Source organism: Nostoc flagelliforme FACHB-838, assembly GCF_014698065.1.
GTDB classification, from domain to species: Bacteria; Cyanobacteriota; Cyanobacteriia; order Cyanobacteriales; family Nostocaceae; genus Nostoc; species Nostoc flagelliforme_B.
In genome coordinates this window covers 1-57671 of sequence record NZ_JACJSI010000035.1, presented here as the reverse complement: position 1 = coordinate 57671, position 57671 = coordinate 1, and the positions used below count along the sequence as shown (strand labels likewise).

50 protein-coding genes and 1 pseudogene (1 of these 51 running past the window's edge) are annotated in these 57671 nt (G+C 42.3%); 26 read left to right on the top strand and 25 right to left on the bottom strand.

The features are described 5' to 3' along the window. Positions 1-91: the 3' end of a CopG family ribbon-helix-helix protein gene (locus H6G97_RS18380; RefSeq protein WP_199349463.1), read on the top strand. 173 nt of this gene lie to the left of the window's left edge; only the last 91 of its 264 coding nucleotides appear in the window; its start codon lies beyond the left edge, outside the window; its stop codon occupies positions 89-91. On the opposite strand, the gene H6G97_RS18375 is transcribed toward H6G97_RS18380, so the two are convergent. The 3 genes from H6G97_RS18375 to H6G97_RS18365 all read right to left on the bottom strand — a co-directional run bounded on the left by H6G97_RS18375 (position 4) and on the right by H6G97_RS18365 (position 2125). Beyond that, positions 4-270, bottom strand: coding sequence for a DUF433 domain-containing protein (locus H6G97_RS18375; RefSeq protein ID WP_338421757.1), 267 nt, complete (start codon positions 268-270; stop codon positions 4-6). The two genes, H6G97_RS18380 and H6G97_RS18375, sit on opposite strands and share 88 nt — an antisense overlap. 13 nt (positions 271-283) lie before the next feature. Further along, positions 284-562: a LapA family protein gene (locus H6G97_RS18370; protein WP_190942162.1), complete on the bottom strand. Its 279-nt coding sequence runs from the start codon at positions 560-562 to the stop codon at positions 284-286. A gap of 138 nt (positions 563-700) precedes the next feature. Further along, positions 701-2125 (bottom strand): phosphoglucomutase/phosphomannomutase family protein, encoded by a 1425-nt coding sequence (locus tag H6G97_RS18365; RefSeq protein WP_190942161.1) that lies wholly within the window; start codon positions 2123-2125, stop codon positions 701-703. A 146-nt stretch (positions 2126-2271) separates the two neighbouring features. Here H6G97_RS18365 and H6G97_RS18360 point away from each other — a divergent pair, with 146 nt between their 5' ends. Further along, complete coding sequence (locus tag H6G97_RS18360) at positions 2272-3126, top strand: PD-(D/E)XK nuclease family protein (RefSeq protein WP_190942160.1); 855 nt, start codon at positions 2272-2274, stop codon at positions 3124-3126. A gap of 94 nt (positions 3127-3220) precedes the next feature. On the opposite strand, the gene H6G97_RS18355 is transcribed toward H6G97_RS18360, so the two are convergent. Then, entirely contained in the window at positions 3221-4897 is a 1677-nt protein-coding gene (locus H6G97_RS18355) for a transglutaminase-like domain-containing protein (RefSeq protein WP_190942159.1), read from the bottom strand. 491 nt (positions 4898-5388) lie between these two features. Here H6G97_RS18355 and H6G97_RS18350 point away from each other — a divergent pair, with 491 nt between their 5' ends. Together H6G97_RS18350 and recF are read left to right on the top strand one after the other, a co-directional pair. Next, complete coding sequence (locus tag H6G97_RS18350; RefSeq protein ID WP_190942158.1) at positions 5389-8247, top strand: cation-translocating P-type ATPase; 2859 nt, start codon at positions 5389-5391, stop codon at positions 8245-8247. A 132-nt stretch (positions 8248-8379) separates the two neighbouring features. Further along, positions 8380-9510 carry a DNA replication/repair protein RecF gene (gene recF / locus H6G97_RS18345; protein WP_190942157.1) on the top strand — a complete coding sequence of 377 codons (1131 nt, stop codon included), beginning with the start codon at positions 8380-8382 and terminating at the stop codon, positions 9508-9510. A gap of 111 nt (positions 9511-9621) precedes the next feature. Here recF and H6G97_RS18340 read toward each other — a convergent pair whose 3' ends face one another. Further along, positions 9622-10089: an MgtC/SapB family protein gene (locus H6G97_RS18340; RefSeq protein WP_190942156.1), complete on the bottom strand. Its 468-nt coding sequence runs from the start codon at positions 10087-10089 to the stop codon at positions 9622-9624. Between the two features lie 762 nt (positions 10090-10851). Between H6G97_RS18340 and H6G97_RS18335 the strand changes: the two genes are divergently transcribed. Next, entirely contained in the window at positions 10852-13185 is a 2334-nt protein-coding gene (locus tag H6G97_RS18335; protein ID WP_190942155.1) for a putative PEP-binding protein, read from the top strand. 508 nt (positions 13186-13693) lie between these two features. Then, positions 13694-14545, top strand: a complete 852-nt coding sequence (locus H6G97_RS18330) for a hypothetical protein (protein ID WP_190942154.1) — start codon at positions 13694-13696, stop codon at positions 14543-14545. 180 nt (positions 14546-14725) lie between these two features. On the opposite strand, the gene H6G97_RS18325 is transcribed toward H6G97_RS18330, so the two are convergent. The 6 genes from H6G97_RS18325 to H6G97_RS18300 form a co-directional block, all read right to left on the bottom strand. Continuing rightward, the gene (locus H6G97_RS18325; protein ID WP_190942153.1) at positions 14726-15898 is read right to left on the bottom strand and encodes a baeRF3 domain-containing protein; all 1173 of its coding nucleotides are present in this window, start codon (positions 15896-15898) and stop codon (positions 14726-14728) included. Positions 15899-16128: 230 nt separating this feature from the next. Further along, positions 16129-16785: a DUF1361 domain-containing protein gene (locus H6G97_RS18320; RefSeq protein ID WP_190942152.1), complete on the bottom strand. Its 657-nt coding sequence runs from the start codon at positions 16783-16785 to the stop codon at positions 16129-16131. Between the two features lie 568 nt (positions 16786-17353). Beyond that, complete coding sequence (locus H6G97_RS18315; protein WP_190942174.1) at positions 17354-17833, bottom strand: hypothetical protein; 480 nt, start codon at positions 17831-17833, stop codon at positions 17354-17356. 153 nt (positions 17834-17986) lie between these two features. Beyond that, positions 17987-18751 carry an energy-coupling factor ABC transporter ATP-binding protein gene (locus H6G97_RS18310; RefSeq protein WP_190942151.1) on the bottom strand — a complete coding sequence of 255 codons (765 nt, stop codon included), beginning with the start codon at positions 18749-18751 and terminating at the stop codon, positions 17987-17989. A gap of 11 nt (positions 18752-18762) precedes the next feature. Beyond that, positions 18763-19416 carry an energy-coupling factor transporter transmembrane component T family protein gene (locus H6G97_RS18305; protein WP_190942150.1) on the bottom strand — a complete coding sequence of 218 codons (654 nt, stop codon included), beginning with the start codon at positions 19414-19416 and terminating at the stop codon, positions 18763-18765. Further along, positions 19409-20332 carry an energy-coupling factor ABC transporter permease gene (locus tag H6G97_RS18300; protein WP_190942149.1) on the bottom strand — a complete coding sequence of 308 codons (924 nt, stop codon included), beginning with the start codon at positions 20330-20332 and terminating at the stop codon, positions 19409-19411. Before H6G97_RS18300 ends, H6G97_RS18305 begins: the two co-directional genes overlap by 8 nt. A gap of 902 nt (positions 20333-21234) precedes the next feature. Between H6G97_RS18300 and H6G97_RS18295 the strand changes: the two genes are divergently transcribed. From H6G97_RS18295 to H6G97_RS18285, 3 genes are all read left to right on the top strand, one after another. Beyond that, entirely contained in the window at positions 21235-22473 is a 1239-nt protein-coding gene (locus tag H6G97_RS18295; protein ID WP_190942148.1) for a glycosyltransferase, read from the top strand. Positions 22474-22575: 102 nt separating this feature from the next. After that, positions 22576-24447, top strand: coding sequence for a glycosyltransferase family 39 protein (locus H6G97_RS18290; RefSeq protein WP_242054982.1), 1872 nt, complete (start codon positions 22576-22578; stop codon positions 24445-24447). A 303-nt stretch (positions 24448-24750) separates the two neighbouring features. Beyond that, on the top strand, positions 24751-27279 hold the full coding sequence (locus H6G97_RS18285; RefSeq protein WP_190942147.1) for a mannose-1-phosphate guanyltransferase: 2529 nt from the start codon (positions 24751-24753) through the stop codon (positions 27277-27279). A 200-nt stretch (positions 27280-27479) separates the two neighbouring features. On the opposite strand, the gene H6G97_RS18280 is transcribed toward H6G97_RS18285, so the two are convergent. The 3 genes from H6G97_RS18280 to H6G97_RS18270 form a co-directional block, all read right to left on the bottom strand. Further along, entirely contained in the window at positions 27480-27782 is a 303-nt protein-coding gene (locus H6G97_RS18280; RefSeq protein WP_190942146.1) for a hypothetical protein, read from the bottom strand. A 350-nt stretch (positions 27783-28132) separates the two neighbouring features. Continuing rightward, complete coding sequence (locus H6G97_RS18275) at positions 28133-28393, bottom strand: Txe/YoeB family addiction module toxin (RefSeq protein ID WP_190942145.1); 261 nt, start codon at positions 28391-28393, stop codon at positions 28133-28135. Next, positions 28386-28640 (bottom strand): type II toxin-antitoxin system Phd/YefM family antitoxin, encoded by a 255-nt coding sequence (locus H6G97_RS18270; RefSeq protein ID WP_190942144.1) that lies wholly within the window; start codon positions 28638-28640, stop codon positions 28386-28388. Before H6G97_RS18270 ends, H6G97_RS18275 begins: the two co-directional genes overlap by 8 nt. Before the next feature lie 438 nt (positions 28641-29078). Here H6G97_RS18270 and H6G97_RS18265 point away from each other — a divergent pair, with 438 nt between their 5' ends. Both H6G97_RS18265 and H6G97_RS18260 read left to right on the top strand, forming a co-directional pair. Next, entirely contained in the window at positions 29079-29831 is a 753-nt protein-coding gene (locus H6G97_RS18265) for an alpha/beta fold hydrolase (protein WP_190942143.1), read from the top strand. Between the two features lie 171 nt (positions 29832-30002). Next, complete coding sequence (locus H6G97_RS18260; RefSeq protein ID WP_190942142.1) at positions 30003-30314, top strand: hypothetical protein; 312 nt, start codon at positions 30003-30005, stop codon at positions 30312-30314. Positions 30315-30471: 157 nt separating this feature from the next. On the opposite strand, the gene H6G97_RS18255 is transcribed toward H6G97_RS18260, so the two are convergent. Continuing rightward, positions 30472-31776 (bottom strand): ATP-binding cassette domain-containing protein, encoded by a 1305-nt coding sequence (locus H6G97_RS18255; protein ID WP_190942141.1) that lies wholly within the window; start codon positions 31774-31776, stop codon positions 30472-30474. Between the two features lie 175 nt (positions 31777-31951). Here H6G97_RS18255 and H6G97_RS18250 point away from each other — a divergent pair, with 175 nt between their 5' ends. The 5 genes from H6G97_RS18250 (at position 31952) to ureG (ending at position 36321) form a co-directional block, all read left to right on the top strand. Further along, complete coding sequence (locus H6G97_RS18250) at positions 31952-33208, top strand: FAD-dependent oxidoreductase (RefSeq protein WP_190942140.1); 1257 nt, start codon at positions 31952-31954, stop codon at positions 33206-33208. 293 nt (positions 33209-33501) lie between these two features. Further along, complete coding sequence (locus H6G97_RS18245; RefSeq protein WP_190942139.1) at positions 33502-34077, top strand: single-stranded DNA-binding protein; 576 nt, start codon at positions 33502-33504, stop codon at positions 34075-34077. A 441-nt stretch (positions 34078-34518) separates the two neighbouring features. Continuing rightward, positions 34519-34965, top strand: coding sequence for an urease accessory protein UreE (gene ureE, locus H6G97_RS18240; protein ID WP_190942138.1), 447 nt, complete (start codon positions 34519-34521; stop codon positions 34963-34965). Continuing rightward, a complete protein-coding gene (locus tag H6G97_RS18235) occupies positions 34940-35632 on the top strand; it encodes an urease accessory protein UreF (RefSeq protein ID WP_190942137.1) in 693 nt (230 codons plus the stop codon). The genes ureE and H6G97_RS18235 overlap by 26 nt, the downstream gene beginning before the upstream one ends. Positions 35633-35724: 92 nt before the next feature. Further along, positions 35725-36321 carry an urease accessory protein UreG gene (ureG, locus tag H6G97_RS18230; RefSeq protein ID WP_190942136.1) on the top strand — a complete coding sequence of 199 codons (597 nt, stop codon included), beginning with the start codon at positions 35725-35727 and terminating at the stop codon, positions 36319-36321. A 604-nt stretch (positions 36322-36925) separates the two neighbouring features. Here the strand turns inward: ureG and H6G97_RS18225 are convergent. Continuing rightward, positions 36926-37699, bottom strand: a complete 774-nt coding sequence (locus H6G97_RS18225; RefSeq protein ID WP_190942135.1) for a glucosamine-6-phosphate deaminase — start codon at positions 37697-37699, stop codon at positions 36926-36928. Positions 37700-37956: 257 nt separating this feature from the next. On the opposite strand from H6G97_RS18225, the gene H6G97_RS18220 reads away from it, so the two are divergent. Beyond that, the gene (locus tag H6G97_RS18220; RefSeq protein ID WP_190942134.1) at positions 37957-38643 is read left to right on the top strand and encodes an HAD family hydrolase; all 687 of its coding nucleotides are present in this window, start codon (positions 37957-37959) and stop codon (positions 38641-38643) included. Positions 38644-38828: 185 nt separating this feature from the next. On the opposite strand, the gene H6G97_RS18215 is transcribed toward H6G97_RS18220, so the two are convergent. Together H6G97_RS18215 and H6G97_RS18210 are read right to left on the bottom strand one after the other, a co-directional pair. Further along, positions 38829-39455, bottom strand: coding sequence for a PadR family transcriptional regulator (locus H6G97_RS18215; protein ID WP_190942133.1), 627 nt, complete (start codon positions 39453-39455; stop codon positions 38829-38831). 234 nt (positions 39456-39689) lie between these two features. Continuing rightward, positions 39690-40598 carry an alpha/beta hydrolase gene (locus tag H6G97_RS18210; protein WP_190942132.1) on the bottom strand — a complete coding sequence of 303 codons (909 nt, stop codon included), beginning with the start codon at positions 40596-40598 and terminating at the stop codon, positions 39690-39692. A 194-nt stretch (positions 40599-40792) separates the two neighbouring features. Between H6G97_RS18210 and H6G97_RS18205 the strand changes: the two genes are divergently transcribed. Then, positions 40793-41257, top strand: coding sequence for a helix-turn-helix domain-containing protein (locus H6G97_RS18205; protein ID WP_190942131.1), 465 nt, complete (start codon positions 40793-40795; stop codon positions 41255-41257). 52 nt (positions 41258-41309) lie between these two features. On the opposite strand, the gene gatA is transcribed toward H6G97_RS18205, so the two are convergent. Further along, positions 41310-42770 (bottom strand): Asp-tRNA(Asn)/Glu-tRNA(Gln) amidotransferase subunit GatA, encoded by a 1461-nt coding sequence (gene gatA, locus H6G97_RS18200; protein ID WP_190942130.1) that lies wholly within the window; start codon positions 42768-42770, stop codon positions 41310-41312. 409 nt (positions 42771-43179) lie between these two features. Here gatA and H6G97_RS18195 point away from each other — a divergent pair, with 409 nt between their 5' ends. Beyond that, on the top strand, positions 43180-44532 hold the full coding sequence (locus tag H6G97_RS18195) for a helix-hairpin-helix domain-containing protein (protein WP_190942129.1): 1353 nt from the start codon (positions 43180-43182) through the stop codon (positions 44530-44532). Positions 44533-44734: 202 nt separating this feature from the next. Beyond that, positions 44735-45331: a hypothetical protein gene (locus H6G97_RS18190; protein ID WP_190942128.1), complete on the top strand. Its 597-nt coding sequence runs from the start codon at positions 44735-44737 to the stop codon at positions 45329-45331. A gap of 113 nt (positions 45332-45444) precedes the next feature. Here H6G97_RS18190 and H6G97_RS18185 read toward each other — a convergent pair whose 3' ends face one another. The 5 genes from H6G97_RS18185 to H6G97_RS18165 all read right to left on the bottom strand — a co-directional run bounded on the left by H6G97_RS18185 (position 45445) and on the right by H6G97_RS18165 (position 49959). Continuing rightward, a complete protein-coding gene (locus H6G97_RS18185) occupies positions 45445-46047 on the bottom strand; it encodes a cytochrome c oxidase subunit 3 (RefSeq protein ID WP_190942127.1) in 603 nt (200 codons plus the stop codon). A gap of 97 nt (positions 46048-46144) precedes the next feature. After that, entirely contained in the window at positions 46145-47806 is a 1662-nt protein-coding gene (gene ctaD / locus H6G97_RS18180; RefSeq protein ID WP_190912597.1) for a cytochrome c oxidase subunit I, read from the bottom strand. Positions 47807-47819: 13 nt separating this feature from the next. After that, positions 47820-48746: a cytochrome c oxidase subunit II gene (locus H6G97_RS18175; protein ID WP_190912745.1), complete on the bottom strand. Its 927-nt coding sequence runs from the start codon at positions 48744-48746 to the stop codon at positions 47820-47822. A 98-nt stretch (positions 48747-48844) separates the two neighbouring features. Then, the gene (locus tag H6G97_RS18170) at positions 48845-49462 is read right to left on the bottom strand and encodes a DUF2231 domain-containing protein (protein WP_190942126.1); all 618 of its coding nucleotides are present in this window, start codon (positions 49460-49462) and stop codon (positions 48845-48847) included. Further along, positions 49459-49959: a DUF2231 domain-containing protein gene (locus tag H6G97_RS18165; RefSeq protein WP_190942125.1), complete on the bottom strand. Its 501-nt coding sequence runs from the start codon at positions 49957-49959 to the stop codon at positions 49459-49461. The genes H6G97_RS18170 and H6G97_RS18165 overlap by 4 nt, the downstream gene beginning before the upstream one ends. Before the next feature lie 774 nt (positions 49960-50733). Between H6G97_RS18165 and H6G97_RS18160 the strand changes: the two genes are divergently transcribed. The 5 genes from H6G97_RS18160 to H6G97_RS18140 all read left to right on the top strand — a co-directional run bounded on the left by H6G97_RS18160 (position 50734) and on the right by H6G97_RS18140 (position 56366). Beyond that, positions 50734-51738 (top strand): metal ABC transporter substrate-binding protein, encoded by a 1005-nt coding sequence (locus H6G97_RS18160; RefSeq protein ID WP_190942124.1) that lies wholly within the window; start codon positions 50734-50736, stop codon positions 51736-51738. Between the two features lie 150 nt (positions 51739-51888). Then, entirely contained in the window at positions 51889-52668 is a 780-nt protein-coding gene (locus H6G97_RS18155) for a metal ABC transporter ATP-binding protein (RefSeq protein ID WP_190942123.1), read from the top strand. Between the two features lie 45 nt (positions 52669-52713). Continuing rightward, on the top strand, positions 52714-53577 hold the full coding sequence (locus H6G97_RS18150; RefSeq protein WP_190942122.1) for a metal ABC transporter permease: 864 nt from the start codon (positions 52714-52716) through the stop codon (positions 53575-53577). Between the two features lie 64 nt (positions 53578-53641). Next, complete coding sequence (locus tag H6G97_RS18145; protein WP_190942121.1) at positions 53642-54208, top strand: chemotaxis protein CheB; 567 nt, start codon at positions 53642-53644, stop codon at positions 54206-54208. 10 nt (positions 54209-54218) lie between these two features. Then, on the top strand, positions 54219-56366 hold the full coding sequence (locus H6G97_RS18140; RefSeq protein ID WP_190942120.1) for a hybrid sensor histidine kinase/response regulator: 2148 nt from the start codon (positions 54219-54221) through the stop codon (positions 56364-56366). An 85-nt stretch (positions 56367-56451) separates the two neighbouring features. On the opposite strand, the gene H6G97_RS18135 is transcribed toward H6G97_RS18140, so the two are convergent. Then, the gene (locus H6G97_RS18135; RefSeq protein ID WP_190942119.1) at positions 56452-56823 is read right to left on the bottom strand and encodes a DUF2237 family protein; all 372 of its coding nucleotides are present in this window, start codon (positions 56821-56823) and stop codon (positions 56452-56454) included. Between the two features lie 703 nt (positions 56824-57526). Here H6G97_RS18135 and H6G97_RS18130 point away from each other — a divergent pair. Next, positions 57527-57671, top strand: a pseudogene (locus H6G97_RS18130) (photosystem II q(b) protein); the annotation flags it as partial.

Sequence of the window (57671 nt, the reverse complement as noted above, 5' to 3'; positions counted from 1 at the left end):
AATTCAAAAGGGGATTGCTGAAGCGAATACTGGAGACTTTGCTGATGATGAAGAAGTAAAAGCGACTTTTGCAAGACTCACCGCCGCATAGCTTAGGCAAGCCAAAATATCCTCTTGTGTCAAATAAGAAAAGTCATCAAGTAATTCCTCGTAGGTCATCCCAGAGGCAAGATAAGATAAAACATCGTATACAGTAATTCGCATTCCTCTAATACAAGGCTTACCACCTCGTTTTCCTGCTTCGATTGTAATAATGTTTTGATACTGCACAGCTATTCAAACCTCAAAAGTCTTCATCATCAACAAAAAACTCCGCATCCTCTTCTAATCGAGAATTACGCTGCCCAATACCAGCAAGTCCCCACAGAGGTTGCAGCAGTGCCATGCCAATTAAACCGACAACGGCACTAAAAGCCAGCACTAAACCCATTGGTATCTGAATCGATTGGAATGTTAAGAATTTTAACGATACAGGTGTGGCATTTTGGACGGAAATAATTGCGATCGCGATTACCCAAACCGCTATAACTAGAGATGTCAAAAAAGGAGCCAAAGTTTTCATTCTTGGATTGAAGTGAGGAGTTAGAAGTTAGGAGTTATATTTTGCTAGAAATGAGAAATTAGGAGTCAATAGTTGTAAATTAACAATTCTTAACTCCTAATTCATAACTCTTAATTTTTAATTCTTAATTCTGATAGATTAAACTGCAACTGCTTCTAGTTTAGCAATGACATTTTTTAACTCTTGGGCGATTTGGGTGAGTTTTTCGGGAGTGTTGGTTTCGAGGTAGACGCGCACCAGTGGTTCTGTACCGGAAGGACGCAGTAAAACCCAGCTACCTTCTTCTAAATAAAGCTTAATACCGTCTTTACGTCCAACTTCCTTAACTTTAATTCCTGCTACCTCTGTAGGTGGATTTCTGGTAAAGGAGTCGATGACAGCGGTTTTGTGAGCCTCTGTGAGGTGCAAGTCTAGCCGGTTATTGTAAAGTGGGCCATCGGCCTCAGCGATCGCTTCTTTGACAAGTTGACTTAGCGGTTTGCCTTCATAAGCGATCGCTTCCGCCACCAGCATATCGGCTAATACCCCGTCTTTTTCGGGAATATGCCCAATAATACTCAAACCACCTGATTCTTCTCCACCAATTAATACGGCAGTTTCCCGCATTTTTTCGCCTATATATTTAAAACCTACTGGTGTTTCATAAATTTGCAGCCCATTCTTAGCAGCGAAATTATCCAGCAAGTGGGTTGTAGCTACAGTGCGAACTATCGCGCCAGTTTTACCTTTATTTTTGATTAAATGACGTGCTAAAACTAACAACACAGTATTCGGAGTGAGGACAGTTCCTTGTTCATCAACAATACCAAAGCGATCGCTATCTCCATCCGTTGCTAAACCCAAATCAGCATGATCCCGGATTACTGCTTCCACTAATTCAACTAATTCTTCTCCTTTGGGTTCTGGCATTCCACCCCCAAATAAAACATCCCTCCAGTCGTGAAAACTTTCTAACTGAACGCCACTATGCTGCAAAACTTCATCTAAATAGCCGCGAGAGGTAGAATACAAAGCATCGTACTTTACCTTTAAATTAGCGCTTTTAATCTTTTCTACATCAAGTAAGGTGTAAATAAATTGTAGGTAATCAGGTTTCGGATCGAAAATTGAAATTGAACCTGATGGGTTGTTCCCAGGCAACTCATCCGATGCACTTTCTATATTTGCCACAATAGTGTCAGTAATCTCTGGAGTGGCAGGCCCAGCATAATCGGGTATATATTTAATTCCACAGTAGGGTGCTGGATTATGGCTAGCAGTAAACATCAACGCTCCTGCGGAATTTAGGTGGCGAGCGTTGTAGGCAATTACTGGTGTGGGGCAATCCCGATCGGTAATTTTCACAGTCCAACCCAAGTCTGCCAATACTTGGGCCGCTGTTTGGGCAAACTGGTCAGCTAAAAAGCGAGTATCGTAGGCAATAAGTACTGGTCTATCTTTTGTGTAGGCTGTTTCCAAGTAAGTGGCGATTGCCCTTGTTACTTTCCGCACATTGGGAAAAGTAAAGTCATCGGCAATAATCCCTCGCCATCCATCAGTACCAAACTTTATCTTGCTGGACATTTTTGCCACTTGCTCCCGTACATTATCAGTACTATTAAAGCTTCCCGCAAAGCGTGTGTAGCAGCAAGTATTCACCGAAGTTCTTTTCTAAGAAAGCCCTAGTTTAAACTTCTCCCCACCGTATTTTCTCTCACTGTTTCTGAGCAATGTCAACCCCCGATCGACCTTTTGCCAGTTATCACCTTTGGTCTCTAGTTGCCCCAGCGACCGGGCAAGAACGCTGGCATTGCCAGATGAGACGGGGGTTTATCAAAGCGCGGCAACATGAACCACAAATTAAAGCGCTTTTAGGGCAAGCTACCGCACCTCAGCGGATTGGCATACTCGCCCAAAAAGGCATTTATGAATTTCATCATCACAGGCATCTGTTAATGCAAGCAGATGGTGTAGAAAGAGTTGCACAGCTACTTAAGTTAGCCCACTCAAGCGATCAAGTCCAGCAGCGCGTGCTGCAAATTTTGAAAAAATATCACGATGCTCCCTTGCTTTTGGATAAAGATATTATCCAATTAACTGCGGGTGATGAAGGTTTTCCCAAACCGATAGTAGTTGAACAAGAAGATTATTGCTTTCGCTTATACGCGGCTATGGACTGCGTTTTTATTGAGTCTGATAGCACTTTACATATTTTGGATTTCAAAACTGGTAAATCAGCTTTTGACCGACGACAGGCATTAGTTTACTTGTTAGCTGCTCGTTATCTTTACCCTGGACAAGAAGCTGTCGCATCATTTTATAATTTAGAAATATGTAAAAAGTCTGAGTTAATTAGCATCAATAATAGTGAATTAGAATCATTAAAATTTGAGTTAGCTAATGTTGCTCACAAGCATCAGCACGATTTACAAAAATATCAGGAAGAAACTAGTAATTTCAGTAAAATTTTCCCTCCCAATCCTGGCTCCCACTGCCGCTTTTGCCCATTCAACTCAATCTGTGAATTTGCCGATTTTAAGCAGCATCAATCATATCCGTTGCCTAGTTTAAGAGCTACTCGCTAGTGAGGATTGGGACTAGGATTAGCAGGGGGAAATTCCTCTCCTCTGCGCCTTTCCCCCTGCCCCTCCGCCTCTTGTCAATGCCCGATGCCCTAATTTAAAAAGGCGGTAATTCTTTAAGAATTGTAAACCGGATATGATTAATCGCCAAATCACCGATGGGGATATCTTCTTTGGTTAGCCGTTCACCTTGACTTGTCACGGTTTCAAATGTGATACCTTTGCCAATTTCAATGTGATACCAGCATAAGCCCATAAAAAAGCGCGTCGGATAAGGGCCACCTTCACCTATATCATCAGGATTTGATTCCATTGGCAACCAACCAAAATTCGGGACGTAGAACTCCAGCCAAACATGATTAAAGTCAGGTTGTAGCGGCACTCCTAGTAAGTCACTATGGGGAGGACATTTGTACCTACCTACTGTGCGGCAGGGGATGCCATTTAAACGGGATAAGGCAAGTAAAACGCCGACATATTCGCCACAAGAACCAACGCCCCGTTCTAAAACTATATCTGGCGAATCAATGTAAGGCTTTATACCATAAGACAACTGATCGTAGACGTAGTTACGGATGCTGTACATTTTCCGCAGCACATTGGTTTCAGAACCAATTGCTTCTCTGGCACTACGGCGAACAATGGGAGTATCCATTGCTAAATCGTCATCATCCACTAAGTAGCGTGTTTGTAATTCTGGGGACAGTTCAGGAACGTCTTCGACATCTCTGGGTGTGATGCGATATTTAATGCCTCGAACTTCCAAAAGTGCTTTCCAGCCAAATATATGCCGTTCGCCTGGGGCAAGAGACTCAAATTTAAAGACTGCTACACGTTGCCCCTCTATCACTTCTTCGGTAAAGGGCATACCAATGGGTTCAACGTGTCTTACCTTTTGACGCTCAGTTTCCGATGGTAGGGCAATGCGCCATTCCACATCAGGTAGATAAACCTCGTCTAAGGGAGCTATTTCCTCAGCATAAGACATTTCGATGAGATAGCCATTAGAAAGGGCGTAGCGCTTATCTGGCTGGTAATGATAATACAGAGGATGAATAAAAGTACGATCACGGAATGTTAGCTCCTGACTAGGATCGGCATTGGGATTGTCCCGGATATAAGCCTCCTCTGAGGCGTAGGCGACATAAATACTTTCTTTGCCTGTTTCGTCATTTTTATGGATCGCTATACCTGTGGGACATTCAAAGGGAGTTAGAACACTGAATTGAAGTTCTCCGGTGGCTCTATCCATCGCATAAACTGATTGTTCGGTGCGATCGCAAATCCACAGCATTTCTTGAGTTACAGCCAAATTCTCTATGCCAACTCCAGGGGCATAAAATCTGGTAATTTCTTTTCGCGTTTCGCGGTCATAAACCAGAATGTAGCCTAGCCTTTGGCAGCTGACATAAACTGTTGTTTCCCAAACCGCAACACCGTCAGCCTCATAAGGCAATGTTACAAAATGTTCTAGACCCAAAGCATCGAGCTTGCACAAGTAAACACTATTTTCTCGGCTCACCCACAGGGTATCATCCCATGCAGCTAAACCAGTGACATCAGTAAATTCTTTCACTTGATGGGCATTGAGAATTTTGCTGTTGTCAGAGGTGGGATCAATCTCCAGTAGATGCCCTTTAATACTGTCAATGGCAATCAGTCTATCTTTAATGAAAGTAATGCCACACAGGGTAGCAGCAGTAAGCGGTCGAATTGTTTTTTGCCCAAACATCTGGCTTGCGATCGTGGGGAGTGTAAAACTCATATTAAGCATATTTATTCAATGGTTTAGCACGCCTGGACAATTCAATATTCAAAATTCAGCTTAAAAAGTTTGCTAGGTCGGGAAACTCTACTGGCTCCCCAGTTCACTTGAGCGGGTAAATACGCAAGCGACTGGCTCAACTTTGGGCAAAATTCAAAATGTTCGCGTAGCGTCTCGTAGAGAAGAAATGTAATCGTGCCATGCATCCTAGCTATTGGCTAAATGAAAAGGAACGCAATGGCGGCCTAAAATTAATCGTGGCATCAGGTCTTTAACAAAGCTTCAAAGCTCTATTACTTACAATTATCGGGAGAATGTCTTCCGAAAAACTCTTTCGTGAGAAATAATACTATGTCAAAAGAGGAAGAATTTACAAATGTTAAGAATTGCAGATACACTCATACAACTGGGCGATCGCCTTAATGTAACTTTAGAAGATGGAATTCCTGCCATCACTAAATTATGATCGAATTTTGTAACCATTTCCTGTGACCTACACGATGTCTGCTAATTCTCTGCCTGAAGGTGCCGCCGTTTGGCATAGTTTAGAAGTTGATAAAGCGCTAGATCTGCTTGATAGTAATGCAGACAGTGGCTTAACACCCCAAGAAATTCAACAGAGGTTGCAAAAGTACGGCCCCAACGAACTTGAAGAAACTGCTGGCCGTAGTGCTTGGGAAATTCTGCTGGATCAGTTCAAGAACATTATGTTGTTGATGCTGATTGGCGTGGCTCTGATTTCCGGGATTTTAGACCTGGTGGCTTTGCGGGCGGGGGATTTGAAGCCTGGTGAAGTGCCATTTAAAGATACGATCGCTATCTTAGCAATTGTCATTCTCAATGGCATACTCGGCTACGTCCAAGAAAGCCGTGCCGAAAAAGCCCTGGCAGCCTTGAAAAAACTCACCTCTCCCTTAGTGCGGGTTATCCGCGACGCCAGACTGGTGGAGATAGCAGCCAAGGAACTAGTTCCAGGGGATGTAATGCTGCTGGAAGCTGGGATGCAGATAGCCGCAGATGGGCGCTTGATAGAACAGTCGAATTTACAAGTGCGTGAGTCGGCACTGACGGGTGAAGCCCAATCTGTGAATAAACAGGCAACACTAAAATTGCCAGAAGAAACAGATTTAGGCGATCGCATCAATTTAGTATTTCAAGGAACCGAAGTAGTCCAAGGAAGAGCGAAGGTTCTGGTGACTAACACCGGCATGACAACAGAACTAGGCAAAATTGCCACTATGTTGCAGGCGGTGGAAAATGAACCGACACCGTTACAGCAACGGATGACTCAACTGGGCAATGTCCTGGTTACGGGTTCTCTGATTCTTGTGGCGATCGTTGTCGTCGGTGGTGTTATCCAGGCAAGAGGTTTTAGCAACATCCAAGAACTCTTGGAAGTTTCCTTGAGTATGGCAGTTGCTGTCGTACCAGAAGGTTTACCAGCTGTAATTACCGTTACATTGGCACTGGGAACCCAGCGAATGGTGCGCCAAAATGCCTTGATTCGCAAATTGCCAGCAGTGGAAACATTGGGTTCTGTAACTACCATCTGTTCTGATAAAACCGGCACCCTGACTCAAAATAAAATGGTGGTGCAATCGGTTTATACGAATGACAAAACTTTTCGCGTCACTGGTGAAGGTTATGCTCCCACAGGGGATTTTCAGTTAGATGGTCGAAAAATTTCCCTAGATGAATCTCCAGAAATCTCCGCGTTGTCAGTTGCCTGTGCTGTTTGTAATGATTCAGTGTTGCAAAAAGAACAAGGTGAGTGGGCGATTTTGGGAGATCCGACAGAGGGAGCATTAGTCACCCTAGCAGGAAAAGCCGGAATCGAAAAAGACCAGTGGAACAGTAAGTTACCTCGCGTCGCTGAGTTCCCCTTTTCTTCGGAACGGAAGCGGATGAGCGTGATTTCTCAAGTGGAGGGAGTTGCCACAGGTGACGCATCTTCCAGAGGCATTGACCCAGCGATCGCTAGTTTTATCCAATCTGAACCTTACTTAATGTTTACCAAAGGTTCTCCAGAGTTAACCTTGGCACGTTCCACTCAGATTCATTTGGGCAATCACTCAGCCCCCTTAACTGAACAACAACGCCAGAAAATTTTGGCAGAAAATGACCTGATGGCGAGTAAAGGTTTGCGGGTGCTAGGTTTTGCCTACAAACCCCTGGCACAGATCCCACCGGAGGGTTCAGATGAAGCATCTGAGCAAGGCTTAGTATGGCTGGGATTGGTGGGAATGCTAGATGCGCCACGACCAGAGGTAAGAGCGGCTGTGCAAGAATGTCGAGATGCAGGTATTCGCCCAGTAATGATTACAGGCGACCACCAATTAACAGCACGAGCGATCGCTACCGATTTAGGAATTGCCCAAGAAGGCGATCGCGTCCTCACAGGTCAAGAATTGCAACGAATGAGTGACGAGGAATTAGAGCAAAACGTTGACCTGGTGAGCATCTATGCCAGGGTTTCCCCAGAACACAAATTGCGAATTGTCCAAGCACTGCAACGCCGGGGCAGATTTGTGGCAATGACAGGCGATGGTGTCAACGATGCCCCAGCTCTGAAACAAGCTGACATCGGTATTGCAATGGGGATTACTGGCACTGATGTCAGTAAAGAAGCCAGTGACATGGTGTTACTTGATGACAACTTCGCCACCATTGTCAGCGCCACCAAGGAAGGCAGAGTTGTTTACACCAACATCCGCCGCTTTATTAAATACATCCTGGGCAGTAACATTGGTGAAGTTCTGACAATTGCAGCCGCACCCCTAATCGGTTTGGGAGGCGTTCCCCTTACTCCTTTACAAATTCTGTGGATGAATTTGGTAACAGACGGTTTACCAGCATTGGCATTAGCTGTGGAACCTCCAGAACCGGATGTGATGCAGCGTCCGCCTTTTAGTCCCCGCGAAAGTATTTTCGCCAGGGGATTAGGTTCTTACATGATTCGCATTGGGATAATATTTGCGATTATCAGCATTGCCTTAATGTGGTGGGCTTATCAACACACCCATGCTGCTGGGTATCAAGGAAATCCCGAAGCTTGGAAAACAATGGTATTTACTACCTTGTGTCTCGCCCAAATGGGTCATGCGATCGCTATTCGCTCTAACAACCGATTGGCTATTGAGATGAATCCCTTCTCGAATATCTTTGTATTAGCGGCTGTTGTCGTCACCACGATTTTGCAGTTGATGCTAGTTTACGTCCCACCCCTGCGAGATTTCTTTGGTACTCACTACCTGAATATGCAAGAATTGGGAGTTTGTATTGGCTTCAGTGCCTTAATGTTCGTGTGGATTGAAGCAGAGAAGATATTTTTGCGGATTGTGGGCAAGAAGGCTGTGTAAATTGGGCATGGGGAATTGGGAATGGGAAATGGGGAATGGGGCATTGGTTATTCTCTTCTACCCCTTTAATCTTTTACTTCTTATTTTTCTCCATCCTTCCTAATTCCCAATTCTCAATTCCCAATCCGTGCTATGTACCTCAAAACTCTAAACCTCCGACAATTTCGTAATTATCAAGACCAAAAGGTTGAGTTTACTGCTGCCAAAACAATTTTGGTAGGTAATAACGCTCAAGGAAAGTCGAATTTATTGGAGGCGGTGGAGTTACTAGCGACATTGCGATCGCACCGAATGACCCGCGATCGCGATTTGGTTCAAGAAGGGGAAGCTATAGCCCAAATTAATGCCACCCTTGAGCGAGAAACAGGTCTTAGTGACCTTAGCTTAACTCTGCGCCGCAATGGTCGCCGTAGCGTTGCCCTCAATGGTGAATCTATCCGCCGTCAAATGGATTTTCTCGGCGTTCTCAATGCAGTCCAATTTTCCAGCCTGGATTTAGAACTGGTACGCGGCGGCCCGGAAGGCCGCCGCAACTGGTTAGATACACTCTTAATTCAACTCGAACCAGTTTATGCTCACATTTTGCAGCAGTATAACCATGTCTTACGCCAGCGCAATGCCTTTTTAAAAAGCCATGTAGAGACGTTAGATGCAACCTCGTTAAACTCAGAACTGGCGGTATGGGATGCACAGTTAGCTACCACAGGAACCAGAGTCATTAGACGGCGCGATCGCGCCATCCAAAGATTAGCTCCTATTGCTAGTGCTTGGCACGCCAGTATTAGCGGCAGTACAGAAGTTCTGCAAATCAAGTATGTGCCAAATATTCCTTTAGAAGATAACCGTCCAGAGGAAGTGCAGCAAGCTTTTTTAGCAAAAATTCAGCTACGAGCGATCGCTGAAATGCACCAAGGCACTACCCTTGTTGGGCCACATCGTGATGAAGTTGAGTTAACCATCAACCAGACACCCGCTCGTCAATACGGTTCTCAAGGTCAACAACGAACGCTAGTTCTAGCCTTAAAATTAGCAGAATTACAATTAATTGAAGAAGTGGTCAAAGAGCCGCCATTGCTATTACTTGATGATGTTCTTGCCGAACTAGATTTATCCCGGCAAAATCAATTGCTTGATGCCATTCAAGACCGCTTTCAAACCCTGATTACTACTACTCACTTGGGTTCTTTTGATTCCCAGTGGTTAAAGTCCTCCCAAATTCTGTTTGTGAAAGCAGGAGAATTAACAATTCAAAATTCAAAATGACGCTCTTTACGTTCGCGCAGCGTGTCGCAGACAGACGCTACGCTAATAAAATTCGAAATTAAAGACATTTTCAGACGGAGATTTATAGTAGGGGGGCATAGCTGTGCGCCCCTATGAATTTTTTTGGTGTTTTTCTAACCTTTTAAAAACGTTGAGAACCAAAAAAGTCAGCATGGCACCGATTAATCCCAACTGCCATAAACCAGAGCCGGCAGCAATTCCCAATGCAGCCGAAACCCAAATAGCCGCTGCTGAGGTGAGTCCGTGAATTTGAAGTTGCTGTGATTCTTGGGAAGATTGGCGGACAATTTCTCCAGCACCGAGAAATCCTACACCTGCCGCAATTCCCTGAACCACACGGCTAAGTGCATCAGGACTAGCTTGCAGTCCTTCTGTTTGCATAATTATCAAGGTAAACATGGCTGAACCTAAACTTACCAGCATGTGAGTTCTTAAACCGGCTGGTTTATGTCTAATTTGGCGTTCTAAGCCGATCATTGCTCCAGTAAGCAATGCAATGCATAGTCTGAAGCTGATATTCAGCCAATCATTAGTTGCAAGGTAGTAAGTGTTTGGCAATGCTTAGTTTGATTAGAGAATTTTATATTTTAGCACAGCACGGTGTAAATCTAGGTATCATTTCAATTAACAAAGAAGGGGCTTAAACCCCTTATTTATTAAAGGCAGGCGAATTTCCGCTACAGGTTACTAGGTTAATTAGTAATGTTTTTACAAAAATAGTGCAAAAATATTTTAATCTTTTATTGATAGAGTTTAATTCAAGGGCTGTAATTTAATAGCCTATATTCATATTTACATTTTATCAATTCGGGAATATTTTTTTGGGTACAAATCAACATCTTACTTTATGAAGATTATTTTCCAATCAAATATTGTTTTGCTCAAAAATAAATGAATGTTCGCAGTATTAAATTATGATTATTGTCATAATCTGGGCAACCTAGATAAATTTTCAGTTTATTAATTAAATAGATTTTTAACTATTTAAAATGACTGAACTATAAAATTTTACATGAAATTGCTAGATATAACTCATACACTCAATAATTAAAAATGATACCGCCATGTACAATCTCGTAAAAGAACTAAACCCCCCATTTTAGGGAAAGGAGGCGAAATGAAGCAAAAAATCTGATTCCCAAAGGAGCCGAATTACAGCAATAAATCGTGTAACTAGCAATCAACCACTAACAAGGTCAGCAAATTTAACGTAAATGCTGGAAATTATTCTTAGTAGGGAGCCAGTGGATTAATAGCTGATAATGTATCAGAAGGAAATACCTGTGGCTACAAATAGACAACTGACAACTAACAAATTGAGTGGATAAACTCTACTGGCTAGACCAAATTAAACTACAAGACCGCGCCAAAGTAGGTGACAAAGCGTTTTACTTGAGCAAAATTATCCAGCGTGGCTATCCAGTGATACCTGGTTTTGTCGTCTCAGCAGAAACTTTGCGACAATTTCTGGAAAATCTCAATAGTTCAGAGTCATTAGTGGCTGACTTACCCCATTCTTCGTTACACCTGGATGTCACTAATTGGCGGCAACTTCAGCATGTGGCTAGTCGCTTGCGCCAAGAAATTCTCACTGCGACTGTGCCACAGCATTGGATAAATACAATTTTCCAAGCAGCTAGAGAATGGCAAACTGACTGTTTGATTCTTCGGCCTACTTTGGCAGTATCAACTGCTAACCCAGGCATGAAGAATACATCTGGGTTGCTGGAGTCGGTGTTTTGCCAGTGCGAACCCGAAGCGATCGCATTGGCGCTAAAGCGTACCTGGAGCCAGATATTTCGAGCCAGAAGTCTACTATATTGGCAGCATTCAGGAATTAATCTCCAACAAATTAATCTCGCAGTTTTAGTGCAACCTGTTGAGAATGCGATCGCCAGTGGCTTGCTCACAGCCAACTCCTCTCGGTGGGAAATTGAAGCTACTTGGGGATTAGGAATTGCGATCGCTTTTGGCGAAGTACAACCAGATATTTACTACATTAAACCCGAAACTGGGGCTGTGCTTGAGCAACAACTGGGCAATAAAATGCTCGCTTATGGTGTTGATGATGCAGCTTTTTCGCAACCAGTGCCGAATTCAGTACTTACAACAGACCACACTTGTCTGATTACCTATCTACTTCAGGAAGCCCAACAAAAACAGTACGCCTTAAAAGAAGAATACTTACAACAAATAATTGCTCTAGGAACTCAACTGGTGAGTGAACTAGGTAAAACCTTTACCGTTAAGTGGACTATCACTCAACAAACGACATCTGGCAAGCTCTACATCACACAGGTTAGTCCTTCCCAATCAATTTCCCACACACACTTTATTAGGGGACTAGGAGCAGCAGGGGGAAGAGTGCTAGCTACTGCCTTAGTAATTATTAATCCGCAGCAGAAACCCGAACAACTACCGAAGGGAGTGATTTTAGTAGTACCAACAATTACACCTGATTGGTTGCCATTATTGCAACAAGTTGCTGGTATTATCACAGAACATGGGGGATTAACTAGCCACGCGGCAATTCTGGCTAGAGAATTAAGTATCACAGCAGTAGTAAACGCCACATCTGCTACAACTTTAATTCAAACTGGCGAACGACTGCTGCTTGATGGCGACAGAGGAGAAGTTTATCGCATCAAAGGAGACTCAAAGGAGGAGATGGACAAAGGGAGAACAGAAAATCTTCTTTCCTCTCATCACCCCAACCCGAAAGTGCCCCATCCTGCTGTTACGTCTCATTTACCTATGATTGCTACCCAACTGCTGGTTAACTTGAGTCAGTCTACTTTAATAGAACAAGTGCAAAGCTTACCTGTAGATGGGGTGGGTTTATTGCGCTCAGAATTGATGGTATTAAATATATTGTCGGGGCAACATCCCAATAGTTGGATTTTAGGCGGACATCAGGCAGAATTGTTAGAGCTATGGTCTGAGCAGATTATGCAATTTGCCCGTGCCTTTGCACCAAGACCAGTTTTTTATCGTTCTTTAGATTGGCGATCGCACGATTTACCATCATTGAGTGATAATTTACAATCTTCGCTCCAGTCGATGTTAGGTGAACGCGGCACCTTTAGCTATTTACGAAATCCCGCAGTATTTGAACTAGAACTGCAAGCTTTGGCGAGTGTCCAACAAGCTGGCTACACCAATGTCAACCTACTATTGCCTTTTGTGCGGACTGTGGAAGAATTTGTCTTTTGCCGTCGCAAAGTTGAGCAAGCTCTTTTAACTGAGGTAGCGCAGTTTCAATTGTGGATGATGGCAGAAGTGCCAAGCGTCCTGTTTTTACTACCAGAATATGTCAAAGCAGGTGCAGCCGGAATTTCTATTGGTACAAACGATCTGACCCAGTTATTGCTAGGAGTCGCTCGAGAACAAGGACAGCTAGCAAAAGTATTTAATGAACGTCATCCGGCAGTTATGAGTGCGATCGCTCAATTGATCCAAATGGCTAAAAGTGCTGGTATACCTTGTTCAATCTGCGGTCAAGCACCAGCCCTCTATCCAGAAATCATCGATAAGCTAGTGGAATGGGGTATAACTTCGATTTCCGTTGAACCGGAAGCAGTGGAGCGAACATATCAGGCGATCGCTCGTGCTGAACAACGCTTAATTTTGGCAGCAGCACGTCGTCAACAGTAGGCACAGGGGCATAAGAAAAACCTAATTAACTAGTTTATTAAGAAATATTATCTATCAAAATTCTTTGTCACACAACGAATTACAGTATTTTACATAAGTAAAGCGCTTTAATAATATGTCTCTAAGTCTCCAAATGCTTGAAATTGAGGAGCAAGTGGCAGTTTTACCAACCACAATTAAAAAAATTAGCTCTGGCTAACCAGAATTTTTTTGTAGTTTATCTAGCACTAAAAGCTTACGAAATTATTTTGAAACATTTTCCGAAAGGCAAGGTATTTTCTCTGTAGTCTATTTTGTAGCAAAAGCTTACAAGGCTATTTTGAAACCAGGAATTATACAACTGGTAAGGAGATACGCTTGCATTTTTTAGCTAAAACTTTTATAGATTTTATTTTTATGCGCTAGGACGAAAGCTAGTCAAAATGTCTGGAGATGCCATTAATAATTTAGGTTTGACTCTCACAAAACAGTGATATTAATGAATTTTGATTGATTTGAAGTTGAATTTATGAAAAAAATTTTAGTATTTATTACAACAGCAATTGTGGCTTGTTTTTCCATTGCTAGTTTGACATCAGCAATTGTAACTTGGGATTCGTGGACAGATTCACAAAGTTCAAAAGCTTTAGCTCAAAAAGCTAATAGTTGCCCTGGTGCTTCAACCAAGAAGTGCTTGGATATTGATGTTTACGAAGCTCTAAATCTCATGCCAAGAGAAAATAAACCATTATTAGACCCAAGTCTTGGAGCTCAGTACGGTGGAACTTCTTCTCCTCCCAATCCATTAGTTATTAAACCAGGAGACTCAGTAAGATTTTTTATTGGCCCTCAATACTTCTTACCTGCATCCTATCAACAAAATGGTATAAAGTATGTTCCTCATGTTGGTGCTGGTACGACATGGCCAATTCCATATCCTGGTTTAACAATTTTTACGAATAATAAGGTGACATTTAACTCCGGCATTCCATCAAGTCCACAAAAAGTAGTAAAAGAATTTTCCCACGCAGGGCCAACGGATGAGCCTCCTTCCCCTACTTCTGCTCAATACTTAATTGCTAGTGGCCTCATAACTTATAATAATGCGGGAGAGTTTGTGGCAACAGCAAGAATTCAAATGATCAGACACTTTTGGACAGTTTGTTCTCCTTCTAGCTGGTTGTTTGTGCCTAACAAAAATGATTTATGTTCCGTTGGACAATCACAAGGAGTGCATAGTACCCAAAATCAAGATAAGCTGATTGACATCACTGTTTCTCGCCTAATTAAAGTAATTCCTAGTTTGACGATTAATCCTAATTTAGGGATTAATCCTAATTTAGGGATTGATCCTAATTTAACGATTAAATTGAATCCATAACGGACTTTCAGAACATAAAATATACAATTAATAAGAATTATTAGGCAGCCGAGGAATGTCAATACAATTAACGGATTCACTAAAATCTTGGATCTGTCAAATCATCAACATTTGAGCGCATAGTAATCATCGTTGGTGTTGTATATAGCACATTCAACTTTATACAACACCATGAAAACGTTAATATCGGTAAATTGCTGCAACGGCTGTGCTATATGGAATCTCTTCAAAGGGAACAGCGTAAACCGTGCCACCGTTTAATAAAGTATGAGCAGCAACAAAATCTAACAAATCCTCATCACCAGTTTCTTTTTCTGGGTGCAAATAAACCGTTTCTGAGCTTGGATCGAATAAACCCCACTGTTGCTGGCCAACTGCAACTAATAATGAATCCACTCGTTGGTAATAAGCGGCTGAGACAACTTCTTCGAGGTTGTTAGATGCTTTACCAGTATCACCACCAAACAATTCGTGAAATTGTTCCAAAACTGCTTGCTGTGACTTTTGGAAATCAGCCTCGACAATCGGCCAAGCTTGGTCATGTAACTCTTGGGGGCTGAGAATTTCTGGATTACCGATGATAGCTTCATCCATTAAATGCTGGTAACTATTTGCTTGTCTATATAAAGGCAAGAGATATTCTACCCCAGCCAGCACCAAAGGCACTTTTTGCAATTTCAGTTTATCGTGCAATGCGCGATCGACAATTTGAAAGAATTGGAGGATGTCTTCTTGGTGTTTATCTCTGTCAGGGCTTCCCTGTCCGTGAAATGTACCTGGTTGCGAAAAAGAATTGGAGGTTCCCCCCTTTGATGTGGCGATGCGAAACTGACCTTCTTTAGCAGTATCGTCTCTTTGCAGAGCTTCATCTAGACTTTTAGGAAGACTTTCTACTTCTAACTCTTTGACGCTGTAGCGTGTTCCTTCAAAGAACCTGACATCTTGTTGGCTTAAAGCCAGTATATAGAAGCGACCATTACCATTTAAAATTGGTAGCAGTGGTTTGATGTGAAATCGGTCTGTAACTACGACCAACTCTTGAAAATCAATTGGCAGGGGATAATAGCGAAAAATATTGTCAGAAATAAAAATTGCTAACCCTTGCTCTCCTATTTGATCCCAAAACTCTTGGGTATCAATTGCCTGGGATTTTTCCAACAATGCGATCGCATCTTCCTCCTCCAAACCCGCATCAATTAAACGAGTCTGTGCTTCCCTAATCAAATTTTTAAAGCGAATTGGATCTTGTCGCACTTCTGGCCCGGCTGGGTGCGTTGGCATATAAATTGAAACACAATTTCCTTTTGGCTGTTCTATTAATGTCTTTATTTCCTCTCTAGAGATTAATTGCATATTATATTCCTCCTATCAACGTGGCTAGATACATCAGTTCAGAGCATCAATATTCAATGATCTGATAGGACGTTATTCTCAGATAGTGGCGGTTGAAGTTCAACCGTTTTCTTCTGAATCTATTTCACCTCAAGGAAGGTTTGGTTGCATCTTTCTTTTGACAGGCAATATTCATGTTTGAGAATTACTAATTAAAACCCAAAATTTAAAAGCCAAACTCGCCACCTTCATTAAATGTTTGGCGTATTAGAGTTTGCGCTTCCTGAGTTTATGCCTATTTTACTGTCTGGTCGGCTAAGACCTAAAGTTACTCGTTTCATAATCCAGTACAAACTGGCAAGTACCACAAAGGTGATAGCAATAATCACTAGGGGCTGTTTCCCAAGAATTTCTTCTACCCCTTTGGTTAGTAAAGCATCGGGTTGAGTGATAAAATCCCAACTGTTGAAACGCAAAAATCGTCCCCAATATACACCAACAGCACAGAGAAAATGTGTAATCAACTCAACGCGCCAAATCCATTGGCTTTTACCAATGCGATGTAAGTAGTGACCCCAATTAATTAAGGATATTACATAAGCTTCAAATCCACCGAGAATTACTAATAAATACACCGGAATGAGTACCAGAGTAATCATCCATACTGATTGAATGGTACGGATATCATCTATCAAGTGAATTACATCGGTTAACAGATATGGAGCATTTGGTAAGAAAGCATAGAAAACTAAAAATCCTAGCCACCAAAGCCAAGAGCCACCACGCTTAAAGCGAAATAGCCACACACTCAAAGCTAAAGGGATAAAAGCCAGAAATAAATTCCAAGTCATCCATTTCATATTAATTTGCAAGACCTGCACAACTCTGGCTATCAATTCTTCTTTCATAGGTGCTTACTCGGAAGATGTTTGATTGATATAGATTCACTCTGTAGTGTTAGTGCTAACTTCAACAATTGATCGAGTTTTGTAATCTCCAAAAAAATTAATTTTCTCCAGCATTAGACAATATTTTTGTCTTAGTTAAAAGTCAATAAACACTGATATATATCCAAGATTTAGAGTTTTTGTATATTTCCTGCTGGCGGATAAAATTTATCAATCAGCTTGAGCCACTAGTGCCGCAAGGCGGAAGTCAAAAGTCAAAAGTCAAAAGTCAAAATCACTACAGAGTACGAGTTTCATTGATTTCGAATAGGTGGTTTATTTACGCTGTACTGTACTAGTATAGCCAGAAAATCATCAAGGTAAAATTTACTACCGAAAGTAAGTCTGAGCAACAAAAATGCCGAGAATAAGTTCTGGTGGACTTTTTTAATTGTAATGCTGGAGTTGAGAGAGTAAGGTGACTTAAGAGATTCGATTGGGCGATCGCAGTGTCGGTGGCAAGTGGGGATGAGGAAGCAGGGAAAGAAAAAATAACCCCCAGTTCCCAATCCCCAATACTCCAGATAGATTATTCTGGCTGGCGACAATACTTATTCATTTCATTTACTAACGTATCTGACTGCTTGCCAACAGTTGTAGCTGCTGTTGTCAATGTTGAATCAATTTCGGCTCTAGCTTTTTGAATTCTTTCTCTACCAGATGTCGAGGCCTCTGCTGTTTTGGTTGCACCAAGTGCCCTACCTGCCTTAGCGATCGCTTGGCTGAGATTCTGAAAAATCTTGACAAAACCGCTTTGAAATTCTTTCAACTTGGGGTCTGTTAAGTTCAGTTCCTTAATCGATTTAGTCACAAATTCTAAATCTTTAGACAGTTGTATGCTGGTTATGACTTGCGTCCCCTTATTGTTATCAATCAAAGAAGTTCCAGTATTTACAACTTTAATCAGTCGCTGGCACTGGGAGACTTTATTTTCGTTGCAACTAGTAATGAATAAAGCAATGCTCAGGCTAACAGGAGCAATAACCATATATTTATGTAAAACAGACATTAACACCCCACCAGCAATAAAGCCCAGAATATCGTATCCAATATTACGAGCAAAAAAGGTAAATAAGGTAGAGGGCATGGGGTATTAGAAAGAGGCAGAGGGGCAGGGAGAAAGAGCTAATTTTGTATTCTCCCGCTGCCCCCTCATCTGGAATTACCAATCTATCGGCAAACCCAACTGGTCTAAAGTCGCACCATCTTGCAAAAGTGGCTGAATATCGCCGTCTATTTGAATGCGGCCAGCAGACAGTACCAACGCACGTTGCGTAACTCTGCCTAACCAATGCAGGTCATGAGAGGCAATTAACATCACCTGTATGGGTAACTTTAACAACACTTGCGCCAAATGTCGCCGCCATGCTGGATCAAGACCGTTAGTTGGCTCATCCAAAATTAGAATTGTCGGTTCTAGGGCTAAAATCGAGGCTAGAGCGGCTAGACGTCTTTGTCCACCAGAAAGTTCGTGGGCAGAACGATTAGCATAGGCTTCTAGACCAAAATCAGCTAATAATTGTCGGGCGCGATCGCTAGCCTCTGCTGGTGACATCCCATAATTACGTGGGCCGAAGGTAATATCTTCCAGGATGGTGGGCATAAATAGTTGGTCGTTGGCATCTTGGAAGCTAAAGCCAATTTGACGACGCACTTGGGGTAAAGTTTGCGGTTTTACGGTAATGCCACTAATGGCAATTTTCCCAGATTGCGGTTGTTTTAAGCCGATTAGGTTCTCTAGTAAGGTGCTTTTTCCAGAACCTGTTGCTCCCATCAATGCCACGCGATCGCCTTTCTTCAAGGTAAAAGAAATTTCTTGTAATACCGGCTCCTGGCGGGAATATGCATACACCAGGTTCTCAACCTCAACCACGGCTGTGTTGGGGTTACTGGTTGATGTTTGGGAATTGGAAGTTAATGATTTCAAAATTTACAAACTCAATATTTGTAAGAAGTTAGGGTAACAACAGATGCGATCGCCCAAGCTGCTAGTATGGCAAAACGCTCTTTTGGTCTGAGGGGAGAATCTATGGGCAATTGCCCGTTGTATCCACGAGTTACCATTGCCGCATAAACTCGCTCTGCCCTATCTAGACTACGGAGATACAAAGCTCCAATCATGGCAGCACTGGCGTAGCGCAACCATCCCGCAGTTCCATTCAAACCGCGTAATTGAGCGCTGCGTTGCATCCGCGTCACTTCTGAGAGCAAAATTTCCATATATTGCCCAGCTAACAACAAGTTTTCCTTTAAAGGTGCTGGTACAGGTAAGCCTTTAAGGGCTATACCAAAACTGTGGGGTGGTAAGGTTAACAAAAAACTATTCATAGTAACCAAACAAACCAGAGAACGAACTAGCAAAAAACTGGCTCGTTCCCATCCCAAGGGCAATGCCAGCAATGACAAAAAGATTAATTCTGTACCGAGTAATCCCCCTAAGCGGGGAATTGGTACGCGCAACAGCCAAACCCACAAAAGTGCGATCGCGCCATATACACCTAAGCAATACCAGGCATAATGCTTTAATAAAGCTGCTCCCACCACAACCACTAGTGACAGTTGCAAACGTAACGGTAAGGACAGTTTAAGCATTATTCGGTTTCACCACCTTGGCAATCCCAAAGGCCACAGCAAAACAAACCGCAGCTCCCACAAGTCCAGCGATACTAGTACCAATTGGCCCTAAACCCTCAATACTATAGTCAGCTAAGGGAGTCGGGACGCTTACTCGTACTTTCTCGGCTAAGTCGATGAAGCCCGTGTTTTCGGCGACTTTTTCCAAACCATCAGGCCATGCTGAGGCAAAGAGTGAAAGTACTCCCGCAATCAAGAAAATGGCGACAATAGGTATAGACCAACCGCGAAACTCCTGCTGCTCTCCTGGTAATAAATCTGGTCGAGCGGTGGCTAAATAAGTTAGCACACCCCCAGTAATTATCCCTTCGCCAATACCAATCAGAATATGGACACCGGCCATAGCTGGTAAAACTATGGCTACGGGTGCAGTTCCTGAAAGGGCTAACTCAATGGCACAAGCTATGGCGGCTACCACTACACTTAGGCCAGCAGCGATGCCAGAAGCCAAAGGTAAGCGCCCTTTCGACCCCCCCAATAGCCGTTGCAAGGTTTGGGTTAAAACCCAGCCAACCCAAACACCAATCACTGCCATGTTCAAAATATTCGCTCCTAAGGCTGTAATGCCACCATCAGCAAACAGCACAGCTTGAATAATTAAAACTGTGGCGATACACAACGTTCCTGCCCACGGACTACCCAAAACGATCGCAGCTAAGGTTCCTCCTAACAAGTGACCACTAGTACCTCCTGCTACTGGGAAATTGATCATCTGGGCGGCAAAAATAAAGGCGGTGGTTAGCCCTAGTATGGGCGCACGACGAATACCAAAAGCCTCTTGCGATCGCCCGAAGGCAATAAACAGTGCTGCCACACTCGCCAAACCAGTAGCCCCTGCGACGGGAACAGAAACAAATCCATCAGGAATATGCATGATCTAACCTGTTTTTTAGATGTTCATTTACCCAAATCAAGCAATAAAATTACGTCATCATTTTAATAACAAACAAAACTTTTCTCTTTTTTACAATGCCCTACCGGGGGATTTTATAGTGTTACTTTTGACATACTTACAATACAATATCCACTCAATATACACGTATTCCTTAATTCGTTAATTTTTGCTAAGTTTATCATAAATTTAAGGATTTAATACCAGTATGTCTAGACATAGACTCGGTTTCAGCCAGAATTTAAATCTTTTGAAGTTGCCCCAACGCTCTTAACCCGTGTCAGCTAATTCTTTCTGTCTTTAAATGTCTTTAATTTTGAGTTTCTAATTTAAATTGTTAACTGTATTGTGGTGTTTGATTAATTCAAAACTCATCACTTCAAAAAGTAAGTTTTTTTATAGTTATAACAAGCTTATATAATTGGCCTTTTTACTTTATTTATTCTTACAACATTTATCAACAATATCAACAAAATATTTTTATCTTAATGGATATTTTCTTGATAAATTTATTAACAATATAAAATTATTGAATATTTTTATATTCAATTAATATTATCCATATTAATATTAAAAACCCATAATAATAGACTTTAAAATCTGTACATTTATTGATTTATTTAGCGTAGTGCTACAGTTTATTTTTAGAAAAGTATATAATGCCCAACAGCATACTATATAAATAAGCGGTTAAATGTAAAGTTTATATTAAGTTTGTGAAAATACTGGTAATCGAACTGCAAGAATTACTAAATTCTCAAAATAGGTAACTGTAAAAAAAGTATTACTCAAATTTTAAGTAACTAAGTTCAGTCAATATAATCAGCAGATGTTTGGCTCTCTTTTCCCCAGAATTTACACATCCTCGTTCTGCAATTTGCAACATGAAGACAAACTCATCCAACTCACTGTTAGCAGTACCAACTGGGCCACTAAAGATTTCAGAGTTGCCTCCTAACGGTATAGGTATAAGTGGTGAATCTATCTATCTATCTCTAGTAATTCCTACTTATAAAGAGCGTGACAATATCAAAAATGTAGTTAGCATATTGAGTCAGTTACTAGATGAATCTATTCTAGGAAACTATGAACTAATAGTGGTAGACGATGATAGCCCAGACCAAACTTGGGAGATAGCACAATCCTTGCTCACAGAATATCCCCAGTTGCGGGTGATGCGTCGCCAACAGGAACGAGGGCTATCTTCAGCAGTAATTCGTGGGTGGCAAGCAGCTACGGGGAATGTGTTAGGGGTAATTGATGGAGATTTGCAGCATCCACCAGAGGTGCTGATGCAGCTGTTGCGTAGCGTTGAGCAGGGAGCAGATTTGGCAGTAGCCAGCCGCCATGTTGAAGGAGGCGGTGTCAGTAGCTGGAGTGTTGTTAGACGTTTCTTGTCTCGTGGCGCTCAGATGTTAGGCTTGGTGATTTTACCGGGGGTACTGGGCAGAGTTTCCGACCCCATGAGTGGTTATTTTATGGTGCGCCGGAGTGCGATCGCCAATGCAACACTCAATCCTGTAGGATACAAAATTCTCCTAGAAGTAATCGGGCGGGGAAAGGTAGACCAAGTTGCCGAAGTTGGGTATGTGTTCCGTGAACGTAAAGAGGGTGAGAGTAAAGTGACATGGAAGCAATATATAGATTACATCCACCACTTAGTGCGATTGCGACTTTCCACAGGGCAAGGAGGACAATTGAGTAGAAATGTCAATTTCCCCGTTGGTCGATTTCTCCGGTTTGGGTTGGTTGGCTTTAGTGGAGTATTTGTGGATTTAACGGTGTTTCACTTGCTGCGCACTGTGATTCACTTAGGTTTAACTCGCAGTACGATTCTTTCGGCCGGAGTAGCAATCATAAATAATTTCTTATGGAATGATTTATGGACTTTTGGTGATATTTCTCAGAGGCAACGTAATCCGCATCAACGTTTCAAGCGATTCTTGAAGTTCAGTGCGATCTGTTTAGCAGGAGTTATATTACAAGCTTTAATAATCAACTTTCTCTATAATGTCTTGGGGATAAATCAGTATTTAGGTAAGTTGATAGCGATCGCAGTTGCTACGATCTGGAATTTCTGGGTTAATTTGAAACTTAGCTGGCGTGTCACCGATGTGAAATAATCACAACGAGGGATTTGAGATTTTGATTTTTGTTCTTAGACTTTAGAACGAACTGAAATCTAAAACGTCAAATCTACAAATCCATTCATGTGAGTCCCAGCAATGAGAGTTTTTTTCCAAGGTGCATTGTATTTTTACAGAAAAATTATCTCGTTGCTACCTGCATCTGCTGCTCATTTCGTGTCCATAGTAGATGCAAGTTCTACCTCAAAACGCCAGCAGTGGCATAATTGGCAGGTTCGCCTCCCTCCTTCCTGGCTTCACCCCTTACTAAACTTGATATGGTTGATCGTTGGCATCAGTTTACGCCTAGCCAACTTGACTGCAAAGCCTCCTTGGACTGATGAATTTTCCACCTTGGTGTTTAGTTTGGGGAATACTTTTTTATCAGTTCCCCTAGATCAAGCGATCGCACCTGATATCCTATTGCAACCACTGCAACCAAACCCAGGGGCTACTGTTGATGATGTGGTTCATAACTTAGCTACGCAAGATAATCATCCACCACTGTATTTCGTGCTGGCTTATTTTTGGATGAAATTATTTCCTAGCGAAGGAGGATTAGTATCGCTGTTTGCGGCGCGATCGCTACCAGCAATAATCGGTGCTGCCTCTATTCCGTGTTTTTACGTCTTAGGTAGAGTAGCGTTTCGCTCGAACTTGGTGGGGCACTTAACTGCTGCCATGATCGCAGTATCACCCTACGGCGTATTTTTAGCACAAGAAGCGCGTCATTACACTTTGGCAATCTTATGGGTAACTGGTTCCCTCACTTGCTTACTAATTGCCACACGTCATATTCAAAACCGCACACCTTTACCTATATGGGTAGCACTTTTCTGGGTAGGAATCAATGCTTTGGGTATTGCTACTCATTACTTCTTCAGCCTCACCCTCTGCACAGAAGCTGTAGTTTTGATTTTTCTTGCTTGGCATCAGCAGACTAACACCAAATTTTCTCTCCTGTTTTCTCCACCCTGGCGGCGCATCTATGCCGTTGCTGTAGGCACTTGTGTGGCGGGTTTAATTTGGATTCCAACCTTGTTAGAGAATAGAAATCGTGATAATTTGACCGAGTGGATTCGAGGTTCGCGCGTTGGACTAGATTGGTTAAGCCCAATTTTTCAAGCTTTAGGAACATTGATTGCCATGATTTCTCTGTTACCAGTTGAATCTTCACAGTTATGGGTTGTGATCCCTTCTGGAGTGGTGATGCTGACTTTCTTTATTTGGGCAGTACCAATTTTGTTGCGTGGGATTAAGATTCAACTACAGCACCCAGAAAACCGGATTATGATTCAGGTGCTTGCTGGAGTAGTTATCAGTGCGATCGCTTTATTCTTTATTTTTACGTACTTCTTGGGTATTGACCTGACGAGAGGTGCTAGATATAACTTTGTTTACTTTCCGGCGATCGTTGTTTTACTGGGCGCAAGTCTCGCAGTTTGTTGGCAGCTTCCCAAGGAATTGATAGAAAGAGAACAAGGGAAAAATAGGATAAAAAGTATAGGTAAATGGGGAATAAACGGGAAAAAAGCCGTGATGTTAATTTGGTTAATGGGCTTTTTCAGTGCAGTTACAGTAATCTGCAATCTCGGCTATCAAAAATATTATCGCCCTGACCTGTTTGTAGAACTAATTCAACAAACATCCCCAACACCAGTACTGATTGCTACTACCCACAAAACTTATGTACACACTGGGGAAATGATGGGAGTAGCTAGGGAGATTAAACTTGCCAATTCACTCCAAAATCCTCTGTTTCTGCTTGCCCATCAAGGCCAAGACCCGAATACTTCTACTATTGCTTTGGCAGAGACCTTAAAGAAATTACCACGACCTTTTGACTTGTGGCTGGTAAACTTTCACGCCCCTGTAGCAGAAGCCGTAAAAACATGCATTACATCTGATACTAAATCAATGCCTAGCGTAGATGGCTACGAATATAAACTTTATCATTGCCAGGAGAGTTAAAGGAAGGCAGGGGAGGGAGCAGAACAAGGTGATTTGAGTGGAGAACTTGCAACAAATCTTTCCCCTTGTCTCCAAGTCCTCTTCCCTATCCCCAGTACTTCTCTACGAGAGGCTGCGCCCTAAGCGTATCTATGCCGCAGGCTTTACGGCGTTGCACAGTACCAGTGTCTCATGCCCAATCTATATTGCATCTTGTGAAAGTTCCTCAAATATGAATATCCATAGGACACTAAAGAAGGAAGAACAAAATATATCTCATCGATCTTAAAGCAGCGAAAGCTGTTAAATAGCTAAGGAGGATTTATGCGTGCAGTACTAATGGCGGGGGGTTCGGGAACGCGGCTTCGCCCGTTAACTTGCGATCTGCCCAAACCGATGGTGCCGATCCTTAATCGACCAATTGCCGAACATATTATCAATCTCCTTAAACGACATCAAATTACAGAAGTGATTGCGACACTGCATTATTTACCTGATGTCTTGCGAGATTATTTTCAAGATGGCAGCGATTTTGGTGTCCAGATGACTTATGCCGTCGAAGAAGATCAACCCTTGGGTACAGCAGGCTGTGTGAAAAACATTGCTGAACTTCTTGATGAAACTTTTTTAGTCATTAGCGGTGATAGCATAACAGATTTTGACCTAACGGCAGCGATCGCATTTCACAAACAAAATAAGTCGAAAGCTACTTTGATTTTGACGAGGGTTCCCAATCCAATTGAGTTTGGGGTGGTGATTACCGATGAGGAAAGACGGATTCGGCGATTTTTAGAAAAACCTTCTAGTAGTGAAATTTTTTCCGATACCGTCAACACTGGCACTTACATTCTCGAACCAGAAGTTTTAGAATATCTGCCAGCAAATATTGAATGCGACTTTTCCAAAGACTTATTTCCCTTACTACTAGCAAAAGATGAGCCAATGTATGGTTACATTGCTCAAGGTTACTGGTGTGATGTTGGTCACTTAGACGCTTATCGTGAAGCTCAGTATGATGCATTAGATCGCAAGGTAAATCTCGATTTTGCCTACAAAGAAGTTTCCCATGAGTTATGGGTGGGTCAAAATACTTATATCGACCAGACGGCTGTGATTGAAACCCCAGCAGTAATTGGTGACAATTGTCGGATCGGTGCAAGAGTCCAGATTGAGGCAGGAACCGTAATTGGAGATAATGTCACTATTGGTGCTGATGCGAATCTCAAACGTCCCATAGTCTGGAATGGGGCATTTATTGGCGAGGAAGTAGCTCTTTCTGCCTGCGTTATTTCCCGTGGCACTCGTGTAGACCGCCGCGCTCAAGTATTAGAAGCTGCTGTTGTCGGTTCGCTTTCTACAGTGGGAGAAGAAGCCCAAATTAGCCCTGGCGTGCGTGTTTGGCCCAGTAAAAAGATTGAGTCAGGTGCAGTTTTAAACATTAACTTAATTTGGGGAAACACCGCCCAACGAAATTTATTTGGGCAACGTGGTGTGCAAGGATTAGCTAATATCGACATCACCCCAGAATTCGCCGTGAAATTGGGATCTGCTTACGGTTCTACCTTAAAACCAGGATCTAAAGTAACAGTTTCCCGTGACCAGCGTAATGTCTCTCGAATGGTGACGCGATCGCTCATTGCTGGTTTAATGTCAGTAGGTATTGATATTCAAAACCTTGATGCTACAGCTATCCCCATCGCCCGTACAGTTATACCCACAATGTCGGTAGCTGGTGGTATTCATGTGAGGGTACACCCCGACCGCCCTGATTACATTTTGGTTGAATTCATGGATACCAAAGGCATTAATATCACCAAAGCCCTGGAAAAGAAAATTGAAGGGGCTTACTTTAAGGAGGATATGCGACGGGCGCTAATTCATGAAATTGGCGATGTATCTTATCCTAGCCAAGTCATGGATCGCTACTGCACTGCTTTTGAGAAACTTTTGCATGTTCATACACTCCGCAACAGCCGCGCAAAAGTAGTAATTGACTATGTTTATGCTGTATCCGGGGCAGTTTTACCCCAAATGCTAGATAAATTTGGTGCTGATGCAGTAGTACTGAATGCCAGTGTCAATAAAACGGCGATGTCAATCACAGATCGCGAAGGACTGCTGACTCAGTTAGGTCATGTAGTAGAGGCATTAAAAGCTAACTTTGGTGTGCAAGTATCCGCTAATGGAGAACAACTAATTTTAGTTGATGAATCCGGCTACCCAATTCGTGGGGAAACTTTAACTGCACTGATGGTAGACATGATTCTGACGGCTAACCCCAGAGGAACGGTAGTTGTACCAGTTCATGCTTCCAGTGCTATTGAACAAGTCGCCCGTCGTCATGATGGCAGAGTGATTCGCACCAAAGCCAACCCGACAGCTTTAATGGAGGCTTGTCAAAAAAACCCGAATGTGGTCATAGGAGGTAGTGGAGATACAGGTTTTATTTTCCCACAACTGCATCCGGGATTTGATTCCATGTTCTGCATTGCGAAGATAATTGAGATGTTGACTATACAGGAGCGATCGCTTGCTGCTGCGCGGTCAGAATTGCCCCGTGTAATTCACAAAACTTATACAATACGCTGCCCGTGGACAGCCAAAGGTGCTTTGATGCGTTACTTGGTAGAAACTCACCCAGCCCAAAACCTAGAACTCATTGATGGAGTGAAAATTTGTCAACCCTACGATGACAGTTGGCTATTAGTTTTACCAGATGCTAGCGAACCACTGGTGCATTTATATGCAAATAGCAACGATCGCGAATGGGTAGATGAGACTGTGAGAAACTACCGCACCCGTGTTCAGACTTTTGTGGAAAGACAACAAGAATACCAACCTGCTGAAGTATAATTCGTAATTTAAGAATTCAATTATAAATTACGAATTAGGGACTTCCAAATAAAAAAATATTCAATTATTTATTGTGGGGTAGGCATCTTGTCCGCCATGATAAACTGGGCGATCATATTGCTCACCCCACAAGATTGGATAATTTATTTATTGGAATTCCCTTAGCAATTACGAATTATGCTGAGAGAGATTACAAATTATCATTGAGAACATTCTGGCAAATTTTTCTCGGCAAAATTACAATCAAAATAAATTAAAGCTTCTCTACTAGAGGGGAATGTTGCACTTGTGGTGTATTGGTCACTTTCTGGACTTGCTTCATATAACCAAACTTTCACATAGTAATAACTATTATCATCAGTAGACCATAATTCATAACGGTAATTACCTCCTGACCCCTGACTATTTAAGTAGTCGGCTAGTGCTATGTTTGATGCAGACACAAAGCTAAATACAGTCAAAACAGGAATTACAGCTACTTTTAGTATTTGGATTAATTTCATAAATGCCCAAAAAACTTACTTCCTCTAGCTTCCTTTACCGAAGTAATTTTTGAAACCAGTAATCATCAGGAACATTTTGTGAGGATATCGTAAGGCACTTAGTTTGAGTCGATGGAGGGTAAGTTAGAAATCCTTTTTGTTCGGACATTCATCTCACCGCTTCTGTTCGAGTCGGTGCGAGGTTTCTGCCTAATTAAGCAACAAGTATTCTTGCGGCCTCATCTAGTTTTTATTTTGTAATCCGTATATCAATATTGTAATTTACTGTGCTTTCAAAAAAATATACTTAAAATAGTTATTGATTAATATTGACGGACAACATCGCGTACATGACGCGATTTGTCTCAAGTTTAATGATGGTATCGACAAGAAATAATCGTTAAATAGGCATCCTCCACCGCATAAACCAAACGATTTGCATCATCAATTCGCCGCGACCAAAATCCAGCTAAATTTTCCCGTAGAGGTTCTGGCTTACCTATACCCTCAAAAGGCATCCGCATCATCTCCTGAATCAGTTTATTGATTCTTTTGAGTGTCTTCTTGTCTTGCCCTTGCCAGTAAAGATAATCAGCCCAAGCCTCATCCGTCCATGCCAGCATTCTAGTCATTCAGCAAATCTCGTTCCACGACTTTTCCCTGCTTAAATTGAGCAATAGAACGTTCCAAATGAGCTGCATTTGCCGGAGACTTCAGTAAATGCACAGTCTCCATCAGACTATTGAAAAACTCCAGCGACATCACCACCGCATCATCCGCATCCCGTCTGGTGATGATCGTATAGTCGGCATCTTCCGTCACTCGATCTAAAACCGTCTTCAGGCTATTTCTCGCCTCGCTAAAAGAGATAACTTTCATCTTGCCACAACTTGTACTCTTTATTGTACAAGTATAGCTTTTTCTGCAATTTGTTTGTTTCCTGAAATACTTTACAAAACTTAAATCAAATTAAATGATAAAAAATTTCAATAAGTCTGGTACGATATCTTTAAAGTTATTGAGATAGATAGTCATTAGGCCCCTAATAAATTTCAACAAGCAAGGCAAATAAGTATCCTTGCGTAAATTATTGCGCTCGTGCAGCGTCCCATAGGGAAGGAGAATCGCAAAACTATATATCAGGTAACAATATGTCGAAAAAAACCGGTCTATTCTCCGGTAATTAAACTGGTAACACTGAATCTGATGCTGAAAAAATTCGGGATGAGTTTGGTAGTGCGGTTAGTCTGTAGAGATTAGGGACGCACAGCTTGTATACCCCTACTGAAATTAATAATTTAGAAGTTATAGGTATTTATGTCTGATTCATTTGATGTTCTGTGGTTAAATGCTAGTCCTGCTTTGAAGCGTTTTGATAAACCATTACTTCAATACTTATCTGCGTATATGAGAATCGCCCAGTGGCAATACCAGCAAACCAAAGATGAAGCCAGTTCCATAGATCAAGCTGTGGAGTTGCTGTATGATTTTTTAAAATGGCGCGATCGCCCCGTGCATTTAGCCGGTCATGGGATGAGTGGTGCGATCGCCTTAACCTTTGCGCGGCAATTTCCCCAAAAAGTGCGATCGCTCATTTTGCTGGCTGTAGCTGCTCAACCTGCAAACAATTGGCAAGCTCACTATTACTTTCAACGACAACTTTTTAGTATCAGCCGTGAACTAGTTTTGGCAAGCAGCGTTCGCAGTCTTTTTGGAAATCAACCGCCTCACACCACTAAGAAGTTAGTAGCTGCTTTAGATAGAGATTTAGAACAATCTCCCTCGCCACACTCTTTGTTTAAGTTGGTTTATTTACCCAAGGGTGGAGTTTCTATGCCAATGATGGTATGTGGTAGCAAGAGCGATCCAGTAGTCAACTCAACTGTATTGCATGACTGGTTGAATTGGTTGAAGCCAGAAGATAAACTCTGGGAATGCCCAGAAGGATATCATTTTTTTCACTACTTCTATCCTCAACAGGTTGGTGAAGAGATTTTGAGTTTTTGGAAACGCCACCATCTGCATCTTGTAGAAGCATCTGCACTATCTTTTAGCAGTTCTACAAATTAGTAAGATACAGGAGCTATGCTTACGCTAGGCTACGCCTACGCACTTGTGAAAGTTGGGTGTACTGCGTGAGGTGCGTAGCTTGCCGCCGTAGGCATCGCCTTTGGCGTTGACGCAGCGATCGCTAATTATTGATGGTTTATTCTTTCAAGCTAGGTGTAATCATTCGGATAAGTGTTCTTAAAAATAAAGGCGATACCTCGAAGTCATGTTGAAGTACTTGAAAGTCGTGTTGAAGTACTTGAAAGTCGTGTTGAGGTACTCCAAAGTTGTATTGAGGTACTTAAAAGTCGTGTTGAGGTACTCCAAAGTCGTGTTGAGGTACTTAAAAGTCGTGTTGAGGTACTCCAAAGTCGTGTTGAGGTACTTCAAAGTCGTGTTGAAGTACTCCAAAGTCGTGTTGAGGTACTCCAAAGTCGTGTTGAGGTACTTCAAAGTCGTGTTGAGGTACTCCAAACTTTTAACATTAGCAATCAGTTAGCCTGAAAGATGGTGAAAGTTCGATAATGAAAAAAATTGACGCGGCCATTTTTGGTTGTTCAATCCAATAACCTCACCCCCACTTTGCAACAGCTATGCAAAATCTCACTGTTGACCAAGCCCAATCCAGAGTGCGTATTCTACCAATTAGACGCGGATAGTTTTAGGGAAATATCGCTAACTCGGTTTCTGGGTCAAAAAAGTGAATTTTTTCTGGAGTTAGAGATAACCAAAGTTGCTCGCCGACTTGTACAAATCGGTCTGGTGGTATTCGCACTTGTAGGGAATTGGCTGTAGTCGCAGGTTGAGAACCAGGTTCGGCAATCCTAACAGACAAGAAAGAATCGTTACCTAAATTCTCTACCAAATCTACTTGTACTGGTAGATTTTTAGTAGCAGGCATACTCAAGTTCAAGTGTTCTGGACGAATGCCTAAAATTAGAGTTTTTCCATCATATTTTTGTAAAGCTTTTCCCCAAACTTCTGGAAGGGTGAAACGCAACTGAGAATGAGTAATCAACTGTGGGGCATGAAATTCCACAGAAATAAAATTCATCGGTGGTGAACCAATGAATTCTGCTACAAAAAGATTGGCAGGGCGATTGTAAAGTTCTAAGGGAGAAGCAACTTGCTGAATTTTACCCTCAGACATAATTGCAATGCGATCGCCCATTGTCATCGCTTCGGTTTGGTCATGGGTAACGTAAATTGTCGTTGTCCCCAATTGACGCTGCAATTTGACAATTTGGGCGCGGGTTTCCGCCCGTAGTTTGGCATCTAAGTTAGAAAGCGGCTCATCCATTAAGAATACTTGGGGGTCACGCGCGATCGCTCTTCCCAATGCAACCCGTTGTCTTTGTCCCCCAGATAGCTGTTTGGGTAAGCGATTCAGTAATGTTTCGATTTGCAACAGTTGAGCAACACTACGCACCTGCTCATTCACTGCTCGTTCTTTGTCAGAAGTGTAGCGCAATCCTTTAGGTAACTTTCTTGTAGCCCCCACAAAAAGATTTTCCGCCCACGCCCGAAGATATGGAGATGAGGGGGTCATTTCTTCCTCTGCTCTCCCAGAACGGCGGCGTAACCCAAAGGCGATGTTGTCATACACCGTCATGTGGGGATAAAGGGCGTAATTTTGAAACACCATTGCGATGTCGCGTTCTTTGGGCGGTAGGTCATTGATCAAGCGATCGCCTATCCAGATATTACCGCCAGTCATCACTTCTAACCCAGCGATTAACCGTAGCAGGGTGCTTTTACCACAACCAGAAGGGCCTACCAGCACCATAAACTCGCCATCTGCGATCGTCAGGTTAATCCGCCGCAAGACGTTAACAGTTCCCGCACGTTCTTGCGCTGCATCATTTTTCTCCCCAGACGGAAGGGAAGATTGGGTTTGTGAGGTGACACCTTCCCCTTTACGCGGGGAAAAACTTTTATAAACGTTTTCTAAAACAACTTGGGACACAACTAATTATTGTCATTGGGGATTGGGCATTGGGCATTGGATTTGGACTAATGACCAATGACAGTTTAGCGCCCATCATAATACACGTTCTATGTAAATACGAAAAGTTAAAAAAACAGCTTGCACCATCAAAAGCAAACTACCCTAAATTTTAGGGCTGTCAGGAGGTATTGTTATGACTACCGATATACCTAAAAATCTTTCCCAAGACACAAGCGTTAACCTTATCCATGACATTGTAGACGTACAAACCACAGATTGTTGCATTGTGGGTGGGGGGCCGGCAGGAGCAGTATTGGCGCTGTTGTTAGCGCGTCAAGGCATTTCTGTAATGCTGCTGGAAGCACACAAAGACTTTGATCGTGATTTTCGTGGTGATACAATTCATCCGTCGGTGATGGAAATTATGGAAGAATTGGGACTTAGCGATCGCTTGCTTGAACTCCCCCATGCCAAAATGCGCCAAATTAGGTTTAAAACTCCTGAAGATACTGTCACTTTGGCAGATTTTAGTCACCTAAAAACCCGCTACCCATACATTACAATGCTTCCCCAGGTGAAATTTCTGGAGTTCATCACCCAAGAAGCACAAAAATATCCTAGTTTCCATCTGGTAATGGGTGCGAATGTGCAAGAATTAATTGCCGAAAATGGCGAAATTCAAGGTGTCCGCTATCGAGGAGGCGGTGGCTGGCATGAAATCCGGGCAATACTGACAGTGGGTGCAGATGGTCGCCACTCACGTTTACGCCACCTGGGTGAGTTTGAATCCATCGAAACCTCGCCGCCAATGGATATCCTTTGGTTTCGCTTACCGCGTCAGCCAGAAGACCCAGAGGGGGGAATGGGGCGCTTTGGTCAAGGTAAAATCATCGCCATGCTTGACCGTGGTGATGAGTGGCAAGTTGCCTATGTTATTCCCAAGGGAGGCTATCAACAACTGCGGACTAGGGGTTTGGAGGAATTAAAAAAATCTGTTGTGGAAGTAGTGCCAGAATTCCAGCAACGCATCCAAAATTTACATGATTGGTCACATATAGCTTTTCTCTCAGTCGAGTCTAGCCGCGTCAAGCGCTGGTATCACCCCGGTTTGTTACTCATTGGTGATGCTGCCCATATAATGTCCCCCATTGGTGGAGTTGGCATTAACTACGCAATTCAAGATGCTGTAGTCGCGGCGAATGTACTCAGCAAACCGCTCAAAAACCGACAAGTACAATTTAGCGATCTAGCAAAAGTACAACGTCAACGCGAATTGCCCACACGCATCATTCAGGCGTTTCAAACTTTTATCCAAAAGCGGGTATTTGCCCCAGTTCTCACCTCAAATCGTACCTTTGTACCACCTGCGTTTTTGCGCTTACCCATCTTGCGCGACCTACCAGGCAGGTTGATTGGTTTGGGTGTTTTTCCAGTTCACGTTAAGACTTAATTTTTGCCAAGAATTTTTTCTATTTAACTAATGAATGGTACAATTATACTACTCAAATGCAGAATCCAATGCTCATTTAGTCAAGCGAGGGTGGCGGGCGGCATACTCAATGCTGTTCAAAGTGATGTCTACGACAGGCTACACCTACGCTTGGCTTTTATGCTAGAAATAACTAAAAACTCAGGCATTATTAAAAAATGCAAACAATTAAACATATCTAGATATTAATTGGCACTACATAGAAAAACCCTCTCTTTTTCAATCAGTACTTTTTGCAGTCAGGAGTAATTTTAATGAACAGCTGCGTTTTGATGGCGGAAATTATTAACGAGCCGCAACTGCGCTATACAGCAGATAATCTGGGAGTCACGGAAATGCTGGTGCAGTTTCCTAATTCCCAGAAACCAGAAGATCCACCAGCCACCCTGAAAGTTGTCGGCTGGGGAAATTTAGCGACAGAAATTCAGCAAAACTACCACCAAGGCGATCGCGTCATCCTGGTAGGGCGTTTAGGTATGAATACTGTTCCAATGGAAGGTTTTAAAGAAAAACGCGCTGAATTGACGGTGCAACAAATTCAACCTGTTGGAGGCAGTTTTAATACCGATCCATTGCCCTCAGCAACTGTAACTCCATCATCATTCACTGAAACTGCTCCACGGCAACAATCTTCAGCATCTCGTCCTGCACAAAAAGACGTTCCCAATTACGAGTCACCACGTTCAGCACCTACCCCAGCGACAAATCCTGTTGCTGTTACTCCCCAAGCAACAAGTTACGAACCCATACCCCAACCCACAAATTATGAGCGAACCACTTATCCAGCAGTGAAACAGGAAGAACCAGATCCAGATGATATTCCGTTCTAAAGTTGGTAGTTGAGTGTGTATTCAATTCGCTAACTGTTAGACCTCTTGCAAAAGTACTTTTTGCAAGAGGGGGAAAAGGGTAAAGGTTAAAGGGGAAGGGGACAATACAGAACTTTTCCCCCTTCCTTCTTCTGCCTTGCCCTTTTCCCGACTTATGCAAGAAGTCTATTGGTCTGTCCCAAAAGTTTTGAGAGGTTAGTGGTTTCAGATCCCCGACTTCTTGAAGAAGTCGGGGATCTAGCAACCCAGCAAAATTAATGGGACAGACCACTATTGGTTGATGTCATTAAATTTGATTAGTTTGGTTGGTTATCAAAACCCTGTAGAGATGAAAAATTTCGCGTCTCTACAAGCCCTCAGAATGGGATAGACCAATATACTGAGTAGGGGCGCAAGGTCTTGCGTCCCTACTGTGGGATGTTTTTTAACTGCAAGTCCCTTATGCTGACATTTACCCAACTTAAACCACCTAACCCCGATGCCACAGTCACCTTTACTCTGCCGTTGACAGCAGAAGAACGTACCCGCAGTCGTCATCGCTTTGAAACGGAAGCTGGTAAAGTTGTGTTTTTACATTTACCCAGAGGAACTGTTTTACACGATGGCGATATTCTGCAAGAAGAAGCCCATAGCAGTTTAATCAGAATTATCGCCAAACCAGAACTGGTGCTAACTGCCTTTGCCCAAACACCACTTTTATTATTACGGGCGGCATACCATTTGGGAAATCGCCATGTCCCTGTGGAAATTACTCCGACTTATTTACGCTTGTCCTCAGACTCTGTTTTACGCACAATGTTGGAACAACTGGGGTTAGAAGTTAAAGAGGAAATTTCACCGTTTCAGCCAGAATTGGGAGCTTATGGACAACACCATCATGCTCACTGATAGCCATCTTTTAAGTATTTTGCAGTTAGCTAGCCCTGCTTTGCCTGTAGGAGCATATAGTTATTCTGAAGGCTTGGAAATGTTAGTGGAAAATGGTACGATCGCTAGCCAGCCACATCTCAAACATTGGCTAGAAGCGGAGTTGCTCTATGGGGCAATTCGGTTGGAGGCGGCGGTGATGGTACGATCGCAGCAAGCGGCAAAAATGGGCAATGTTGAGTCCCTATGCCGTTGGAATCTCTGGTTATCCGCGGCTAGGGAAACAGAAGAGTTACGTGCCTCTAGTTGGCAGATGGGGCGATCGCTCATCCAATTACTTGGTAAACTAGAACCGCAGATTATACCTATTGCTAATGCTGTAGGAAATCCTTGCAATTATGCAATCGCTTTTGGCATTGCAATTGCCCATTGGCAAATCAGTATCCAAGCCGGATTACTCGGATATCTGCATAGTTGGGCAAGTAACTTGATTACTGCTGGCGTGAAACTTATCCCCCTTGGACAAACAGCAGGACAGCAGTTATTGCTAGATTTGCAGCCATTACTCATTGCTGCGGCGTTAGAAATTCTAGCGTTGGAGGACGATCAACTCGCCTGTTGTAGTTGGGGTTTATCACTAGCAAGTATGCAGCATGAAACGCAGTATACAAGATTATTTAGGAGTTAGTCATTGGTCATTAGTCATTGGTCAAAAACTAAGAACTAATAACCTGTACCAAGGAAAAGTGACAACTAACAAATGACAAAGGACTAATAACAATGAATGCATTTCGAGTAGGGGTTGCTGGGCCAGTGGGTTCGGGTAAGACGGCTTTGGTTGATGCTTTGTGTAAGGGGTTGCGTGAGCAGTATCAAATTGCAGTAGTGACGAATGATATTTATACTCAAGAAGATGCCCAGTTTTTAGTGCGTTCTCAGGCGTTAGCCAGTGATCGCATTTTGGGTGTAGAAACTGGTGGTTGTCCTCACACAGCCATCCGCGAAGATGCTTCAATGAATTTGGCGGCAATTGAACAGTTAGAGGAACGTTTTCTTGATTTGAATTTGGTATTTTTGGAAAGTGGTGGTGATAATTTGGCTGCTACCTTTAGTCCAGAATTAGTGGATTTAACAATTTACGTCATAGATGTTGCAGCAGGCGATAAAATTCCCCGCAAAGGTGGCCCCGGCATTACTAAGTCTGATTTATTGGTGATTAACAAAACTGATCTAGCACCTTATGTTGGTGCAGATTTAAGTGTGATGGAACGAGACGCTAAAAAAATGCGCGGCGATAAACCTTTTATTTTTACTAATTTGAAAACTCAGTCTGGACTTGCAGATGTAATTAAATTTGTTTGCACAAATATCTGTTAAAAAGAAAATGAGAAGGTTATCGAACAGAATTCAGGAGTCAGGAGTCAGAATTCAGAATGGATTCCGTATGACTGGCGGATAGCGCAGCGTTAGCGAGTCCACGATAGCGTAGCGGTAGCGAGTCTGCGAGCGTCGCGTCTGAATAACTGGGTTTAAGACCCCCACCAAATCGCAGATTTGGTGGTCAACAAGACCTGCGCCGATCTGAATACCCGACTGATTTATTCTGACTCCTGAATTCTGACTTCTGAATTCTTCTTCAATTCTCATTTTTTAAGGATGTCTAGGATAAATATTGGTACAACGATAGACTTTTCAAACAACATCGTGATTGCGATCGCACAGGTCTTAAACGACAAAAATTTGTCACTGTACAGAAAAGGAAAAAACCGTTAAACACTATGTTTCCCGGTTTTCCGTGTGGTGTAAGGAGCTTAACTGTATATCATGATAAAGTAACTGCCAAACCACAACGCCCTCGTAACAATTTTGGTAACAGAATTTTTTTGCGTAGGCGTAGCCCGCCGTAGGCATCGCACCTCAAGGGCACACAGCTGTGCTACTCTAATCTGTAAAAATGCCCAGCACATCGATATTTCAGATTTCACGACAGCAAACTAGCAGAATTAACATCTAAAAATAACGTTGCTTGGGGTTGTTGACGGAGAATAGAAGCCGGACAATCTGTACTTATAGACCCCTGCAACATTTGTTTTACCACATTCGCTTTACGTTTTTCTGGAGCAAGACAGATAATTTTTTTAGCTGAACAAATCATTGAGATGGTGACAGTAAAAGCATATTGTGGAACAGTTTCTAGATTCGGAAAGTGGCCTGTACTTACTTGTTGCTGACGGTTTATCGTATCTAGTTTTACTAGTTTCACACTGTAAGGGTCTTGAAAATTTACGACTGCTGGATCGTTAAAGGCCAAATGTCCATTTTCGCCAATACCGAGACAGCATAAGTCAATTGGTTGTGCTTGCAATAGTTTAGTGTAGCGATCGCACTCTGCTACTGGTTGCAACGCATCACCTTCTATATAGTGGAATTCCTTAGGAGTAACCCGCTTCTCTACACGTTCTCGCATATAGCGACGAAAACTGGCAGAATGGTCAGCAGTAATTCCCAAATATTCATCTAGATGGAATAAAATAATCCGTGACCAATCTACACCACCCAATGCAATCAAAGCATCGAGAAATTTGAGTTGGGAATTACCTGTTGCTAACAATACAGCAGCTGTATTTTGTTGCTTGAGAACTTGCTGTAAATGCTTTTGCGCGATTTCGGCAACATCCTGGGCCATTTCGACTTCAGAGTTGTAAATCTGCACTACTAAATCATCAACGCGAAAAAAGTTTGTAGCGGCTGGCATTTGCTTACACCGAAGGTTATCAATTATATGGCAGTTTGTTGAAAGGCTTGATCTGTCTGCCCTTATATGCCCTATCCAGTATAGATTTTAGATTTAGCAGATTAATTTGTGACTCTTGAGATTTGCTTAAAATCTCACCCTTTGAGGACGAATTTTTCCTTAGTTCCCTGTATTGACGAAGGAAAAATCACTAAGTAAAAAAACAATGTAAACTATTTAAATTAAGTTAACAATTATTTACACTTTACCAAAAAATCATGCTGGCTGCAATTCTCTTTGACCTAGACGGCACTATTGTCAACACTGACCCCATACACTACCGAGCTTGGCAGCAAACGCTGTCAAATTATAGCATTGAAATTGACGAAACATTTTATAAATCTCGAATTAGTGGGCGGCTAAATCCAGAAATTGTCAAAGATATTTTGCCACAATTATCAGCAGCAGAAGGGCAAAAATTTGCAGACGATAAAGAGGCGCTTTTCCGCGAACTTGCCCCCGATCTTCAGCCATTGAATGGATTTTCTGAACTACTAGCCTGGACAGATACACATCAGTTAAAACGAGCATTAGTAACTAATGCCCCTAGATTAAATGCAGAATTTATGCTAGAGGTTTTGGGAATAAAAGAAGCTTTCCATACAGTTGTTTTAGCGGAGGATTGTATCGCAGGTAAACCCGACCCTGCACCCTACCAAGTCGCCCTGAATAAATTGGGAATTACAGCAGAGGAAGCGATCGCCTTAGAAGACTCTCCCTCTGGTATTCGTTCAGCGGTGAGCGCAGATATCCGCACCATTGGTATAGCCTCTACCCACGATCCGCAATTTTTGCAGTCAGTCGGCGCATTTATGGCAATTCCAGATTTTACTGATTTGCAATTGTGGACATTGCTGAACTCATTGATTGATCCAAATTTAAGTGCGATCGCTTCTAATTTTTGACGGCTTTAAGTCGTGTGAGGTTCAAATTGCAAAAGACTAATTCCCGCATCTGCGATCGCAGGCACTCGTTATAATGAACGCGAACGCTAACCCTATCAACAGCGTGAGCAAACTACTAAAGGGTTTGTAGTAAGCAGTTTAGTACTGAAAGAATAAGGACTTTAGTCCTTACTACGAGCCTTTACTTATTTTTCAGCCAGAATCGCGTAAATTTCCCGTTTAACTTGCTCTAAAAGCTCACGCACTCGATTTATTCGCTCCATATTGCCACTACGAGCAACCTGCACCACTACAGCAGCTAATTCTGTGGCAGCATTTCGCAATTCGATAAACTCTTGAGGCTTACCTGTCACAAAACTTTTGAAGTTGTCCCAAGGAGAATCTGAAGTTTCTTGTTGAGTACGTTCTGCCAATAATTGCCTACCCTCATCTGTAATCGTGTAAACCCGCTTACCACCTTCCTGCGCGCTCTTGAGATAACCACCTTCCTCCAGCAATTGGAGTGTTGGATACACTGAGCCAGGACTGAGGCGACGAAAACCACCATAGCGAGTTTCCGCATCTTTAATCAGATCGTAACCATGACTAGGATGCTCGGATAACAATTCCAGCAAGATGAACTTGATGTCACCGCGACGAGTCCGGTATTCATCTCCCCAACCACGACCAAACATTTCATTGCCAAAGTGTTTTTCATGATGTCTACCATGATGCTTGCTATGCCCAAACCAAGACCTGACAAACAATGAATCATCTTCGCTAACTCCTGCCCATGCAGGTGTCCCAAAACGTGACCGAAAGTGTCTAAACATAAGTAAATCTCAAATCAACTTTTTCTAATATACGATATATCAAAATATATCACGATATATCGGAATACAATTTGGATGAAGATTTGTGACGTAAGCAGCTGCGCTGCCTACGGCGGCTGTGCGATCGCCACGCTAACTTTGCTAGGTTAAATAACGAACCACAGAGACACAGAGAACACAGAGAGAAAGATTTTAATACTTGGTTTACTTAAGCATTGTTGGCTTGATAGACGACTAGTCGAGGCTGTTCAAATAGCTACGAGTCTGCGCTTGTTGGACAAAAGACTCTATCCGTTGCAAATATTGTGAACCGCCAACTACTGCGGTGTTGTTATGATCTGCTTCTGTAACCAAGAATAGTTGTTTTGGTTCGGGAGCAACGGCATACATTTTTTCGCTCATGAAAGAGGGTACAGTCCAATCAACAGCGCCATGAATGAATAAAACTGGCATTTTTAAATTTGGCAATTTTTTAATGGATTCAAAGCGCTGTGTCAAGATTAAATCCACAGGAAACATCCAAAACATATTTCGATAAGTGATTAAATCGCGGATGGAAGTAAAGGAGCTTTCCACGATTAAACCGGCGGCTTGTGGGTGTTTCACAGCCAAATCAATGGCGATCGCACCTCCTAAAGAATGACCATAAATAAAAATTTGGTTGGGTGGAATCTCTTGTTGCTGTACCAAATAATTCCAAGCTGTAACTGCATCTTCATAAACCCGCTTTTCATTGGGAAAGCTGCCTTCACTGCGACCATAACCCCGGTAATCAATCAGCAACACGGAAAATCCTAGTTGATGAAACCGATTGGCATGAGTTATATTTGCGCCGATATTGATACCATTACCGTGCAAGTATAGCAACACTTTAGCATTGGGTTTCTTGGCTTTTATCCACCAACCGTGGATGCGTTCTACCTTGCCTGTTTTAACTGGTACAGCTAACCACACCTCTTCATAAGGGAGATTAAAAAACTCTGGTGTCTTTTCAATAACAGCAGAGGGAACGAAAATGAATCGAGGTTGCTTAATAAAAAGAAATAGACAGATTGCACTATAAGCGATCGCTGCAATTATCCCAGCCCAGAGTAGCCGTCGGGAAAATACTTGTATTAGAAATTGCAACCTGTTAATTTTCATACCCAATTTTTTTGATTTTCAAGGTATGTATTCTAACAAAAAAAATACTTAGCTTAAGCCGCCTTAGCATTTTAAAATGCAGGATTAAGCCATGAACAAAAAATTTTATCCAAAAATCAAATATTCAGTAAATTTACGTATGCACATTTCAGCCTATGAATGAATAGTAGAATTAGCCTATAGAGGAGAAGACTGTGACGCTCTTAAACGAAGCTCAAGTAGAGCAATTAAAAAAAATAACCACACACTTACGACAAGTAAGACAAGAAAAATCTATCTCCATAGAAGAAATAGCTGCTCAAACATTGATTAGAGCAGGTGTTTTGCAAGCTTTAGAAGCAGAAGGATTTGAAGAATTGCCTGAGCTTATTTTTCTGCAAGGATTCATCCGTCGTTATGGAGATGCATTAGGGCTGGATGGAAATGCTTTATCATACAGCCTTATAACCAATGTTGTCCCTCAAGACTCCAAAAATGCTCATAAGAACTTAGACAACAAGGGAAATTCATATATTCCTCTTGTTCTGACCTATATTTTATTATTAGTTGCTGCATCTGCTGGTCTTCTTCATACACTGAATCCACAACTTATATCTCAATCGGTGACTCCAGAAAACAATAATCAACAGTCAATAGTCAGTAATCAGGCTAACAAATGACCAAAAGGGAGTAGGGAGTGGTAGAAGCAGAATCAATGACAAATGACAAATTTCAAGATATTTTCGGTTTATGCAGATGCCAACTAGTGGATTGCTCATAAGCATAAGCTACCTGAAACAGTAGGTCTTCTCGCAGCACATTGCCAATTAGCTGTAATCCTATCGGTAGCCCCTGATCGTCAAAACCACATGGCAAACTTAAACTAGGTAAACCAGCAAGATTTACAGGAATAGTCATCAAGTCGGTTAAATACATACTCAAGGGGTCAGTAGTTTTTTCCCCTGCTTTGAATGCTGTAGTGGGAGATGTGGGACAAACCAACACATCAACCGCGCTAAAAGCCTTTTCAAAGTCTTGCTTAATTAAAGTACGGACTTTTTGCGCTTTTAGATAGTAAGCGTCATAATAGCCAGCCGAAAGAGCGTAAGTGCCAATCATAATTCGGCGCTTGACTTCTGTACCAAAACCAGCCGCACGGGTACGAGTGTACATCGATAACAGATTATCTGCATCAGGAGCGCGATAGCCATATTTAACGCCATCGTAACGAGCCAGGTTTGCTGATGCTTCTGATGGGGCGATGATGTAATAGGTGGGTAAGCCATAGCGAAACCGGGGACAGGAAATTATATGAATTTCTGCTCCCAAACTTTGTAGTTGATCTACTGCTTTAGTAACAGCTTGTTCCACTACAGAGTCTAAACCTTCACCAAAAGTTTCTTTAATGATACCAATTTTTAGCTGACCTCTGGGTTTGAAGTCTGGTTTTAAGCTAGCAGCATAGTTGGGAATGGGAACTTTCAAGCTGGTAGAGTCTTTAGGATCGTAACCTGCGATCGCACTCAATAATATTGCGGCATCTTCTACTGTGTTTCCAAATGGCCCAATTTGATCCAAAGACGAAGCGTAAGCCACCAAACCATAACGAGAAACCAGACCATAAGTTGGTTTCATTCCCACAACACCGCAGAAAGATGCAGGTTGGCGAATCGAACCGCCAGTATCAGAACCGAGAGCAACTACACATTCTTGAGCCGCCACCGCCGCCGCAGAACCCCCCGAAGAACCACCCGGAACTCGTGACAAATCCCAAGGATTAGCCGTGACTTGGTAGGCAGAGTTTTCTGTAGAACTACCCATTGCAAACTCATCCAAGTTGGTTTTGCCTACCATGACCGCCCCAACATCTGCCAGTTTTTGTGTCGCTGTTGATTCATAAGGCGGCACGAAGTTTTCCAAAATCCGGGAGGCACAGGTTGTGGGAACTCCCTTGGTGCATAAATTGTCCTTGATACCCACAGGAATCCCTGCTAACAGGCCAATTTCTTCTCCCGCAGCAATTTTGGCATCCACAGCACCCGCCTGCTCTAATGCTCGTTCTGCCGTCACACATAAAAAGCTGTGCAATTTCGGCTCTAATGCTTGAATACGCTCTAAAGCTTCTTGGGTAATTTCAACAGCAGAACGTTCTTTTTTAACCAGTTGTTGGTGCAACTCGCGGATGGATGCCATGATTGCTCTCTTTGTGACTCAAGTCATTGATTTTAGTACATATTGGCCGAAATTGGGTATAGGGTATTGGGCATTGGTTATTCTCCTTGTGCCCCTCATCACCCTTATCTTCCCCTGTCTGCCCTACTTCCTTATCCCCTACTCCCGGCACATCTGAATCTAAGCAAATTAATATCTATTGAAACGTGTTTAATATGTTTTAAAAACAGCAAATATATAGCTATCAACCATCCGTTGAAGAGTTTACTAAAGTTTTGATATACATTGATATATATTTACTACTTTCTGTAAGAGTATAGCAGTGTTTTCTAGTGATATAATTCTATATTCTAAGGGCTATCAATACTACAAGGTTCATAATTTTATCAATTAATTAATTTTGCAAAAATTTTTTCAGGGGTAGGGTAGGATGATCAAAATAGCCACACGCAAATATTTAGGCAAACAAAATGTTTATGACATTGGGGTTGAGCGTGACCATAATTTTGCGATTAAAAATGGCTTGATAGCTTCCAATTGTTTCAATAAATCCCATTCCACTGCCTATGGTTATGTAACTTATCAAACAGCATATTTAAAAGCTAATTACCCATTGGAATATATGGCGGCACTGTTAACGGCTAACAGTGGTGATACCGATAAGGTACAGAGATATATTACTAACTGTACAAATATGGGGATTTCCATAGATCCGCCAGACATTAATCGTTCTGGTGTTGACTTTACACCGACGGCAGGAAAGATTCTGTTTGGATTTTCGGCGGTGCGTAACGTGGGACAAAATGCGATCGCTTGTATTTTGGAAGCGAGAAATGATACAGGAGAGTTTAAATCCCTCGCTGATTTTTGCGATCGGGTGGATTTACGTGCTGTTAACCGCCGAACTCTGGAGTCGCTGATTTACTGTGGAGCCTTTGACAAAATTGAACCCAACCGTCAACAGTTAATTAACGACTCAGAATTAGTGTATGATTGGGCACAATCTCGCGCTAAAGACAGAGCCAGTGGTCAAGGGAATCTATTTGATTTGTTGGGCGACGGATTTTCTTCGACTCAGAATAAAAGAGCAAATAACGCTTTTGAAACTGCTCCTAAATCTAAACCTGTGACAGATTTACCCCCACAGAAAAAGTTGCAGATGGAAAAAGAATTACTAGGCTTTTATGTATCAGATCATCCACTGAAATCCTTACGGCAAATAGCACCACTTTTGACTCCAATTAACCTTTCACAACTGGGAGAACAAAGGGAAGATACAAGGCTTTGTGCAGTTGTGATGTTAAATAACGTCAAAAAGGTGGTGACGAAAAAAGGCGATCAGATGGCAATTCTGCAAATAGAAGACCTAACTACACAATCAGAAGCTGTAGTTTTTCCAAAAACTTATGAACGCATTAGTACACTACTCCAAGTTGATACTAGATTGATTATTTGGGGAAAAGTAGATCGACGAGACGAGCAAACTCAATTTATTCTTGAAGATGCAGAACCAGTGGAAACAGTACAAATGGTGATGGTCGAGTTAAATCCCCAACAAGCAGGTAATATCGAAGAATTACATCGCTTAAAAACAATTTTGCAAGACCACTCAGTAGACAAAGAAAAGGCGAGAATGCCAGTGATTGGAATTATTCAAACTGAAACTTCTCGTAAGCTTGTTCGCTTAGGTTGGCAATTTTGCGTACAAGATTCTAGGATAACCGTTCAAGCTTTGCAAAACGCTAGTTTTCCTGCTCATATAAAATCGCTGATTGGTAGCTGAGGCCAGGAGTGAAAAATCCACCAATACTGAAAAGCAGCTTAAAAATTAGTTTTATTGAACTGTCAACAGTAAATCGCCTTAAGTACTTGGGACTTTTATCGTTTTTTTAGTTACTTATGCGGATGATGATTTCCTTGAGGGAGTGGTATCTTTTTATGCTAAGACCCTTAAGGCTGCGACCGGGGGAAGGAGTTAAAACTTGATGATTGTAAACGAGCTACATAAATTTGTCTCATACTGTAAAAGAATTCAACCCCAAACTCACGAGGACATTCAAAAATTTTTTGAAGGAGTAATATTGTTTCCTTATGATAAGGAACTTCTATTGCAAGCTTATTTATTTCTGAATATTAAAGAATTGTTTCCCTCCTGCGCTGAATTGCTGCTATTTGAAAAGTCTCCAATTTCAGATTATACAGATTTAGGGAAGTGTGATTTTGTCTTCTTGACCTTTAAAGGTAGCTTGTTTTTAATTGAAACTAAGTTTATTGATACAGAAGCAACTGGAGCAACAGAACGAAAAAGAAGAAATAAACATAGAAACAAGGTATTTGAGCAAGTTATTACTTTAAAAGGTCGATTTAGCGAATATTGGAATATGAGGCTAGATCAATTAGAGTGCGGGGTTTTCACAACAGATTCAGAAGTTGCTTGGCGAGGAAATGGTGTGAATGTCACATCTAAATCAATATCTATAGATAAGCTCGAACAATGGCGAAGGAGTTATCACAGTACTGAAAAGTTTCTATCTCATCAAGATGTGTCAAAGTTTGAGGGAAAGGTTAATTTGAAAAGTTGAGCCAAGACCTAATTATAGTTATTACAGTGAATGGTGTATGGGGCATAAAAGTAATCAATAATGCCCCATACACCAACCCAGATAAATTATCTGGGTTTTCTTCCCATCAATCTTTATTGCCAAACGTAGATTAGGATAAACAAAATAATCCAAATAACATCGACGAAGTGCCAGAACAATGAAGTCGCGTTCACGCCGAAGTGGCCTGTGTCGTAGTTGCCAGGAATGAAAGAACGTACCAAAATTATTGACTGCAACAGAATACCAGTGAAAACGTGCAAACCGTGGAAACCTGTTAGCAGGTAAAATGTTCCGCCAAATACCCCTGTGGTGAAGCCAAAATCGAGGCCGTTCCATTCAATCGCTTGCCCAACCAAAAAGTAAGTTCCCATCGCCATTGTTGTCAAGAGAAACAGGCGAAATTTTACTAAGTCATGGCGTTGAAGGGCACGTTCTGCTAAGTAAATCACAAAACTACTAGCGACAAGAATTATCGTGTTGATTGTCGGTTCTTTTACTTCTAGCCCGGAAACGCCAGCTGGTAGCCAGTTAGGGGTTGTTGTTTTGTAGATGGCATATCCGGCGAAAAAACTTAAGAAAATGACGCTTTCTGAGAGGAGGAAGACAATGAAGCCAAACATCTTGTTGCCTTCTTCGCCGTGGGTATGTTCTGCGGGTGTGTGGTGCAGTTCGTGGGGATTGATATAGGTGTCCATTTTTGTTGGTTTGAGGGGGAATTTGAAAACGCAGAGGAACGCGGAGGGAAGCGCAGAGGGACGCGGAGGGTTTTTGCGTCTTCCCGATAGTTTGCGTTTATTCTGGGAGGTTGGATGTTAAGGGTTCTGATTTGCCGTAGCCGTAGGGTTCGGAGATGATGATGGGGATTTCTTCAAAGTTTTCTACTGGGGGGGGTGAAGAAACTAACCACTCTAGTCCGATTGCTCGCCAAGGGTTAGCGGGTGCTTTCTCGCCTTGCATCCAAGAAATCACCATGTTGAATATAAAGGGCAAGGTGGACATTCCTAAGAGAAATCCGCCCAGGCTGGCGATGATATTCCAGGATGTGTACTCTGGGGCGTAGGAAGCAACTCGGCGCAACATCCCTTGCAATCCTAATGGGTGCATGGGCAAAAAGTTGAGGTTGGTGCCGATGAAGGCTAACCAGAAGTGGATTTTACCCCAGCTTTCGGAGTACATTCGCCCGGTCATTTTGGGGAACCAGTGGTAGATGGCAGCATACAAGCCCATCGTCACTGTGCCGTAGAGGACGTAGTGGAAGTGTCCCACTACAAAGTAGGTATTGTTAACGTGGACATCAACGGGCACGGAAGAAAGCATGATGCCTGTGATTCCTGCGAAGACAAACATGATTAATGCACCCAAGGCAAACAGCATGGGGGTATTTAGCCGCAGTTTACCGCCCCAAATAGTTGCTACCCAAGCAAATACTTTAATTCCTGTGGGGACAGATACAAACATCGTCGTCAGCATGAAAATCAACCGCATCCAGCCGGGTGTACCACTGACGTACATGTGGTGTACCCAAACAATACCACTGACGATCGCAATCAAAATGGATGAAACGGCAACTACTCTGTAACCAAATAAGGGTTTACGTGAATAAACTGGAAAGATTTCCGAGAAAATGCCGAAGATGGGCAAAATAATCACGTAAACGGCGGGGTGGGAGTAGAACCAGAAGTAATGCTCAAACATTACTGGATTACCACCCTTGGCGGGATCGAAAAAGGCAGTGCCTGCTGTGAGGTCGAGTAGCAGCATTACCGCACCAGCTGTCAATGCAGGTAGTCCAAATAGTTGGATGATTTGGGCGCTAAATACTGCCCAGACAAACAACGGCATTTTGAAGAAGCCCATTCCTGGGGCCCGCATCTTCACGATTGTGGTGACAAAGTTCACTGCCCCCATAATTGAGGATACGCCGGATATTGCCACCGCCAAGAGCCAGAGAACTTGACCATTAATCAAGTTACCTGTGGGATTCTGAAGACTGACTGGCGGATAAGACCACCAACCGGCTTGGGCTGGGCCACCAGGGACAAAGAAGCTACCCATCATGATAATTCCGACTACTGGCACCATCCAAAAGGCGACGGCGTTGAGGCGGGGAAATGCCATATCTCGCGCCCCAATCATCAGGGGTACTAAATAGTTGGCAAAACCAACGAGTGAGGGAAATGTCCACAAAAACAGCATCACAGTGCCGTGCATGGTGAACATACCGTTGTAGATGGTGCGATCGACTAAATCTGATTCGGGTGTCATCAGTTCTCCCCGCATCACCATCGCAAAGATACCGCCGACGAGAAAGAAGAAGAAGGAGGTAACGAGATACTGGATACCAATTACCTTGTGGTCAGTACTAAAGCTGAAGTATTCTTTCCAGTTACTTGGAGATTCGTGGTTATGCTTCTCATCAGGGAGAAGGATACCTTCAATAGGAACATTAGTCATGGTTAGTTTCCTTTCAACCAGGTGAATTGACTAGAGGAGGTGCAGCAGGTGGAACTGTAACCCAACCAGTTTGGACCGATTGATTGGATGTTTGAGCATACTCAGAAGCTGCCTGATTATTTGCTACGGATGGTTTTTGGGTTGCAGCTTGTGCTAGCCATTGCTGATAATCTTCAGGAGATTCGACAACCACATTCGCCTGCATCGTCGCAAAGTATGTACCGCTATATTGGGAATCGGTCAATCGGTATTTGCCAGCGCGGATGGGAGTAAATTCAAAGTCGATCGCATGGTTAGGAATAATATCCTGCTTGAGGCGAAATGCAGGTATATAGAAGCCGTGCAAAACGTCTTGTGATTTCAGCGCTAAACGTATTCTGCGATCGCTCGGTAAATGCAATTCGGTACTGGTAATATCTCTTTCTGGGTAATGAAAAACCCACGCCCACTGTTTAGCTAGTACGTCGATTTTTTCTACAGGTTCCGCTAAAGCGTTAGCTGGCGCATCTTTTGGTTCTGCATAAGCCGATTCCATTCCCAATGGATTATGCAGGTGAACTATTTCCGATGGGCCTTGAATCCCCATTTGTTCGTAAACTTGGTAGCTGTAGCCCGCAATCCACAACACTAACAGAATTGGAATTGCTGTCCAGACAACTTCTAAGGTGATATTACCTTCAATTGGGGGGCCGTCGGTAAAGTCATCTTTGACTGCCCGATGGAAGATCACAGAATACATCAGAGTACTTGTTACTCCCAAGAAGATGAAAGCGCCGAGGGTTACTAAGAAGCTAATCAAATCATCAATTAGTACGGATTCGGCTGCTGCTTGGGGGGGAAGCCAGGAGTAAGCCTGCTGCCCGATCCAGAGACTTGTAATAGTCACTGCGATCGCGCCTGTAAGCAGCGTCAAAATATTTAAAATCTTCTGGATTTTCATGGTCATTGGTCATTGGTCATTAGTCATTGGTCATTGGTCATTGGTCATTTGTCATTGGTCATTTGATGGTTAGTAACTTTAAACAAATGACAAATGACTTATTTGAGTGTTGTATTGAGGTCTTGGTGCGATCGCAGCAAATTATCTGCTGTATTGTGTACGCCAAACTCGGCAGCCATTTGTGCCCCTAGTGTCCCGTGGACGTACAGAATGAACATGATTGCTATGCCTGCCAACAGATAGATCCATTGCACTTCTCTATCTGTCTGTTTATATTCTTGTTTGGCCCAAACGAAGCGCTGCCATCCTCTCCAGATGGTCAAGACAACAATCAGCGCTAATAAGAACACACCACCCACACCATGCCAAAGCATAGTTTCCATTGCCTGCAATCCCCAGGCACTTTTCATATCAGCTGGTGGTGTTGCCAACAGCATTTCATAAAAGCCTGCTGCCACTGTGAAAAATGTGATGATACTGGCACCTAGCATGTTGTACCAGCCAACATCAAATAAGTTGTCACGTTCCACAGTAATTGCTAAAAATTTGAAGACCCATTTTTCAAAGGGGAACAGAACACCGACAATATCAAAGGTCATTCCAATAATGAACAAACCTATTGTCAGATGGACTAAGTTAGGATGAATGGGAATTATGTAAGGTAATCCGTTTGCGCCTAGAGAGCCGCTTAATTGATCAATTAATTCTGAGTTCATCGCAACAGACCATCCTTTACTGCTTCTACAACTGGCACTGTATGCAATCCATACACCCAAACAAGTTCATCTCCGAGATATACTTGCAAGCCAACTATTAAAGTTAAAACTAGTCCGGCTCCCAAATAATAAATTGGTACTTTTTGCGGGTTGCGGGCACGAATTACATAGCGCCAAGCTGTAATTGCCGTGATGATTCCCGAAAGTGACCAACCAATCAGCGTATGCAAATTTAGCACCGATTTAGCTAGGCTGTAAGGTTGTGCTAAACCTGCTTCAAACTGACCAAAAATAATCGCAACGAAGATGGCGATCGTGGCAACTACCATGTTCCACCAACTCACCTCAAAAAGACCGGATTTACCAGTAAAATAGCCAACTACATCGCAGAAAAAGGAAAACAATACCATCGCAATTACGAAGTGGACAACGATGGGATGAATCGTATCTGGATAAGGTAAATTGTGGTCGTTCAAAGATGTCAAATACTCAAGCATTGTTTCTCCTGGACATATCTACCGCACTTTGGTCAATCAATTTTGGATTTTAGATTTATTCCATCCCTGACGAGAGATAAACCAGAAGACCCTAATCCAAAATCTAAAATCACTAGTCAAACTTCAATAATTGATGGATACTCACTAACATCACCACAAGTATCCATCGATAATTGACTGGAATCTGTTCAATTTATGCGCGGTGCAATACGCTTAATCTTGTCTTAGCTTTTGTAGCCAAATCAGGTTTAATTGCCTACATGGAATAATTTTGGTTTCGATTCATTCCCTCATGCGGATAGTCTGCAACAGCAATTCTTGATGTAGCTAAATCAAATTGCTGTTGTTTGTTGATTTGCTTAACCTATCCTTTAGCTTAAGTAAATTTTTATGAATTGTCAAAACAATAAATATTAAACTTTTAACAGTTAGTTATCTAACAAATAAATATTTCCATAATGTATTGATTTTTGCAATAATTTAAATACTACAAAACCTAAATACAAGATTTGTCTGTAAAGTATTTCACAATCATCGAATATTTGTTTGTGATGCAAACAACAAAATATTTAAACTGCTCAAAATGCCCCTGAAAATGAGAAAAGTAAAGAATCAAGACACAAAAGTATCGAACCACGTTAAGTCAGAACCTAGAAATAAGGTGGATTACCACAGGTTCACTTTTTCCTTCTCATAAAATTCTCATAATTCTTTCATTTTTATCTTGCTTCTGCTAAAGTGAGACAAAAGTGAGAAGATTATGAAATTGCTATAATGAGATTTAATATCAATAATTTTAAGATGCAACTACCGCAGTACGGGCAAAAATTGGCTGTAGCATCTGGGCTACTATTAAGTCTATGTTTGGGTGGGTGTGGCCCAACCTCTAACTCTCAACCACAGTTAAGTTCAAATCCAGGCACAGCTACTACCACCAACCTAGATATAGATAAAAAAGATAAAAAAGTAGTTCTTACCACCTTTACAGTCATTGCAGATATGGCGCAAAACGTGGCGGGAGACAAGGCGATTGTCGAATCTATCACTAAACCAGGGACGGAAATTCATGGTTACGAACCAACTCCTAGCGATTTGGTGAGGGCGCAAAAAGCAGACATAATTTTGAATAATGGTCTGAATTTAGAGCGTTGGGCACAGAAGTTGTATAACAGCGTCCCCAAAGTGCCTCACATTACCCTCACTGAGGGAATTAAACCTGTAGAAATTGCGGAGGATACTTACAAAGGAAAGCCTAATCCCCATGCTTGGATGTCACCACAAAACGCCTTGATCTACGTAGAGAATATTCGCAAGGCATTGGTTAATTTGGACTCAGCAAATGCAGAGACTTATAATACCAATGCCAAAGCATACAGCCAAAAAATTAAGGACGTTGATGAGAAACTGCGAAAAGCTGTTTCGGTAGTTCCAGTAGAGAAGCGCTACATAGTAAGCTGTGAAGGCGCATTTTCATACGTTACCCGCGATTATAATTTGAAAGAAGCTTATCTCTGGGCAGTCAACTCTGAACAGCAAGCTACTCCCAAACAGCTAGAAAAAGTCATTGATACAGTTAAAAAAAATAAAATCCCTGTAGTTTTCTGCGAAAGTACAGTTAATGATGGGGCACAACGTCAGGTAGCTAAAGAATCGGGAGCAAAGTTTGGTGGAGTGTTTTACGTTGATTCTCTATCTCCAGCGGATGGGCCAGCACCAACTTATCTCAAGTTGTTAGAAGGTAATATTAATACTCTAACTCAGGGATTAGGGGAAAAGTGAGCAAGTATGCAAGAATAAATCTAACTATTGAAAATAAGCTTGTAGTAACGAATTTAGTCCTATTTTGTTCTCTGGAAAACGTTACATCTTTGGAAAGAGGGCTGAAGCTGCTTACTACAAGCTATTAATTAATTTTAGAGGTGATTTTTAATGAAATCCATTAGTATTGATGTCGAAAATTTGACAGTTGCTTACCACGGCAAAGTTGCTTTGCATGGTGCTTTTTTGCAAATTCAAACAGGTTCAATCAGTGGTTTGGTGGGGATGAATGGTAGCGGTAAATCAACCCTATTTAAAGCAATTATGGGGTTTTTGAAGCCAGTCACAGGAAGGGTTTTGATTAATGGTTTACCGATAAAAACTGTGCAGAAAAAAAGCTTGGTGGCTTATGTACCACAGTCGGAAGAGGTGGACTGGAATTTTCCAGTAAGTGTCCATGATGTGGTGATGATGGGACGCTATGGATACATGAATATACTACGAATCCCCTCGGCGAACGATCAAAGAGTGGTAAGGGAGAGTTTGGAAAGGGTGCAAATGTGGTCAATGCGCGATCGCCAAATTGGAGAACTCTCTGGTGGACAGAAAAAACGTGCTTTTCTTGCCCGTGCTTTGGCACAACAGGGAACAGTTTTACTATTAGATGAACCCTTCACTGGGGTAGATATTAAAACAGAAAAAGCAATGATTGACTTATTGCTGGAATTGCGAGAAGAAGGTCATACAATCTTGATTTCTACCCATGATTTAGCATCTATCACGACTTTCTGTAACCAAGTAGTACTCATTAACCGGACTATTCTAGCTTATGGTGATACATCCGAAGTCTTCACAGAAGAGAATCTATCACGGACTTTTGGCGGTTCTCTAGGAGATTTGTCTCTCGGCAAAAGTCAGATAATCCGTGGAAATAAAAATGAATCTGATTGATTGATAATTTTTAATTTATATTGTTTGGATTAAAGTTATAAAAATATGAATACTCTCGCATTCTTAGACTGGTTCACCACACCTCTACAGCATGAATTCATGGTGAAGGCAATTTGTGTAAGTGCCTTAGTTGGTGTGGTCTGTTCTGTTTTATCTTGTTTTATGACTCTTAAAGGTTGGGCCTTAATGGGAGATGCTGTTTCTCATGCGGTAATGCCTGGGGTAGTAATTGCTTATGTCTTAAATATCCCTTTTGCTGTGGGCGCTTTTGTCTTTGGAGTGGGTTCAGTTATTGCGATCGGTTATATCAAAGCGAAGACAAGGATTAAAGAAGATACTGTCATTGGACTTGTATTTACAGGATTTTTTGCTCTGGGTTTGGTACTAGTTTCCAAGACTCCAAGCAGCGTAGACTTGACGCATATTTTGTTTGGGAATGTCTTAGGTATTTCTAATGAAGACATTCTCCAAACGGTGATTATTAGCGGGATTACTTTAGTAACAATAGCTATTTTACGCAGAGATTTACTATTATTTTGTTTTGACCCCACTCATGCACGTTCCATTGGCTTAAACACAGGAGCGCTGCACTATATTTTACTATCATTACTCTCTTTAACTGCTGTCGCCGGACTCCAGACAGTGGGAATTATTCTGGTTGTCGCTATGTTAGTGACTCCAGGAGCAACGGCTTATTTATTAACAGACCGTTTCGACCAGATGATACTAATTTCAATGGCATCTGGAGTATTTTCTAGTGTTATGGGGACTTACATCAGCTATCATATCGATGGTGCAACTGGGGGTTGTATAGTGGTGTTACAAACCTTGTTGTTTGTCATAGCAATGATTTTTGCACCTAAACATGGGTTACTGGTAAGAGCAAAGAAGCAAGAAAACACTGACTGATTCAGTATGAAATAGCCTTTGCTATCTACCTAACCCACATTCCGCAGGTGTGAGGGCGAAACAAGTGTCATTTAAAATTGTAGTAATTGGTACTTCTTTAGGCGGATTATCAGCATTGAAAATTGTCCTAGGGAATTTACCAGTAGACTTTCCTGTGCCGATCGCGATCGTCCAACACCGTCATAAAGAGTCTATTAACACACTCAAGGATTTATTACAAGAATCCACTTTGTTGAAAATTCGAGAAGTGGAAGACAAGGACGAAATACTATCAGGACATATCTACATAGCCCCAGCAGATTATCATTTACTGGTTGAACCAGGTCATTTTGCCCTCTCAACTGATAAACCTGTTTCTTATGCCAGACCATCTATTGATGTGCTGTTTGAGTCGGCAGCCGATGTCTACACAGAGCAAGTTATTGGTGTAATATTGACTGGAGCAAACCAAGATGGTATGCAAGGTCTTAAGAAAATAAAAGCGCGGGGAGGAATTACTATTGTACAAGAACCTGCCACAGCTGAGAGCTATGTTATGCCAGAGGCCGCAATTTCTGCTGTTACAGTAGACTGGATTTTGACACTCTCAAACATTGCTTCCCAGATGGTCAAGCTTTGTTATTCATCATAGAAAGAAACCGATGCAAATGGAACCCCAAGTAAACATCCTCCTAGTGGATGATAAACTAGAAAATTTGCTGGCACTAGAGGCAATCCTAGAAAAACTAGGGGAGAATCTCGTGAGAGCTACTTCTGGGGAGGAAGCTTTGCGGTGTCTGCTGCATCAAGACTTTGCAGTTATTTTGCTTGATGTGCAAATGCCTGGGATGGATGGCTTTGAAACTGCTACCTTAATTCGCAATCGGGGGCGATCGCGTCACACTCCAATTATCTTTCTCACCGCCTTTAGCAGCAGCGACCAAATGCTATTTAAAGGCTATGCCTTGGGTGCCGTTGATTATTTGCTCAAACCACTAGACCCGAATATTTTGACTTCTAAAGTTACAGTATTCGTAGAACTATTTAAGAAAACAGAAGCTGTCAAGCAACAAGCAGCGCAGTTAGTAGCTGTAAATACAGAACTGAGGCAAAGTGAAGAACGATTGCGATCGCTAAGTACTTGCTCACCCGTTGGCATTTTTGAAATTGATACTGAAGGAGGATGTAGATATACAAATCCTCGTTATCAGGCAATTTGTGGTTTAAAAGCGGCCGAAAGTTTAGAAAAAATATGGCTGGAATCTGTTCATCCAGAAGACAGAGAACGAGCGATCGCTAGTTGGTCTGCTTACATTTGTGAAGGTCGGGACTACTCGGAAGAATTTCGCTTTCAAACTGCTCACGGTAGCGTCCGTTGGGTTCAAGTTCGCTCATCACCGATGCTTTCCGGTCAAGGGGAATTACTGGGATATGTAGGCACCCTTGAAGATATTACAGAACGCAAGCAAGCAGAAGAAGTCCGCGCTCAAGTGATTCGAGAACAGACGGCAAGACATGAAGCAGAAGCAGCGAATCGGATGAAAGATGAGTTTCTTGCTGTTCTCTCCCACGAACTCCGCACACCTCTAACCTCAATGCTGGGCTGGTCAAAAATCCTCCGCGCCAAGAAACTTGACGAAAAAGCCACTTCCCGCGCCTTGGAAGCGATCGAACGCAACGCAATGTCTCAGATGCAACTAATTGAGGATATCTTGGATGTATCCCGGATTATCCGTGGTCAGTTGCGGTTAAATGTATCTGCGGTGAATCTGCTCACAGTCATGGAGGCGGCATTAGAGGCAGTTCGTCCCTTAGCAGAACCGAAAGATATTAAGTTAAATACTATCCTGGATACTTCGGTAGGGTCAGTCTATGGCGATCCAGCCCGTTTACAGCAAGTTGTCTGGAACCTATTAACTAACGCCATTAAGTTTACCCCTAAAGGTGGTAGGGTAGATGTTAGGCTATCAAAGCATTTTGGATTTTCGATTTCAGACTTCAGCGTCAGCTCTCAGTCGAACGGTTTTGGATTGGGATCTGATGGTAAAAATTTAGCCTGTTCAAACACTGATGAAAGCAGTAATCTACAATCCCAAATTCAAAATTTAAAATCTCAGTACGCCCAAATTGAAGTTATCGATACGGGCATTGGTATCAGTTCAGAGTTTTTACCCAAAGTATTTGAGCGTTTTCGGCAAGCAGACAGTACCACAACGCGATCGCACAACGGACTAGGACTAGGATTAGCGATCGTTCGTCATTTAGTGGAACTGCACAAGGGTACAATCTTTGCCCAAAGTTCAGGCACTGGACAAGGAGCAACCTTTACTGTGAGACTACCACTGCTACAAGATTATAGGGGGAATAGAGAAGCAACAGGAAAAAGTTCCTCTCCTGTAGCATCTACGCCCCTTGCTGGATTAAGAGTGTTAGTTGTAGATGATGAGGCAGATACCCGTAACTTTCTCAGTTTTATGTTTGAGGAGTATGGGGCTTTTGCCACTGCGGTAGCATCAGTTGATGAAGCGCTAACAGTACTTGAACAAGCAAAACCAGATATCCTAATTAGCGACATCGGGATGTCAGGACAAGATGGTTATACGCTAATTCGGAAAGTGCGCTCTTTAGAACCAGAAAAAGGCGGACGCATCCCAGCGATCGCTTTAACAGCATACACACGAGAAGAAGACCGCTTGGAAGCCCTTTCAGCAGGGTTTCAACAGCATTTATCTAAGCCAATTGACCCCAATAAATTGATTGCTGCGGTTGCCAATGTATTAGAACTGCCTTTGGAAGTTCCAGTGAGTTGATTAGGCAGTGGAAGCAGGGGAGCAGGAGAAAAATTACAGTAAGTTTTTCCCCTCTGCACCTCTGCCTCTTATGCCCAATGCCCAATCAAGACGAAGTTAGAGCATGCTTTTTCAGTTCATCTAGAGAAACCACTTCCAAAGCCCTAGCATGAGTTGCTGAAAGTATTACGGGTGGAGCAACGCCAGCTTCGAGAGCTTCTTGCCAACGAGAAGCACACAAACACCAGCGATCGCCAGGCTTCAATCCAGGAAAATTAAAATCAGGAACAGCTGTGCCAAGATCGTTCCCTTGCGATTTGGTGAACTCCAAGAATTCTGATGTCACTTGGGCACATATAACGTGCGATCCGAAATCTTGACCACCTGTACGACAAAAACCGTCGCGGTAAAACCCAGTCACGGGAGAAGTACAGCAAACCTCTAGGTTTCCATCGATTACGTTTTTAGCGTCTGTCATCGTTAATTCGTTGTACTTGATTTTTCCACTTAAATATAAGCTTATATTTATTGTCAGTTCCCTGCTTAAAATTAAAACCGCTATCTCTGATTAATTCCGAAAAGCAAGGAATTATAGAATGACTTGTATGAAAATCGTTAAAAATAAACTTTTCAGCAGAATATTTAAGAGCGATCGCTCTCAGTTAAAATAAAAACCCCTGGCAAACTACCAGAGGTAATGCAAGTCAGTACTTTCGCATGGAATGTATCCTACTCCAATACCATAGCAACCCTCTAATTTACAGATATGCCATTTTGCCAAACAAAAAAAGCCCTCAGTAGTAAGCTGAGGGTTATTTTTTCTAAAATAGCGGTAATATAAAAAGCTATTATTCCCAGACAAGCAAGTAAATCTAAACTTGTAGCCGTTTTTAATCTGGTGTAAGGAGGCAACCGTTGCAAACAGAAGTGGCTTCCGACCATCAAAACCTTCTTCCATTTTTTACCAAAGGCTGCGCGAATTGAGCGTTAGTCCTGATTACAAACATTTTTTATTCAGCTTGATTAACCGGACATGATATTAAATAAGCAAAACTAATAAGTTGTATCAGTTTTACTGAAGTAATAAAAGTTGATTAAAAATTGTAAAGCATTGTAAAGTAGATTCACAGGCGAAAACAAAACCGTCTGATTCATAAATAACTAACCGCACTTATAAAACAATGACAACAACCTTACAACAGCGCTCAAGCGTCAATGTATGGGATCGATTCTGCGAATGGATCACCAGCACCAATAACCGCATCTACATCGGTTGGTTCGGCGTAGTCATGATTCCTACCCTGCTAGCCGCTACCGCCTGCTTCG

Bases quoted from the DNA above. Each gene is read 5' to 3' on its own strand.
- H6G97_RS18370 (WP_190942162.1), bottom strand. From the start codon at position 562: ATGAAAACTTTGGCTCCTTTTTTGACATCTCTAGTTATAGCGGTTTGG.
- H6G97_RS18365 (WP_190942161.1), bottom strand. From the start codon at position 2,125: ATGTCCAGCAAGATAAAGTTTGGTACTGATGGATGGCGAGGGATTATT.
- H6G97_RS18360 (WP_190942160.1), top strand. From the start codon at position 2,272: ATGTCAACCCCCGATCGACCTTTTGCCAGTTATCACCTTTGGTCTCTA.
- H6G97_RS18355 (WP_190942159.1), bottom strand. From the start codon at position 4,897: ATGCTTAATATGAGTTTTACACTCCCCACGATCGCAAGCCAGATGTTT.
- H6G97_RS18350 (WP_190942158.1), top strand. From the start codon at position 5,389: ATGTCTGCTAATTCTCTGCCTGAAGGTGCCGCCGTTTGGCATAGTTTA.
- recF (WP_190942157.1), top strand. From the start codon at position 8,380: ATGTACCTCAAAACTCTAAACCTCCGACAATTTCGTAATTATCAAGAC.
- H6G97_RS18330 (WP_190942154.1), top strand. From the start codon at position 13,694: ATGAAAAAAATTTTAGTATTTATTACAACAGCAATTGTGGCTTGTTTT.
- H6G97_RS18325 (WP_190942153.1), bottom strand. From the start codon at position 15,898: ATGCAATTAATCTCTAGAGAGGAAATAAAGACATTAATAGAACAGCCA.
- H6G97_RS18320 (WP_190942152.1), bottom strand. From the start codon at position 16,785: ATGAAAGAAGAATTGATAGCCAGAGTTGTGCAGGTCTTGCAAATTAAT.
- H6G97_RS18315 (WP_190942174.1), bottom strand. From the start codon at position 17,833: ATGTCTGTTTTACATAAATATATGGTTATTGCTCCTGTTAGCCTGAGC.
- H6G97_RS18305 (WP_190942150.1), bottom strand. From the start codon at position 19,416: ATGCTTAAACTGTCCTTACCGTTACGTTTGCAACTGTCACTAGTGGTT.
- H6G97_RS18300 (WP_190942149.1), bottom strand. From the start codon at position 20,332: ATGCATATTCCTGATGGATTTGTTTCTGTTCCCGTCGCAGGGGCTACT.
- H6G97_RS18295 (WP_190942148.1), top strand. From the start codon at position 21,235: ATGAAGACAAACTCATCCAACTCACTGTTAGCAGTACCAACTGGGCCA.
- H6G97_RS18290 (WP_242054982.1), top strand. From the start codon at position 22,576: ATGAGAGTTTTTTTCCAAGGTGCATTGTATTTTTACAGAAAAATTATC.
- H6G97_RS18285 (WP_190942147.1), top strand. From the start codon at position 24,751: ATGCGTGCAGTACTAATGGCGGGGGGTTCGGGAACGCGGCTTCGCCCG.
- H6G97_RS18280 (WP_190942146.1), bottom strand. From the start codon at position 27,782: ATGAAATTAATCCAAATACTAAAAGTAGCTGTAATTCCTGTTTTGACT.
- H6G97_RS18275 (WP_190942145.1), bottom strand. From the start codon at position 28,393: ATGACTAGAATGCTGGCATGGACGGATGAGGCTTGGGCTGATTATCTT.
- H6G97_RS18270 (WP_190942144.1), bottom strand. From the start codon at position 28,640: ATGAAAGTTATCTCTTTTAGCGAGGCGAGAAATAGCCTGAAGACGGTT.
- H6G97_RS18265 (WP_190942143.1), top strand. From the start codon at position 29,079: ATGTCTGATTCATTTGATGTTCTGTGGTTAAATGCTAGTCCTGCTTTG.
- H6G97_RS18250 (WP_190942140.1), top strand. From the start codon at position 31,952: ATGACTACCGATATACCTAAAAATCTTTCCCAAGACACAAGCGTTAAC.
- H6G97_RS18245 (WP_190942139.1), top strand. From the start codon at position 33,502: ATGAACAGCTGCGTTTTGATGGCGGAAATTATTAACGAGCCGCAACTG.
- ureE (WP_190942138.1), top strand. From the start codon at position 34,519: ATGCTGACATTTACCCAACTTAAACCACCTAACCCCGATGCCACAGTC.
- H6G97_RS18235 (WP_190942137.1), top strand. From the start codon at position 34,940: ATGGACAACACCATCATGCTCACTGATAGCCATCTTTTAAGTATTTTG.
- ureG (WP_190942136.1), top strand. From the start codon at position 35,725: ATGAATGCATTTCGAGTAGGGGTTGCTGGGCCAGTGGGTTCGGGTAAG.
- H6G97_RS18225 (WP_190942135.1), bottom strand. From the start codon at position 37,699: ATGCCAGCCGCTACAAACTTTTTTCGCGTTGATGATTTAGTAGTGCAG.
- H6G97_RS18220 (WP_190942134.1), top strand. From the start codon at position 37,957: ATGCTGGCTGCAATTCTCTTTGACCTAGACGGCACTATTGTCAACACT.
- H6G97_RS18215 (WP_190942133.1), bottom strand. From the start codon at position 39,455: ATGTTTAGACACTTTCGGTCACGTTTTGGGACACCTGCATGGGCAGGA.
- H6G97_RS18210 (WP_190942132.1), bottom strand. From the start codon at position 40,598: ATGAAAATTAACAGGTTGCAATTTCTAATACAAGTATTTTCCCGACGG.
- gatA (WP_190942130.1), bottom strand. From the start codon at position 42,770: ATGGCATCCATCCGCGAGTTGCACCAACAACTGGTTAAAAAAGAACGT.
- H6G97_RS18195 (WP_190942129.1), top strand. From the start codon at position 43,180: ATGATCAAAATAGCCACACGCAAATATTTAGGCAAACAAAATGTTTAT.
- H6G97_RS18190 (WP_190942128.1), top strand. From the start codon at position 44,735: ATGATTGTAAACGAGCTACATAAATTTGTCTCATACTGTAAAAGAATT.
- H6G97_RS18185 (WP_190942127.1), bottom strand. From the start codon at position 46,047: ATGGACACCTATATCAATCCCCACGAACTGCACCACACACCCGCAGAA.
- ctaD (WP_190912597.1), bottom strand. From the start codon at position 47,806: ATGACTAATGTTCCTATTGAAGGTATCCTTCTCCCTGATGAGAAGCAT.
- H6G97_RS18175 (WP_190912745.1), bottom strand. From the start codon at position 48,746: ATGAAAATCCAGAAGATTTTAAATATTTTGACGCTGCTTACAGGCGCG.
- H6G97_RS18170 (WP_190942126.1), bottom strand. From the start codon at position 49,462: ATGAACTCAGAATTAATTGATCAATTAAGCGGCTCTCTAGGCGCAAAC.
- H6G97_RS18165 (WP_190942125.1), bottom strand. From the start codon at position 49,959: ATGCTTGAGTATTTGACATCTTTGAACGACCACAATTTACCTTATCCA.
- H6G97_RS18160 (WP_190942124.1), top strand. From the start codon at position 50,734: ATGAGATTTAATATCAATAATTTTAAGATGCAACTACCGCAGTACGGG.
- H6G97_RS18155 (WP_190942123.1), top strand. From the start codon at position 51,889: ATGAAATCCATTAGTATTGATGTCGAAAATTTGACAGTTGCTTACCAC.
- H6G97_RS18150 (WP_190942122.1), top strand. From the start codon at position 52,714: ATGAATACTCTCGCATTCTTAGACTGGTTCACCACACCTCTACAGCAT.
- H6G97_RS18140 (WP_190942120.1), top strand. From the start codon at position 54,219: ATGCAAATGGAACCCCAAGTAAACATCCTCCTAGTGGATGATAAACTA.
- H6G97_RS18135 (WP_190942119.1), bottom strand. From the start codon at position 56,823: ATGACAGACGCTAAAAACGTAATCGATGGAAACCTAGAGGTTTGCTGT.